58 protein-coding genes and 1 pseudogene (2 of these 59 running past the window's edge) are annotated in these 55,365 nt (G+C 71.2%); 41 read left to right on the forward strand and 18 right to left on the reverse strand.

Annotated elements, in window-relative coordinates:
• Nucleotides 1-677, reverse strand: partial view of a YwqG family protein gene (locus OG965_RS34125; RefSeq protein WP_371655912.1) — the 5' portion only. The gene continues 169 nt to the left of window position 1, outside the view; 677 of the gene's 846 nt are visible here — the first part of the coding sequence; its start codon is at nt 675-677; the stop codon falls past the left edge of the window.
• Between the two features lie 228 nt (nt 678-905).
• The gene (locus tag OG965_RS34130; protein WP_371655913.1) at nt 906-2,045 is read right to left on the reverse strand and encodes an alkene reductase; all 1,140 of its coding nucleotides are present in this window, start codon (nt 2,043-2,045) and stop codon (nt 906-908) included.
• A gap of 65 nt (nt 2,046-2,110) precedes the next feature.
• Here OG965_RS34130 and OG965_RS34135 point away from each other — a divergent pair.
• A pseudogene (locus tag OG965_RS34135) lies at nt 2,111-2,257 on the forward strand (MerR family DNA-binding transcriptional regulator); the annotation flags it as partial.
• Nucleotides 2,258-2,345: 88 nt separating this feature from the next.
• On the opposite strand, the gene OG965_RS34140 reads toward OG965_RS34135, so the two are convergent.
• On the reverse strand, nt 2,346-3,140 hold the full coding sequence (locus OG965_RS34140) for an MBL fold metallo-hydrolase (protein WP_371655914.1): 795 nt from the start codon (nt 3,138-3,140) through the stop codon (nt 2,346-2,348).
• Nucleotides 3,141-3,225: 85 nt separating this feature from the next.
• Between OG965_RS34140 and OG965_RS34145 the strand changes: the two genes are divergently transcribed.
• Both OG965_RS34145 and OG965_RS34150 read left to right on the forward strand, forming a co-directional pair.
• Nucleotides 3,226-3,825 carry an ABATE domain-containing protein gene (locus OG965_RS34145; RefSeq protein ID WP_371655915.1) on the forward strand — a complete coding sequence of 200 codons (600 nt, stop codon included), beginning with the start codon at nt 3,226-3,228 and terminating at the stop codon, nt 3,823-3,825.
• A gap of 186 nt (nt 3,826-4,011) precedes the next feature.
• A complete protein-coding gene (locus OG965_RS34150) occupies nt 4,012-4,752 on the forward strand; it encodes an SDR family NAD(P)-dependent oxidoreductase (RefSeq protein ID WP_371655916.1) in 741 nt (246 codons plus the stop codon).
• Nucleotides 4,753-4,867: 115 nt separating this feature from the next.
• Here OG965_RS34150 and OG965_RS34155 read toward each other — a convergent pair whose 3' ends face one another.
• Nucleotides 4,868-5,521: a dihydrofolate reductase family protein gene (locus OG965_RS34155; RefSeq protein ID WP_371655917.1), complete on the reverse strand. Its 654-nt coding sequence runs from the start codon at nt 5,519-5,521 to the stop codon at nt 4,868-4,870.
• A 390-nt stretch (nt 5,522-5,911) separates the two neighbouring features.
• Between OG965_RS34155 and OG965_RS34160 the strand changes: the two genes are divergently transcribed.
• Nucleotides 5,912-6,268, forward strand: a complete 357-nt coding sequence (locus OG965_RS34160) for an SDR family NAD(P)-dependent oxidoreductase (RefSeq protein ID WP_371657139.1) — start codon at nt 5,912-5,914, stop codon at nt 6,266-6,268.
• A gap of 251 nt (nt 6,269-6,519) precedes the next feature.
• Here OG965_RS34160 and OG965_RS34165 read toward each other — a convergent pair whose 3' ends face one another.
• Together OG965_RS34165 and OG965_RS34170 are read right to left on the reverse strand one after the other, a co-directional pair.
• The gene (locus OG965_RS34165) at nt 6,520-6,951 is read right to left on the reverse strand and encodes an ankyrin repeat domain-containing protein (RefSeq protein WP_371655918.1); all 432 of its coding nucleotides are present in this window, start codon (nt 6,949-6,951) and stop codon (nt 6,520-6,522) included.
• 261 nt (nt 6,952-7,212) lie between these two features.
• Nucleotides 7,213-7,515, reverse strand: a complete 303-nt coding sequence (locus OG965_RS34170; protein ID WP_371655919.1) for a putative quinol monooxygenase — start codon at nt 7,513-7,515, stop codon at nt 7,213-7,215.
• A gap of 509 nt (nt 7,516-8,024) precedes the next feature.
• On the opposite strand from OG965_RS34170, the gene OG965_RS34175 reads away from it, so the two are divergent.
• The 4 genes from OG965_RS34175 to OG965_RS34190 all read left to right on the forward strand — a co-directional run bounded on the left by OG965_RS34175 (nt 8,025) and on the right by OG965_RS34190 (nt 11,120).
• Nucleotides 8,025-8,492, forward strand: coding sequence for a hypothetical protein (locus OG965_RS34175; protein ID WP_371655920.1), 468 nt, complete (start codon nt 8,025-8,027; stop codon nt 8,490-8,492).
• 261 nt (nt 8,493-8,753) lie between these two features.
• Nucleotides 8,754-9,473 carry an ABC transporter permease gene (locus OG965_RS34180; protein WP_371655921.1) on the forward strand — a complete coding sequence of 240 codons (720 nt, stop codon included), beginning with the start codon at nt 8,754-8,756 and terminating at the stop codon, nt 9,471-9,473.
• Between the two features lie 34 nt (nt 9,474-9,507).
• Nucleotides 9,508-10,182 (forward strand): ABC transporter permease, encoded by a 675-nt coding sequence (locus OG965_RS34185; protein WP_371655922.1) that lies wholly within the window; start codon nt 9,508-9,510, stop codon nt 10,180-10,182.
• Nucleotides 10,179-11,120, forward strand: coding sequence for an ABC transporter substrate-binding protein (locus OG965_RS34190; RefSeq protein ID WP_371655923.1), 942 nt, complete (start codon nt 10,179-10,181; stop codon nt 11,118-11,120). Before OG965_RS34185 ends, OG965_RS34190 begins: the two co-directional genes overlap by 4 nt.
• Nucleotides 11,121-11,161: 41 nt before the next feature.
• On the opposite strand, the gene OG965_RS34195 is transcribed toward OG965_RS34190, so the two are convergent.
• Complete coding sequence (locus tag OG965_RS34195) at nt 11,162-11,869, reverse strand: GNAT family N-acetyltransferase (protein WP_371655924.1); 708 nt, start codon at nt 11,867-11,869, stop codon at nt 11,162-11,164.
• Nucleotides 11,870-12,077: 208 nt separating this feature from the next.
• On the opposite strand from OG965_RS34195, the gene OG965_RS34200 reads away from it, so the two are divergent.
• The 5 genes from OG965_RS34200 to OG965_RS34220 all read left to right on the forward strand — a co-directional run bounded on the left by OG965_RS34200 (nt 12,078) and on the right by OG965_RS34220 (nt 16,597).
• Complete coding sequence (locus tag OG965_RS34200; protein WP_371655925.1) at nt 12,078-12,785, forward strand: RraA family protein; 708 nt, start codon at nt 12,078-12,080, stop codon at nt 12,783-12,785.
• A 106-nt stretch (nt 12,786-12,891) separates the two neighbouring features.
• Nucleotides 12,892-13,629, forward strand: coding sequence for an ankyrin repeat domain-containing protein (locus OG965_RS34205; RefSeq protein WP_371655926.1), 738 nt, complete (start codon nt 12,892-12,894; stop codon nt 13,627-13,629).
• Nucleotides 13,630-14,047: 418 nt separating this feature from the next.
• Nucleotides 14,048-15,163 (forward strand): hypothetical protein, encoded by a 1,116-nt coding sequence (locus OG965_RS34210; protein ID WP_371655927.1) that lies wholly within the window; start codon nt 14,048-14,050, stop codon nt 15,161-15,163.
• On the forward strand, nt 15,160-16,023 hold the full coding sequence (locus tag OG965_RS34215; protein ID WP_371655928.1) for a hypothetical protein: 864 nt from the start codon (nt 15,160-15,162) through the stop codon (nt 16,021-16,023). The genes OG965_RS34210 and OG965_RS34215 overlap by 4 nt, the downstream gene beginning before the upstream one ends.
• 103 nt (nt 16,024-16,126) lie before the next feature.
• Nucleotides 16,127-16,597 carry a DinB family protein gene (locus OG965_RS34220; RefSeq protein ID WP_371655929.1) on the forward strand — a complete coding sequence of 157 codons (471 nt, stop codon included), beginning with the start codon at nt 16,127-16,129 and terminating at the stop codon, nt 16,595-16,597.
• 421 nt (nt 16,598-17,018) lie between these two features.
• Here the strand turns inward: OG965_RS34220 and OG965_RS34225 are convergent, their stop codons facing one another.
• The 3 genes from OG965_RS34225 to OG965_RS34235 all read right to left on the reverse strand — a co-directional run bounded on the left by OG965_RS34225 (nt 17,019) and on the right by OG965_RS34235 (nt 19,078).
• Complete coding sequence (locus OG965_RS34225; protein WP_371655930.1) at nt 17,019-17,915, reverse strand: slipin family protein; 897 nt, start codon at nt 17,913-17,915, stop codon at nt 17,019-17,021.
• A gap of 84 nt (nt 17,916-17,999) precedes the next feature.
• Nucleotides 18,000-18,266, reverse strand: a complete 267-nt coding sequence (locus tag OG965_RS34230) for a hypothetical protein (RefSeq protein WP_371655931.1) — start codon at nt 18,264-18,266, stop codon at nt 18,000-18,002.
• A gap of 5 nt (nt 18,267-18,271) precedes the next feature.
• Nucleotides 18,272-19,078 (reverse strand): DUF5994 family protein, encoded by an 807-nt coding sequence (locus tag OG965_RS34235; protein ID WP_371655932.1) that lies wholly within the window; start codon nt 19,076-19,078, stop codon nt 18,272-18,274.
• Between the two features lie 118 nt (nt 19,079-19,196).
• On the opposite strand from OG965_RS34235, the gene OG965_RS34240 reads away from it, so the two are divergent.
• The 4 genes from OG965_RS34240 (at nt 19,197) to OG965_RS34255 (ending at nt 21,278) form a co-directional block, all read left to right on the forward strand.
• Nucleotides 19,197-19,664: a DUF5994 family protein gene (locus OG965_RS34240; RefSeq protein ID WP_371655933.1), complete on the forward strand. Its 468-nt coding sequence runs from the start codon at nt 19,197-19,199 to the stop codon at nt 19,662-19,664.
• A gap of 145 nt (nt 19,665-19,809) precedes the next feature.
• On the forward strand, nt 19,810-20,097 hold the full coding sequence (locus OG965_RS34245) for a hypothetical protein (protein WP_371655934.1): 288 nt from the start codon (nt 19,810-19,812) through the stop codon (nt 20,095-20,097).
• Between the two features lie 169 nt (nt 20,098-20,266).
• Nucleotides 20,267-20,761 carry an STAS domain-containing protein gene (locus tag OG965_RS34250; RefSeq protein WP_371655935.1) on the forward strand — a complete coding sequence of 165 codons (495 nt, stop codon included), beginning with the start codon at nt 20,267-20,269 and terminating at the stop codon, nt 20,759-20,761.
• A 247-nt stretch (nt 20,762-21,008) separates the two neighbouring features.
• On the forward strand, nt 21,009-21,278 hold the full coding sequence (locus OG965_RS34255; protein WP_371655936.1) for a hypothetical protein: 270 nt from the start codon (nt 21,009-21,011) through the stop codon (nt 21,276-21,278).
• 135 nt (nt 21,279-21,413) lie between these two features.
• On the opposite strand, the gene OG965_RS34260 is transcribed toward OG965_RS34255, so the two are convergent.
• From OG965_RS34260 to OG965_RS34285, 6 genes are all read right to left on the reverse strand, one after another.
• Complete coding sequence (locus OG965_RS34260) at nt 21,414-22,025, reverse strand: hypothetical protein (protein WP_371655937.1); 612 nt, start codon at nt 22,023-22,025, stop codon at nt 21,414-21,416.
• 56 nt (nt 22,026-22,081) lie between these two features.
• On the reverse strand, nt 22,082-22,267 hold the full coding sequence (locus OG965_RS34265) for a hypothetical protein (protein ID WP_371655938.1): 186 nt from the start codon (nt 22,265-22,267) through the stop codon (nt 22,082-22,084).
• Nucleotides 22,268-22,616: 349 nt separating this feature from the next.
• Nucleotides 22,617-22,787 (reverse strand): hypothetical protein, encoded by a 171-nt coding sequence (locus tag OG965_RS34270; RefSeq protein WP_371655939.1) that lies wholly within the window; start codon nt 22,785-22,787, stop codon nt 22,617-22,619.
• Nucleotides 22,788-22,847: 60 nt separating this feature from the next.
• On the reverse strand, nt 22,848-23,204 hold the full coding sequence (locus OG965_RS34275; protein WP_371655940.1) for a PRC-barrel domain-containing protein: 357 nt from the start codon (nt 23,202-23,204) through the stop codon (nt 22,848-22,850).
• 119 nt (nt 23,205-23,323) lie between these two features.
• Nucleotides 23,324-24,982 carry a D-alanyl-D-alanine carboxypeptidase family protein gene (locus tag OG965_RS34280; protein ID WP_371655941.1) on the reverse strand — a complete coding sequence of 553 codons (1,659 nt, stop codon included), beginning with the start codon at nt 24,980-24,982 and terminating at the stop codon, nt 23,324-23,326.
• Nucleotides 24,983-25,048: 66 nt separating this feature from the next.
• Complete coding sequence (locus OG965_RS34285) at nt 25,049-26,521, reverse strand: peptidoglycan D,D-transpeptidase FtsI family protein (protein WP_371655942.1); 1,473 nt, start codon at nt 26,519-26,521, stop codon at nt 25,049-25,051.
• 123 nt (nt 26,522-26,644) lie between these two features.
• Here OG965_RS34285 and OG965_RS34290 point away from each other — a divergent pair, with 123 nt between their 5' ends.
• Together OG965_RS34290 and OG965_RS34295 are read left to right on the forward strand one after the other, a co-directional pair.
• The gene (locus OG965_RS34290; RefSeq protein ID WP_371655943.1) at nt 26,645-27,613 is read left to right on the forward strand and encodes a LysR family transcriptional regulator; all 969 of its coding nucleotides are present in this window, start codon (nt 26,645-26,647) and stop codon (nt 27,611-27,613) included.
• Nucleotides 27,610-28,479, forward strand: a complete 870-nt coding sequence (locus OG965_RS34295; RefSeq protein WP_371655944.1) for a serine hydrolase — start codon at nt 27,610-27,612, stop codon at nt 28,477-28,479. Before OG965_RS34290 ends, OG965_RS34295 begins: the two co-directional genes overlap by 4 nt.
• Nucleotides 28,480-28,557: 78 nt before the next feature.
• On the opposite strand, the gene OG965_RS34300 is transcribed toward OG965_RS34295, so the two are convergent.
• Entirely contained in the window at nt 28,558-29,721 is a 1,164-nt protein-coding gene (locus OG965_RS34300; RefSeq protein WP_371655945.1) for an ABC transporter ATP-binding protein, read from the reverse strand.
• Between the two features lie 162 nt (nt 29,722-29,883).
• On the opposite strand from OG965_RS34300, the gene OG965_RS34305 reads away from it, so the two are divergent.
• The 3 genes from OG965_RS34305 to OG965_RS34315 all read left to right on the forward strand — a co-directional run bounded on the left by OG965_RS34305 (nt 29,884) and on the right by OG965_RS34315 (nt 32,933).
• The gene (locus OG965_RS34305) at nt 29,884-31,203 is read left to right on the forward strand and encodes an alpha/beta fold hydrolase (RefSeq protein ID WP_371655946.1); all 1,320 of its coding nucleotides are present in this window, start codon (nt 29,884-29,886) and stop codon (nt 31,201-31,203) included.
• 48 nt (nt 31,204-31,251) lie between these two features.
• On the forward strand, nt 31,252-31,992 hold the full coding sequence (locus tag OG965_RS34310) for a PIG-L deacetylase family protein (RefSeq protein WP_371655947.1): 741 nt from the start codon (nt 31,252-31,254) through the stop codon (nt 31,990-31,992).
• A gap of 104 nt (nt 31,993-32,096) precedes the next feature.
• A complete protein-coding gene (locus OG965_RS34315) occupies nt 32,097-32,933 on the forward strand; it encodes an enoyl-CoA hydratase/isomerase family protein (RefSeq protein ID WP_371655948.1) in 837 nt (278 codons plus the stop codon).
• A gap of 32 nt (nt 32,934-32,965) precedes the next feature.
• On the opposite strand, the gene OG965_RS34320 is transcribed toward OG965_RS34315, so the two are convergent.
• Entirely contained in the window at nt 32,966-33,880 is a 915-nt protein-coding gene (locus OG965_RS34320) for an SDR family oxidoreductase (RefSeq protein ID WP_371655949.1), read from the reverse strand.
• Nucleotides 33,881-33,951: 71 nt separating this feature from the next.
• Here OG965_RS34320 and OG965_RS34325 point away from each other — a divergent pair, with 71 nt between their 5' ends.
• From OG965_RS34325 to OG965_RS34415, 19 genes are all read left to right on the forward strand, one after another.
• Nucleotides 33,952-34,839 carry a DUF4231 domain-containing protein gene (locus OG965_RS34325; RefSeq protein WP_371655950.1) on the forward strand — a complete coding sequence of 296 codons (888 nt, stop codon included), beginning with the start codon at nt 33,952-33,954 and terminating at the stop codon, nt 34,837-34,839.
• Complete coding sequence (locus tag OG965_RS34330; protein WP_371655951.1) at nt 34,839-37,049, forward strand: NACHT domain-containing NTPase; 2,211 nt, start codon at nt 34,839-34,841, stop codon at nt 37,047-37,049. The genes OG965_RS34325 and OG965_RS34330 overlap by 1 nt, the downstream gene beginning before the upstream one ends.
• Before the next feature lie 55 nt (nt 37,050-37,104).
• Complete coding sequence (locus OG965_RS34335; RefSeq protein ID WP_371655952.1) at nt 37,105-38,004, forward strand: AAA family ATPase; 900 nt, start codon at nt 37,105-37,107, stop codon at nt 38,002-38,004.
• Nucleotides 38,001-39,119, forward strand: coding sequence for a hypothetical protein (locus OG965_RS34340; RefSeq protein ID WP_371655953.1), 1,119 nt, complete (start codon nt 38,001-38,003; stop codon nt 39,117-39,119). Before OG965_RS34335 ends, OG965_RS34340 begins: the two co-directional genes overlap by 4 nt.
• Entirely contained in the window at nt 39,116-42,025 is a 2,910-nt protein-coding gene (locus tag OG965_RS34345) for a hypothetical protein (protein ID WP_371655954.1), read from the forward strand. Before OG965_RS34340 ends, OG965_RS34345 begins: the two co-directional genes overlap by 4 nt.
• 5 nt (nt 42,026-42,030) lie before the next feature.
• Nucleotides 42,031-43,317, forward strand: coding sequence for a toll/interleukin-1 receptor domain-containing protein (locus OG965_RS34350; RefSeq protein ID WP_371655955.1), 1,287 nt, complete (start codon nt 42,031-42,033; stop codon nt 43,315-43,317).
• Nucleotides 43,318-43,348: 31 nt separating this feature from the next.
• Entirely contained in the window at nt 43,349-43,939 is a 591-nt protein-coding gene (locus tag OG965_RS34355) for an XRE family transcriptional regulator (protein WP_371655956.1), read from the forward strand.
• A gap of 137 nt (nt 43,940-44,076) precedes the next feature.
• Nucleotides 44,077-45,045 (forward strand): NADPH:quinone oxidoreductase family protein, encoded by a 969-nt coding sequence (locus OG965_RS34360; protein ID WP_371655957.1) that lies wholly within the window; start codon nt 44,077-44,079, stop codon nt 45,043-45,045.
• The gene (locus OG965_RS34365; protein ID WP_371655958.1) at nt 45,042-46,235 is read left to right on the forward strand and encodes an acyl-CoA dehydrogenase family protein; all 1,194 of its coding nucleotides are present in this window, start codon (nt 45,042-45,044) and stop codon (nt 46,233-46,235) included. Before OG965_RS34360 ends, OG965_RS34365 begins: the two co-directional genes overlap by 4 nt.
• Nucleotides 46,232-47,329 (forward strand): acyl-CoA dehydrogenase family protein, encoded by a 1,098-nt coding sequence (locus OG965_RS34370; RefSeq protein WP_371655959.1) that lies wholly within the window; start codon nt 46,232-46,234, stop codon nt 47,327-47,329. The genes OG965_RS34365 and OG965_RS34370 overlap by 4 nt, the downstream gene beginning before the upstream one ends.
• Nucleotides 47,330-47,438: 109 nt before the next feature.
• Nucleotides 47,439-49,046 carry an ABC transporter substrate-binding protein gene (locus OG965_RS34375; protein WP_371655960.1) on the forward strand — a complete coding sequence of 536 codons (1,608 nt, stop codon included), beginning with the start codon at nt 47,439-47,441 and terminating at the stop codon, nt 49,044-49,046.
• A 23-nt stretch (nt 49,047-49,069) separates the two neighbouring features.
• Nucleotides 49,070-50,035, forward strand: a complete 966-nt coding sequence (locus OG965_RS34380) for an ABC transporter permease (RefSeq protein ID WP_371657140.1) — start codon at nt 49,070-49,072, stop codon at nt 50,033-50,035.
• Complete coding sequence (locus tag OG965_RS34385; RefSeq protein WP_371655961.1) at nt 50,028-50,921, forward strand: ABC transporter permease; 894 nt, start codon at nt 50,028-50,030, stop codon at nt 50,919-50,921. Before OG965_RS34380 ends, OG965_RS34385 begins: the two co-directional genes overlap by 8 nt.
• Nucleotides 50,922-50,977: 56 nt before the next feature.
• Entirely contained in the window at nt 50,978-51,889 is a 912-nt protein-coding gene (locus tag OG965_RS34390) for an ABC transporter ATP-binding protein (RefSeq protein ID WP_371657141.1), read from the forward strand.
• The gene (locus OG965_RS34395; RefSeq protein ID WP_371655962.1) at nt 51,882-52,538 is read left to right on the forward strand and encodes an ABC transporter ATP-binding protein; all 657 of its coding nucleotides are present in this window, start codon (nt 51,882-51,884) and stop codon (nt 52,536-52,538) included. Before OG965_RS34390 ends, OG965_RS34395 begins: the two co-directional genes overlap by 8 nt.
• Before the next feature lie 177 nt (nt 52,539-52,715).
• Nucleotides 52,716-53,573: a phosphatidylinositol-specific phospholipase C/glycerophosphodiester phosphodiesterase family protein gene (locus OG965_RS34400; protein WP_371655963.1), complete on the forward strand. Its 858-nt coding sequence runs from the start codon at nt 52,716-52,718 to the stop codon at nt 53,571-53,573.
• A gap of 161 nt (nt 53,574-53,734) precedes the next feature.
• Nucleotides 53,735-53,929, forward strand: a complete 195-nt coding sequence (locus OG965_RS34405; protein ID WP_067153923.1) for a hypothetical protein — start codon at nt 53,735-53,737, stop codon at nt 53,927-53,929.
• Entirely contained in the window at nt 53,926-55,095 is a 1,170-nt protein-coding gene (locus tag OG965_RS34410) for a winged helix DNA-binding domain-containing protein (RefSeq protein WP_371655964.1), read from the forward strand. Before OG965_RS34405 ends, OG965_RS34410 begins: the two co-directional genes overlap by 4 nt.
• Before the next feature lie 211 nt (nt 55,096-55,306).
• A protein-coding gene (locus OG965_RS34415) for a hypothetical protein (protein ID WP_371655965.1) crosses the window boundary here: on the forward strand, nt 55,307-55,365 show its 5' portion. It continues 1,513 nt past the right edge of the window; the window shows 59 of its 1,572 coding nt (coding positions 1-59); its start codon is at nt 55,307-55,309; its stop codon lies beyond the right edge, outside the window.

Below are 55,365 nucleotides of genomic sequence, written 5' to 3' on the forward strand. Positions count from 1 at the left end.
GGGTCGTCCCAGCGCACGTCCGCACCGAGGACGCCGTGGGCGATCTCCTGCTCGACCGGGTTCTGCACCGGATCCGCATGGCCGCCTATCCGATGGCCGGGGCCCGAGGAATGGTCGTACAGCGCGTCGGTGAACTCTTCAGGCCACCCGTCGTCAAGAGCGTCCTTCGGCAACGCCGCCCGCATGGTGGGGTGCCACACATCCGGCGCCGTAGGCTCCACCCGAACTGCCAGAGGCACCTCGGGATACGCCTCAAGGCCTACGGGGACAGCACGCTCGGCCACCGGCACTCCCGCAGGCACGTACACCACCCGCGCCCCGGCCCACGTGTCGGGTTCATCCGCGGCCACATACGCCGCGCCGTCATCGATCTGCCCGTCGAAGTAGAAGAACAACAAACTGCCGTCGGCCGGCAGCGCAATGTCCAGGGCGCCGACGGGCACCGCGGTGCAGTCGACCGAGGCCACGAACGACAACGGCCCATGCCCCTGCCAGACCGGCCAGGTCTCGCCCTGCGGCAACGCGGGCCGCCCACCCAGCCGACCGGCCACCGTTTCACTCTCGACAGCCTTCACCAGGTGCGCGCCGGGGCGCAGCAGAGCAAGCCAGCTCTCGGCCAGGTCGGCGGGCAGGTGGGTGCGGGCGATGTCGTGCAGCGAAGTCATGCCGCTGATCATGCACGACACCACTGACAGCCTCCGCCCGGCCACCAACCACCGCGTACCGGCGGAGGCTCGTGTCCGCCACGGCCGCCACGGCCGCTGCGGCGAGTGGTCGTACCGGGCGGCGACCATGACGCGAAGTGCAGTGCTGAATCAGCCCACTTGGTGTTCCGTGGGCAGGGGGCGGTCGGAAACTCACGACGGGTGACCCGGGTGCTGTAGGCGGCCCCTGGCTCGCGATGGTCACGTTCCGATGAGTTCGGGCGTCTCGGCTCGCCGCTCGACGGTGGCCAGCACCGGATAGTCGGTGTACCCGGTCTCACCGCCCGTATACATCAGGCCCTTGTCTCGAACCGGGTTGAGCGGTGCGCCGATGCGCAGTCGTTCGGTCAGGTCGGGGTTGGCGAGGAACGAGCGGCCGAGTGAGATCAGGTCGGCTCCCGCGGCGAGCAGCCGCTCGCCCTCGTGCTTTCCGCCGTCAGCCGGCAACGGCTTCCCCCACCCGAGGACCGGGTTGGCGATCAGCGTGCCCGGCCAGGCCTTCCGGATCTCCTGGAAGAGGGGTTGGTCCGGATCCGCGAAGACGACGTGCAGGTAGGCAAGGTTGGCATCGGCCAGGGCAGCGATGAGCGCCGGGTAGATGTCCTCGGTGTCGCCCTCCTCTATGCCGTTGACGGTGAGTCCGGGTGCGATCCGTACGCCTACCCGTTCCGGGCCGATCGCGTCGGCGACGGCTTTGACCACCTCGACCGTGAACCGGATGCGGCCGGCCACCGATCCGCCGTAGGCGTCGGTACGGTGGTTGGTCCCCTGCGCCAGGAACTGGTGCAGCAGGTAGCCGTTGGCGCCGTGCACTTCCACTCCGGCGAAGCCCGCGTCGATGGCGTTGCGGGCGGCGGCCGCGAAGTCGGCCACGGTGGAGTGGATCTCGTCGATGGTCATCTCACGCGGTACGACGGCGGGCTGGTGCCCGCTGGGGGTGAAGATCGTGTCCGGGAGAGGGATGGGCGAGGGCGCAACCGGCGTCAGCCCGCTGTTGTCGGGGTGGCCGACCCGACCACCGTGCTGCAACTGCAGGAACATCCGGCCGCCCGCAGCGCGCACGGCGTCGGTGACACCTCGCCATCCGGCCACGTGTGCCACGTTGTGGATCGCGGTGATGTTGGGATAGGTCTGTCCCACGGCGTTCGGTGTGGAGGCCTCGGCGATGATCAGCCCCGCGGTGGCACGCTGGGCGTAGTAGGTGGCCATGATCGGTTGCGGGACACCGTCGGCCCCGGCGCGGTTGCGGGTCATCGGCGCCATCACCAGGCGGTTGGGCAGGTGCAGGGCGCCGAGGCGGGCGGGTTCGAAGAGGCGGGAGTCAACTGCTGTGTTCGTCATGCCGGTACGGTAGAACTTGACATCAATGTCAGGTTCAAGTCCTGAATCGGCATGCGAGGTGGGGCATGCGGATCGGTGAACTGGCTCGGCGCGGTGGGGTGAGCGAGCGTTCGCTGGGCTGTTACGAGACGCAGGGACTGTTGAGGGCCGAGCGTACTCCGGGTGGCCAGCGGCACTGCGGCGAGTGGGCGGTCGACCGGGTCATCCGCATCAATCACCCCTGCCGTATCGGTCGGCGTCTGGTCTGCCCGACCGCCCGACCGCCTGACTGCCCGACTGCCCGACTGTTCGGCTGTGCGGTCAGCCCCGGTCACCCAGGTCCAGGCGGTCGAGCAGTCCGGCGTTGGTGAAGGCGGCGATGAGTTCGTCACGGCCCTCGGTGAAGTGCGCCCAGCTGTCGTAGTGGACGGGAACCACTCGGCGGGCACCGAGGATCTTGGCGGCGTCGGCGGCTTGCGCGCTGTCGAGGACGATCAGCCCGCCGTCGAAGAGATCGGGGAAGCGGGGAGCCCCGGCGAACAGGATGGCGGTGTCCACCGGGCCGAACCGATCGGCGATCTCCTTGACCAGGTCGAGTGAGGCGTTGTCGCCGCTGACGTAGACCGTGGGCAGGCCTTCCCCGGTCAGGACGAATCCGACGACCTGGCCGGTGATCGGTTCGACGTCGTCGCGGGCGCCGGGTCCGTGGAGGGCCGGCACGCCCGTGACGGTGATCGTGCCGCCGTCGGGGCGGTCCAGCACGATCGACTCCCAGTCGGTCAGCCCCTTGGCCCCTGCCCCCAGGCGCTGCCCGCCCCCGGGCGTGGTCAGGGTCAGCGGGACGTCGGCGAGCAGTGCCCGGCCGGATTCGTCGAGGTTGTCGGGGTGTTCGTCGTGGGAGAGCAGCACTACGTCGATACGGCCGAGGTCGGCTGGTACGGCGGACGCGGGTGCTGTCTTGGTCAGCTGGCCGCCGGGTACGTGGTAGTCGCGGGGTGCGTCGAAGGTGGGGTCGGTCAGGAAGCGCAGGCCGCCGTATTCGAAGAGGGCGGTCGGGCCACCGAAGACACGGATGGGTATCTGCTCACTGGTCGTGCTGGTGCTGGTGCTGGTCATCAAAACCTCACGGATAGAAAGCGGTTCATCCGTGAAGTACGGTAGCGGTCTCTCACGGATGAAGGCAAGCCGTACCATGACAGTTATGAGCGAGACCCCGACCGCCGGACCCGTGCCACCGCCCGCGCCAGGGGCGGAGGACTACCTCGCCCTCGACTTCGTCAACAGCGCCATCGCGCTGCCCGGAGGGCACTTCATCGATTTCCTCGGCACCCCCGCGGCCGCGAATCGGTGGCTCCACGAACACGGCCTCGCGCCGGCCGACGCCGGAGTGCAGGAGATGTGCGCTACACAACTGCGCTCCCTGCGCGAACACATCAGGGCACTGTTCGCCGCCCGCGTCGCCGGCCTGCCCGTCCTGCCCGCGGCACTGTCCGCCGTCAACGACGCGCTGAGCAGGGCTCCCGTAGCCGCCCTGCTGTACTGGGACGAGAAGAACGGCCCCTACCGCGCGGCACCGTGCCCCACCAACGAGATCCTCGACCGCGCTCTCGCGACCCTCGCGGCCAACGCTGCCGACCTCCTCACCGGCCCCGACGCCGACCGCCTCACCGGTTGCGGTTCCACCCCCTGCAACCGCTACCTGCTGCGCCACGGCCGCCGCCACTGGTGCTCCACCCGCTGCGGCGACCGCGCCCGCGCGGCCCGCGCCTACGCCCGGCGCGCCCAGCAGAAGACAGACTGACGAACTCCGGGCAGTCCGAGGAGAGTTGGTCGAATCCGACGCGTCTTCCGGCCGTCGCCGCCCCTGCGTCGGGCCAGCTCGCCGATCGGCATTTCCTCACCTCGCTTGACGACGACTTGAACCTGACATTGATGTCAACTCCTAGCATCCCGGCATCACGAGCACATCGTCCAAGGAGGAACAGCGATGAGTGACCTGACCGGCAAGGTGGCGTTGGTGACGGGCGGCAGCCGCGGAATCGGCGCGGCGATAGCAAGGCGGCTGGCTGAGGCGGGGGCGGAGGTTGCGCTGACCTACGTCCAGGCAGCGGACGAGGCACGTGCGGTCGCCAAGGAGATCGAGGCCAATGGCGGCAGGGCCACGGCCATTCAGGCCGACCTGACCCATCCGACGGCTGCGGCGGAGGCCGTGGAGCAGACGGTACGGGAGTTGGGCCGCATCGACATTCTCGTCAACAACGCGGGCTTCCTCACCTACGGCCCGCTGGACGAGGTGTCCGTTGGCGAACTGGACCGGGTGCTCGCCGTGGACGTGCGGTCGGTGTTCCTGGCCGCCCAGGCCGCGGCCCGGCACATGGGCGACGGCGGCCGGATCATCAGCATCGGGTCGTGCTTCAACGGGCGCGTTCCCGGCCCGAACTTCGTCCTCCAGGCCATGGCCAAATCCGCGCTCATCGGGCTGACCAGGGGACTCGCCCGGGAGCTGGGGCCGCGCGGGATCACCGCCACGATCGTGGATCCGGGCCCGATCGACACCGACATGAACCCGGCTGACGGTGAGACCGCCGATTTCCAGCGTTCTCTCACTGCCCTGGGGCGGTACGGCAATGCCGAGGACATCGCAGCCGCAGTGGCCTACCTGGCGGGCCCCGGCGGCCGCTACGTCACCGGCACCACCCTCGCCGTAGACGGCGGATACACCACCTGACAGCGAGCCGTACCCGTCCACTCTCGGCCGGGCCGGCCGAGAGTGGACGCTTTACTCCCTCTTTTCCATCACGGCCGTGGTCGGTCAGCGGATGCGCGAACCCGCGGGCCCCGCCTCACTTCCGCCAGAACAAGTGATGCATCACCCCACCCGGACTCGGCACCACCTCCAGATGGAAGCGGTCCCGCAACTCATCCGGTGACTCCCACAGCCGGATCCCCGCCCCCAACCGCACCTGCGGCGACACCGCCACATGCATCGTGTCGACCAAGCCCGCCTCCAGGAACTCCCGGATCGTCGTGACTCCGCCGCCCAGCCGTACGTCCTTGCCGTGCGCCGCCTCCCGCGCTTGGGCGAGCACCGTTGCCGGATCACCGTCCACGAAGTGGAACGTGGTGTCCGAGAGCGTGAACGATGGCCGTTTGTGGTGCGTCATCACGAACACCGGCGTGTGGAACGGCGGCTCGTCACCCCACCAGCCCTGCCACTCCTCGTCCTGCCACGGCCCCCGAAGCGGCCCGAACTTGTTCCGGCCCATGATCTCCGCACCGATGTTGTGCGCGAAGTCCCGCGTGAAGTAGTCGTCCAGGCCACGGCTGCCCCCGGGATCGGTACGCATCGGCCAGCTCGCCGTCGCACCCGCCCAGGTGAACAACTCGCCCGGATTGGGAAGGCCGAACGGGCTCTCCAGGCTCTGGTCCTCGGCGGCACCCGCGCCGATACCGTCGCTCGAAACGTTGAAGTTCTGCACCCTCAGTAGCTGAGTCATTTGTTCCCTCCTGCTGTTGACGACACCGGTGTGACTGCTCGGGCCGCGCAAACTCATCGGCGCGGCGGTCACCAGTCACAACGGGCGGGCACGGCGGCCAGGGCAGGCAGCGTGCTGCCATGCACTTCCTCGCCACGACTTGAACCTGACATCTGTGTCGACTCCTACGCTCCGGCATCGCAAGCCCGATCCGTACGCGCACGTACACGCACGACCAAGCTCGCACACGGAGGAGCACCAAAATGAGAGACCCGACCGACAGAGTCGCCCTCATCACCGGCACAGCCGCGGCATCGGCGCCGCGATAGCAAAGCGCCTGGCCCGCGCGGGCTTTGTGGTCGCGCTCACCTAATACAGGCACACGACCAAGCCCGCGCCGTCGCCAAGGACATCGAGGCCGACGGCGGCCGGGCCCTCGTCATCCACGCCGATCTCACCCAGCCGACCGCCGCCGCCAACTGCCGCCGCCGACGCCGTGGACCTGACGTACGCGAGCTCGGGCGCATCGACATCCTTGTCAACAACGCCGGCTTCCTCAACTGCGGCTCACTCCACGACGTGGCCGTCGACGAACTGGACCGAGTGCTTGCCGTCGACGTCCGGTCCGTGTTCCTCGCCGCGCAGGCCGCCGCCCGGCACATGAGCGACGGCGGGCGGATCATCAGCATCGGTCGTGCTTCAACGCATGCGTCCCCGGCTCGAACTTCGTCCTCCAGGCCATGGCCGAGACCGCGCTCGTTGTGCTGACCAAGGGACTGCCGGGGAGCTGCGGCCGCGCGGGATCGCCGCCACCAGCGTGGACCCGGGCCCGATCGACGCTGACATGAACCCGCCGCCGGGGAGACCGCCAACTTCCAGTGTTCTCTCACCGCCCTGGGCAGCTACGGCAACGCCGAGGACATCGCCGCCGCCGTGGCCTAGCTGGCGAGCCCCCGGCGGCCGCTACCTCACCGGACCGACCTCGCCGTGGACGGCGGATACACCGCCTGATGGTCCACTCACGCCCTGCCCCGTCGTAGCGTGCCCGCGCCCGTGAGGAGCTCGACGGTTTCCGGGTGAGGGCCATGGAGTGCCCACTGCAGTGGCGACCAACCCGTGCCGTCATCCTCCCGAAGGTTCGGATCCGCGCCGTACGCCAGCAATACGCGCACCGTCTCCGTATGCCCCCAGCACGCCGCCGCGCACAACGGCGTGCCCTCCGCCCCCACACCACTGCTCTCGATGTTGGGAGCAGCCCCGGCCGTCAGCAGCAGGCGGGCGATCTCCGCCTTCCCGTTCACCGCCGCCTCGTAGAGAGGCGTGGTGCCCTCCCTGGCCGGGCGTCCCGGGTCCGCCCCAGCCCTTAGAACCGCCCTGACACGGACCGCGTCACCCACCACAATCGCTGCGAGGAGACGATGGGAGAGCTTCCTCTGCTGCCGCCGGTTCATGACCGCCGAGGCTAGTGAGCGGGCGCGCGGTCGGGCCAGTCATTTCTGCTCCTCGGTGCCCTTGACCAGCAACGTCGCCGCCGACCATCGGGTCGCAGCCCCCGCCCGACGCCCCCTCAGGACCACCCCGCGATCCTCGACGGCCTCATCGCGGACACCGGCCTGCCCCTCTTCTCCAGCCACGCCCTGATCTCACGATTCGGGGCCAGGGGACCGGCCCGCAGCACGAGCTGTCGCTCCCGTCCCCGACATCGTCGCCGCTCAAGCCACCGGTTCGGCCTCCACCTCGATCGCCTGCGCTGGCCCCGCCCTGAACGCCGGGCTGGCGGCGTCGGCGGCAACCATGTGCACAGTGACATCGTGGGCCGCCAACGCATCCCGCGACGCCCAAAGCTCGACGAGAACGAACCGATCCGGATCGTCGACCACCCGGTGCAGGTCGTACTGCAAGCACCCCTGCTCAGCCCGCACGATCGGGGCGAGTCGCTCAAAGGCATCGACCTGCTCCTGGCCGCGGCCCGGAAGGGTGGTGATCAGTATGTGAAGTCGAACAGGCTGTGACATGCGTGCGAGCGTAGATCAACAGGCACGGCAGGAGAACCGGGGTCTCAGCAGGCAGATAGCAGCGGCACAACCCGCCCCATGCCCAGCTGACATCAACCCGGTCTGCTCAGCAGTGATAACAGCTCAAATGACGTTCCCGCCGGGGGCCTCCGCGCACTCGGCGGTTTCGCACGTGCCCCGCCATCACCACATCCCGGTACGCCCCCAGCGCCCTCGTGGCCGCCCGCGCCTTGGTGACGACCTCCACAGGAGCGACGAGTTCCACTCGTACTGGCGCGCGTACGCCGCATCGTCCTGGATCGCGGGCCTGGCCCGCTCAGCCCGTGCCTCCGGCGCGAGCGCGAGAGGACGGCTTGCCAGCGATATCGCGCAACCAGCGGGTTCGAGGGGAATCTGAAGAGTGCTCTCGCCGGAGCCCGCTGGAGGGGGGCTCTGGCCAGGGGGGCATGCGGGTTCGACGTCGGCGCGTGCGGCACGATGGGGCTTTCGAACGGTGGAGGGGCGTCGGAATGGGTTATGAACTGCAGGCAGTCATTGCCAAAGGTGAGGTGCTCCGTGGCGCCTCACGGGACTTGCCTGCCGCTCGGGTGGTCTCTCTCGGCCAGGGCCTGGCGCTGATGCCGATGACGGCCCAGCTCTTCGATGCTGCGACGGACGGCACCGAGGGCTCTTTGGGGTTCTGGCGGCTCCCGGGAGGGTTCGACAAGCGGCTTGCGGGCTGGTCAGCCGCCGGAGTGGTGGCCTACGTGGAAGCCGAGTACTTCGGCGGTGTCGGCGAGCAACGCGCTGCCGTCTGGGCTGAGGGGGCCGTCGTACTCGGACCGCTCCACGTACCGGAGGATCAGCCCTTCGGATCCGCCGGCAACCCGATCTCGCAGGCTCTCCGGAGGCTGGGGGTGGTGGCAGGTGCGGCCACGGACGAGTTCGCAGCCGTGGGGCTGCATCGCCATCGGCGCAGCGAGGACTGGATCGCTTAGGCTGCGGCATCCGGATTCCGGATTCCTGCAGCGATGGGCAGGATGCTCGATCCGCTCGCGGAATCTGCCCCTAACCGTGAGAACTCGATGGCCGGAGGGTGAGGATAGGGAAGGCCTCCCCGTGAACACCGCCGCCTCCCGACTTCCGCCTCCCCGGCCGCCGCACCCTCCCGTCGGCCGACCAAAAAGGGCCACAGGACATCCACCCCATCAGCCCATCCCCCCGCGCGCCCACCCCACCCCCCACCTTCCAATGAGAAGGTGACCGCCGGACAGCTCACCACGGCGCTGCCGCTCCCCGACGCCGCAGCCCCCCACGACTGCCTCGCGCGCAACGAATGGATCTGCGGTGAGTACCTCTCCACCCGCCGCCAGATCCTCTGGGACGCCGTCATCCAGCACCTCCAGCTGACCGCCGTCTCCGTCGTCATCGGGCTGGCGGTCGCCCTGCCGCTCGCCGTCGCCGCGCGGCGGTGGCGGTGGGCCGCCGGGCCCGTTCTCGGGGTCACCACGGTCCTCTACACCATCCCCTCCCTCGCCATGTTCTCGCTGCTCCTGCCCGTATACGGGCTCTCGGCGACGCTCGTCGTGGTGGGACTGGTGCTCTACTCGCTCACCCTCCTCGTACGGAACATCCTCGCCGGGCTACGAGCCGTACCCGACGAGACGCGGCAAGCCGCACGCGGCATGGGATACGGGCCCGTACGGCTGCTCCTCGCCGTCGAACTGCCCCTCGCCCTCCCCGCCGCCATGGCTGGGCTGCGCATCGCGACCGTCTCCGCCGTCTCCCTCGTCACCGTCGGCGCCATCGTCGGATACGGCGGCCTCGGCAACCTCATCTACTCCGGCATGAACACCTACTTCAAGGCCCAGGTCCTCACCGCGTCTGTCCTCTGCGTGCTCATCGCCATCGCCGCCGACCTCGTCCTCCTCCTCGCCCAGCGCCTGCTCACTCCCTGGACCCGGGCGGTACGGACATGACCTCGCGCCCCCAGCCCGCGGTGGTACGACGCCCATGACCACCCTCTCCCACGCCTGGTCCTGGCTCACCACCTCCACCCACTGGCACGGCGAGAACGGCATCTGGCACCGCCTCGGCGAGCACCTCTGGCTCACCGCCCTCTGCCTCGTCCTCAGCTGCCTCATCGCGCTGCCCGTCGCCCTCGTACTCGGCCACCTCGGCAAAGGCGGTGCCCTCGCCGTCAACCTCTCCAACATCGGCCGAGCCGTGCCCACCTTCGCCGTACTCGTCCTGCTGCTCCTCACCCCGCTCGGCAGGCACGGCGAGGCGCCGACGATCGTCGCCCTCATCCTCTTCGCCGTACCGCCGCTCCTCACCAACGCCTACGTCGGCATGCGCGAAGTTGACCGTGACGTCGTCCGGGCCGCCCGGGGCATGGGCATGACCGGCAGCCAGATGCTGTGGCGCGTCGAGCTGCCGCTCGCGCTCCCGCTGCTCCTCACCGGAGTACGCATCGCCGCCGTCCAGCTCGTCGCCACCGCCACCCTCGCCGCGCTCGCAGGCGGGGGCGGGCTCGGGCGGATCATCACGGCCGGGTTCAACCTCGCCTCCACACCCCAGGTTGTTGCGGGCGCTGTCCTCGTTGCCGTCTTCGCCCTCCTCGTGGAGGCGATCTTCGAGGTCGCCCAGCGCCTCGCACCCGCCTGGGCGAGGGGCGGCCCCTCATGAGAGCCCGACATGTGCTCCCTGCCGCGCTGCTCACCTTCACCGCCTGCACCACCGGCCCCACCCTCGAAACCCAAGGCACCGTCACCGCACCCCCCGGCGACAGCAAACACCTCACCATCGGCACTGCCGGGTTCACCGAAAGCGACCTGCTCGCCCAGATGTACGCCCTGCTGCTCGGCAAGGCCGGCTACCGCACCAAGATCCTCTCCGTCACCAACCGCGAGCTGTACGAACCCGCCCTCGAAGCCGGGCAGATCGACGTCGTCCCCGAATACGCCGCCACCTTCGCCGACTGGCTCAACGCCAAAGCCAACGGGCCCGACGCGCCCCCCGTCGGATCGCCCGACCTCGCCACCACCATGACCGCCCTCCGCCGCCTCGCCGCCCCACGCGGCCTCACCGTCCTCGACCCCGGCAAAGCCGTCGACCAGAACGCTTTCGCCGTCACCGCCGACTACGCCCGGCAGCACAAACTGCACACCCTCAGCGACCTCGGCGCCGCCAAACTGCCCGTACGGCTCGCCGCCGGTGACGAATGCGTCCAACGCCCCTACTGCGAACCCGGGCTGAAGAAGACGTACGGCATCGACATCACCGCCGTCGACCCCAAAGGCGTAGGCACCACCCAGTCCAAACAAGCCGTCCAGAACGGACAGGACCAGATGGTCCTCACCACCACGACGGACGCCACCCTGGACGCCTTCGGGCTCGTCCTCCTCGCCGACGACAAGCACCTCCAGAACGCCGACTACATCGTGCCCGTCGTCAACCGGTCCCGGGCGGGCAGCAAGGGAGTCACCAAGGCCCTCGGCGCGCTCAACACCGTTCTGACGACCGGCGACTTGGCCAGCCTCAACCAGCAGGTCGACAGCTGGCGGCGGCTGCCGACAGACGTCGCCAAGGACTACCTGGTGTCGAAGGGACTGCTGCGGTCCTGACGTCCCTCGCGCACCTAACACCGCTCGCGTCCCTCGCGTCCCTAACTGTCCTGACGCCCCTGACGGCCCGGAATCCTGTCCCGCAGCCGGTCCTTACCTCGCCGGTGCAACCGCCGCTGGACACGCCCGAGTACGTGGTCCGGCGGCAACTCCTCCACCAGGTCGTCGGCGCTCTCCTGTACGCACACGTGGACGTGCATGTCGTGCCAGCCGTCCGCGTGCAACTGGGCGCTGCGGCGCGTGCTCTCCGGGATGAAACCCGACTTCAGCGCCACCCGGCAGGCGGCCTCGTTCGCCATCGGATGCGCGATCTCGATCCGGTGCAGCCCCACCGTGTCCAGCGCCCACGACGCGAGCGCGGACACCGCCGCGGGCGCCACTCCCTGGCCGCGGAGCGACGGCAAAATCCAGTACCGGCACTCGGAACGGCCGACCGCCAGGTCCAGGCAGCACAAGGCGACCCACCCGACCAGCGCGCCGTCGGAGGAACGCACCACCGCCCAGTGCGCATCCGTCTCGGCCCGCCAGCCCTGCCGCCAGCGCGCTATCCACTCCCGGGTCTCGATCTCGCAGTCCGCGCGCCGCCGCGTCCAGTGCTGGATCGCCGGATCCTGGTACGCCTCGTAAACGAACGGCGCGTCGTCAAGTTCCCAGGGCCGCAAAAACAGACCGGTGGACACCGCGAGGGCCGGTTGGTCAGATCGGCCGAGGCGGCCTGCCGGGACAACGGCAGGGACCAGCTGGGGCATGGGCCCATCATGGCAGTGGAGCGCCGCCGGAGGGGGCCGCTCCAGACGGACCGCCCACCCGATTTTTCACGTCCACATTTTCACGTCCCTACGGGACTTGATTTCACATCCCTACGGGACCTGCGCGCCCCGCCCCACCGACTCGACCCCGACAATGACAGCAACAGGAAGAACAAAGAACGAAGAACGGCGAGAGGGACACGAGGGTATGGATCACGACGAGCTCCACAGCCGCTTCGCGACACTGACCACCGCACATGTGGCGGACGCCTGCCTCCGCGCGCGCGTGCCGGTGAGGTGCGCGCCGTCCGTAGTACGTCCCGTGGTGGACGGCGGACGCGTGGCCGGACGGGTGGCACCGGCGCGGCACGTCGGCAGTGTCGACATCTTCCTGGAGGCGTACGAACAGGCCGCGCCCGGCGACGTACTGGTCGTCGACAACGGCGGACGGCTCGAAGAGGCCTGCGTCGGCGACCTTGCCGTGCTTGAGGCGAAGGACGCCGGGCTCGCTGGTGTCGTCATCTGGGGACTGCACCGCGACACCGCCGACATCCGCGCGATCGGGCTGCCCGTCTTCAGTATGGGCGCCACCCCGGCCGGGCCGCAGCGGCTGGACGGCCGCGCCAAGGACGCACTGGAGGCGGCCACGGTGGGGGAGTGGACCGTCAGCCGCGAGGACGTGGTGTTCGGGGACGACGACGGCGTGCTCTTCGTACCCGCCGACCGTGCGGCCGAACTCCTCACCGTGGCCGAGACCATCCGCGACACCGAACGCCGCCAGGCCGACCGCATCCGCGAAGGCAACTCCCTGCGCGAACAGGTGCAGTTCGCCCGCTACCTCGCCGAGCGCCGCCATAACCCCGCCCTCACGTTCCGTGAACACCTGCGCGCTGTCGGTGGGGCGATCGAGGAATAGCATGGGGGTGTACATGCGTACGCCACGCATCACCCCACACGCCGCCTCATTCCCCCGCGTGACCTCTCGGCGGAAAGGGAACAGCGGAAGGAAGCAGGTGCCCCCGATGTCCACGATGCTGATCGGCGCGCACGAGCCGCTGGCCGTCGAGGTGGCCGCGACGATCCGCGCCGGGGACGTCCGAGGCCTCCAGGAGCTCCTCGCCGCCCACCCCGGTCTCGCGGCCGCGCGGCTGGGCGACGAGCTGGTCAACCGCACCCTGCTGCACGTGGCCACGGACTGGCCGGGCCACTTCCCGAACGGCCCGGTGGTCGTGGCCGCGCTCGTCGCGGCGGGCGCGGACGTGGGAGCGCGGTTCACCGGCCCGCACGCGGAGACCCCGCTCCACTGGGCGGCCAGCTGCGACGACGTCGCCGTCCTGGACACGCTGCTCGACCTGGGCGCGGACATCGAGATCGACGGCTCGGTCATCGCGGGCGGCACGGCGATCGCGGACGCGGTCGCGTTCGGCCAGTGGCGGGCCGCCCGCCGCCTGTACGAACGCGGCGCCCGCACGACCCTGTGGCAGGCGGCCGGCCTCGGCGAACTCGACCGGGTCGCCGCCTACTTCGCCCCCGGCACCCCGCCACCGCCCGCCATCGAGATCACCGAAGCCCTGTGGTGCGCCTGCCACGGCGGCCAGCAATCGACGGCCGCGTACCTGCGCGACCGGGGCGGCGACATCGACTGGGTCGGCTACGACGAGCTGACCCCGCTGGACGCGGCTGTCCGAGGCGACCACGCCGAAGTGGTCGCGTGGCTGGAGGGGTTGGGGGCGAGGTCGGCGAAGGAGGAGCGGGCGTGACGGGCGGCCTCTGCCACCGGCTCCGATGCCGCCGGAGTCGACTCCCGTCGTCGGCCTCTGCCACCCGCCCCGACTCCCACCTCCGCCTCCCCGCTCACACACGTGTGATCAGCCATGGAATCGTCGTCGCGACCAGGATGATGGCGCACAGCCTGACGGTCATTCCTGTGCTGCTGATGGCCAGTCGGACCGTGCGCCACATCTCCCTGCTGTACATCCGAAGCCCCTCCTGCCGTGTGTCCTTAACCGAGCCACGTCCTGGCTCGGCAGCCGAGTGCCTCAGTGTCGGTGGAAAGCGGTGAGCGGAACTGACAAGTGACAGAAAGCGACGAAACTTCGCTCGCCCTGCCAAGACGGCGCACTGCCTGCCATAATTCCCCCTCTGATCGATGCCTTGCAGTGCCCTGGGGAGGCGCCCTTGCCCGGAAGCGAGTTACCCGGTACCGACGTGCTGCCGCCCGGTCCGTTGCGGACCCTGACGGTGGAGCTGCACGGTCTGCACCGGAAGGCGGGACTGCCCTCGGCCCGCCTGGTGGAGGCCTGGGTGAAGGCGGACCGGGGATGCGCGGCAACAGTGAGCCACACGACGTTCCGCACGATGCTCCACGGCACGACGCTGGTGAGCTGGATCAAGTGGGCGAGCGTCGTCCGTGTCCTGGCGGCGAACGCGGTGACGCTGCCCGACCGTGACACGCAGATCGAGCGGTTCCATGCGCTGTGGCTCGATGCGACATCCGCCCCTGCGGGCTCGCCCGCGCCTCCCGTCGGCCCACAGATCGGCGCGCCTCCCGTCGGCCCACAGAACGGGCCGACGGCCGCCCGAGCCGTGAGTCACCCGCTCCTGCCCGTACAGGAGTTGTCGTATCCCCAGATGGCGCGACAGTTGTGCATGCCGGTCTACATCGCGGTGGACGCGCCGAGCCCGCCGGGAATCCGGGACCGCCAGTTCGACAACGTGCTCGGGGTACTTCACGACCAGCTCGCCTCGGCACCCCGTATCGCCGAGCTGGCCCACGTCTGTGTCGTGGCCTTCTCCGCCCAGCCGTACGTCGTGGTCGAGCTGACCGACGTCAGCGACCTGATCAGGATGCCGAAGGTGGTCTGTATCGGGGAGGCGGACTACGCGGCGTCCTTCACGCTGCTACGGGAGCGGATGGAAGCGGACGTCGCCGCTCTCGGTGATCAGGGATGGGCGGTGAGGAGGCCGCTCGTTCTCCTCCTGAGCAACGGCACTCCGAAGGACGACAGTTGGCGGGCCGCGCTCAGGCGGCTCGTCGATCACCGGCACCGCTCACGGCCCCACATAATCGGGTACGGATTCTCCCCGGCCGCGATGTCGTTCGTGACCCAGGTCGCCACGCTCGCGGCGTTCCAAGCAGATCTGAACGGGTCGGGCACGGTACCGGGTGGGGAACTGGTCGCCGCGGTGGGGCGCATGCTGAATTCGATGGTCGCCTCCGCCCACACCCGTCCGCTGACCCTTCCCGAGGCACCCGCCGAGTACCGGTCCATTCCCGTGGAATACCTGGATTGAACGAGGACACCTTGGTGAACCGGCCGGTCCCCGGGGGCGCGCTCCCCCTGGCAGCAGCCTCTGCCGACAGCGGGGTGTTCGACGTGCCCGGGCACGCGGACCTGGTGGCGAAGGTGTTCCGCGGACCGTGTCCGCCCGGCCGCGCAGAACGGCTCCGCCATCTCATCGAGCTCCCCGACGCCATGAGCGCGGCCGAGCGCGACATACTCCGGACGGCCAGCTGCTGGCCGCTCGCCGCCCTGGTGGACCAGGGCGGCGACGTGGTGGGCTGCCTGCTGCCGAAAGCGCCCGAGAAGTTCGTCTTCGACCGCACCACCCCCTCGGGTCGGACGCACGCCGGATACCTGGAAATCGACTGGCTGGCCAACCCCGACGACGTGCTGGAACGCCGTGGCATCCCGCCGCAGGACATGCGGTCGCGGGCCGCGGTGTGCCGAAGCATCACCACCGTGGCCGCGGTGCTGGAAAGACACGACCTGGTCTACTCGGACTGGTCGTACTCGAACGCCTTCTGGTGCGTGGAGGACCACTCCGCCTACGTCATCGACGTCGACGGATGCGCCCCGCACAGCAGCCCGAACGTACAACAGCCGGGATGGGAGGACCCATTGACACCATCCACCTCGGCAGCCGACAAGTACGTCGACCGGTACCGCCTCGCCCTCTTGGCCGCGCGCTGCCTCACCGGCCGACGCCGGGCCGATCACGTGGTGCACGCGCTGGGGCGCGGCACCGACGGCCTGGACGGCGCCCCTGGCCTTCGCACGGTCCTCCTGCGCATGCTCCTGTCGCCCGAGCGGGAGCAGCGGCCGTCGGCACATCAACTTCTCGTTGAACTGGTGGCCGCAGCAGAGGGTTAGGCCCCCGTTGTCAGTGGCCCGTGCCAAGGTGGTCCGCATGGGAACGACACGGACGACACCTGACGGGCGACCTATCCCGCCACCGCATGCCGATGAGCGCGCCATGCTGGAGAACTGGCTCGACTTCCAGCGGGCCACCCTCGCGCTGAAGTGCGCGGGGCTCGACGACCGTCGACTGCGGCACGCGGCGGTGGAGCCGTCGTCGATGACCATCCTCGGCCTCGTCCGGCACATGGCGGAGGTCGAACGGAACTGGTTCCAGCGGGTGTTCACCGGGCAGGACATACCGCGGCTGTTCGGGGAGGGCGGTGACGGCGGGTTCGTGCTCGACCCGGACCAGGGGATCGAGGACGCGCTGGCTGTCTGGCGTGCCGAGATCGAGGTCGGGCGCGAGCGTACGGCAGGGGCGTCGCTCGACGCGTCGGGGACGCTCTCGGAGGAGGGCGCCGCGTTCATGGGCGACCCGACCGTCTCCCTGCGCTGGATCCTCATCCACATGATCGAGGAGTACGCACGGCACAACGGGCACGCCGATCTGCTCAGGGAGCGCATCGACGGGGTCACGGGGGTGTAGGGCAGGAGTGGCGTGAGGGGCGGGCGGCGGTGTAACTGCCGTGGGTGAGATCGCGGTGGAAGCCGGATGACCACGATCGCAACCGTCACGGCCGCGTACGGCCGCCGACCCCGCCGCCCGCCGGCCGCCGCTGCGGGCGGGCCGCGCCTCGTCGACGGGGAAGGGGGCGCTCCCGTCGTACTCCTGCGACGACGGGTTCACCACCGGCCACCGGTGGGTCGACGGGTGGCGGGGCGGGGGAACTGGCCGACATGTAGGGCTCCTTGACCTCGGTGGGGGTGCGTGGGCGGTGCGGCCGGGGTCCGGGGCTCTGGGTGTGGGGCGTCGGTGGTGCGGGGCCGGAACGGTTGCGGCTCGGACCAGTTGCGCGTCAGGCCGGTCCCGAGCTCGGGCCGGTCCCGTGCTCAGGCCGGTCGCGGGCTCAGACCGGCTGCTGGATCGCGCCGTTTGCTTTCGGTCCCGGCGCGTGGCCGGCCTTGGCGAGGTCGACCGGCTCGGGTGCTGGTGCTGGTGCTGGTGCTGGTGCTGGTGCCGGGACCGGTGCGGCGGCTGCGGACTCCCTGCTGAGGAAGGCACCCAGTTCGCCGATGGTGCTCATCAGCGGGGCGGGGAAGACGACGGTGGTGTTCTTGTCGACACCGATCTCCACGAGGCTTTGCAGGTTGCGGAGTTGAAGGGCCAGAGGGTGGGCCATCATGGTGTCCGAGGCGTCGCCCAGCGCCGCCGCGGCGAGCGATTCGCCCTCCGCGTTGATGATCTTGGCGCGCTTCTCCCGCTCCGCCTCGGCCTGCCGGGCCATCGCGCGCTTCATGCTGTCCGGCAGCTGGATGTCCTTGAGCTCGACCAGGGTGACTTCCACGCCCCACTCGGCGGTGGCGACGTCGAGGATTTCTCGGATGCCCAGGTTGATCCGGTCGGTCTCCGACAGCGTTTCGTCCAGGGTGTGCTGGCCGACGACCTTGCGCAGGGTGGTCTGGGCGATCTGGTTGGTCGCGGCGTGCACGTTCTCGATGGCGATGACCGACTTCACGGCGTCCACGACACGGAAGTACGCCACGGCCGACACGTCGACGCTGACGTTGTCGCGGGTGATGATGCCCTGCGACTGGATCGGCATGGTCACGATGCGCAGCGACACCCGGTGCAGTACGTCGACGATCGGGATGATGGTCCGCAGGCCGGGCGCGCGGGTGCCGGCCAGGCGGCCGAGCCGGAAGAGGACCCCTTGCTCGTACTGCTTGACGATCTTGAGGGTCATGGCCAGCGCCAGCAGCGCGAGGAGGCCGACGACGACGATGAGGATGATGAGAAGCTGCATGTGCCGCTCCTTCGATGAGGACCCTGGCGGGTCCCGAGCGGATTCCGGCTCGTGTGCTCAGGATCAGTGCCCGTGTGCTCAGGATCAGTGCGCGTGCCGGATCCGGCGCCGGGGGCGCAGACGCCCGCGGCCCCCGTCCCGTTGGTCGCGGCGGGCGGGGACGGCGGGCGGCTCGGACTTGCCGGGGGCCGGCTGTGTGGTGCGGTCGCGGTCGCTCTGGCGGCCGGGTGCGAACCGGCTGTAGCGGTGCAGGACGATCCGCTCGGCGTGCTGGGCGTTGAGCCGGTGGATCAGGCCTGCCGCGCCGATGATCAGGAAGACTATGACGAGGACGGTCAGGGCGGTGGCCATGATGGTCACATCCCGACCAGGAGGCGGCTGGGCCGGGCCGGCACGCCGACGCGGAACGACGGGGCGCCGCCCTCGTACTCCCATGCCTCTTCCGGTGCCTCTTCCGGCGCGCCGACATCCCGCGACCGACCGGCGACCGGGGTTCCGCCCAGGCCTTCCTCGGCCGCGATGAGCTCGCTCGCCGTCAGCGGCGGCCCGGTGTCGGCGGTCGCGGCGGCCATCAGCCGTGCGGCGGCGGCCGCATCGGTCTGCGGCGGGATCACCAGCAGATCCCAGCGGCCGACGCTGTAGGACAGCAGGAGCAGCTTGTGCGGATCCAGCTCGGGCGTGAACCAGCCGGCCTTCACCACATGCCCGTGTACGGGGATCTTGCGCGGGATGACGGGCCAGTGCTCGGGGTTGACGGCGATATGGGTGATCCGGGCCCACGCGGGGTCCAGCACGTCGACCAGAGCGGGGAGTTCGCTCAGCAGGTCGCGGGATCGGGGCCACCAGGCTCCATCCAGAAGTCCACGGGAAGCGCCCGTGGCTTTCAGCGCGACGCGGGCGATAGGTGCCGAGTCTGCGGGGCTCTCGCGCCGCGGCCCAGGAAAGTCGATGGTCGCGGACATCACGCGAACCCGTCTCCAGGTCGCCGTCCGTGGACAGCGGCCTGGTGTTTTCGCTCGCCGGGAACGACGCCGACACGGAGGCCGGGGTACGAAGTGCTCTCGGTAACTCCAGCGTACTCCTCGGTGAGGCCGAACCGGCGGGTACGGGGGAGGGAGGACCGGCTTTAGCACGCCATCCGGAGTATCGTGGAACAACGGCATCGTTTGTCACTCAGCAACACCCCCCACTCAGTAACACCCCCCACGCAACGACCACACCCCCGATGTCCGTACCGGCGCAGGCCGACGTGTCGGCACACCCGCAGGCAGGCGAACCATCATGGCGGAATCCGACACCCCCACCCCTCCGAGACTCCTTCCGGACGCCATCCACCATGCGGTGAAACCCGGAACCGCACTCCTCAGGCTGGAGACGACCCCGTCCCGTGAAGGGGTTCTCGACGGCGCGTGGTGGCCGCGGTCCCGTGACATCGCGGAGCAACTGCCCGCTCTGATCACCGCGCTGACCGAGCACCTCGGCCCCATCACGCGGGTCGGACTCGATGCCACCGCCTGGCAGGCGATCCCAACACGCCTCGTGATCGACGACCGCGTCGTGCATCTCGACTCCTTCCCGGTCGGTGACGACACCGTCCTCATCACGCGCGGCGACAACGACCACTTCGCACTGCTCGTGGTCCCTCCGGACACGAACGCCGACACCGCGCGCATCGCGATGGCCCGGGCGGTCCACGCCGACAACATCACTGAGGCCGCACAGCTCCTCATAGCGACCGTCCCCGACTGAGGCCGTTCCCACCGTCGGTGCGGCTCCCACTGCCGGTGCGGCGAGCGGAACGGCAGCCCGGCTCCGGCCCGGCGGCGCAGGAACCGCAGGAACCGTGTGAGAGCCGGAAGCGTTTCAACGCGCCGATCCTGGCCACTCGGTGGGCATGTCCAGACGCTATGGCGGAAACCCCGCCGCGACGATCATCCTCATCATCGCGGACATCACCGCGGTCATCCTGATCCTGTGGATCGCCTTCTTCCTGTTGGACGCCAACACCGCGAACGATCTGGTCTCCTGGGTCCACCACGCGGCGAACTGGCTCTCGGGCTGGTCGCGCGACATGTTCAACGTCGAGTCGGACAACTGGCGCACGGTGCTCAACTACGGTCTGCCCGCGGTCGTCTACCTGCTGATCGGGCACGCGGTGGCGGGCCGGGTCAACCGTACGTAGCCGCCTCGCACGGGACCGGGCCGCGGGCCGGCTTCCATGGCCCGGTGCCCGGTGCCCGGTGCCCGATCCCGTACGGACTTGGGCTGTTCGTGAGTGAGGGGCAGGACTAGGGTGAGGGCAGCGCCCCAGCCCCCGGCAGCGTGCCCGATCCGCTCCGAGGAGGCCCAGGGTGTCCACCAGTCCCCGAACTTCTCCCTCGCCCGCCGGCGCACTGCGCCTGCACTCCGGCGGGGAGGGTGTCCGTGCGTCCGCACGCGGCCGCCGTTCCCGGCCCGCGCCGACCGTCCCGGGCGGCCCGCCCCCGCTCCCGCACGTCACCGAGGGATGCGCGGTCATCATCGTCAGCGGACATCTGAACCTCACCACTGTTCCAAGGCTGCGCGAGCGCCTTCTGCGGGTGGCCCACGGTCCCGGAAACCTCTTGGTCCTCGATCTGTCGGGCGTGACGTCCTGCGACGCCCTCGGCCTCGGACTGCTCGTCGCCACCGCACGCCGGGCCCGCTCCTTCGGCGGCGGCCTGTGTCTCCTCGCACCGAGCCCCGGTGCCGCCGCGGCGCTGGGCAGCGCCGGGCTCACCCGGCTCCTTCACATCTATCCCGATCTCGCCACAGCGACCGGGACCGTGCCCGCCGCGCCTGTCCCGCAGTTCGGGAAAGCGGCATAGAGGGGCGCAGGTCAGCATGTGCTCCCGAAGAGCGCGCTAACTGCTCTGCGCTGAGAAGGTCCTGGGCGCGCCCCCGCGCACGTCAGTGCGGTCGGCGCGCTCCGGACAGCCACCAAGGCGCCATCTGCGCACTTCACTACCGAAGGGGCTCGGCGGAGAGTATCCGCACCCCTCCTGCGGGTCTACGCTGCCGAGTGAGGCCCCAGTCCCCGGTTGCGATGACCCGTTCCACGACCGGAGGCCTGCCATGATCGTGCTGCTCGTTCTTCTCGTCACGGTCCTGTTCGGGCTCGGCTTCCTGAACGGCATGTGGTGGGTGGTCGCGGCCGTGGTGGTCTTCGCTCTCCTCCGCTACGGGCGGGACGGATACGACGGCTGGGGCCGCGGTGACGATTCCGGATTCCGGAACTACCGTGACTACCGGGATCGCGTGGACCGCTGGGACCGTCGCTACAGTCGCCAGCGCCGGAACCGGTGGACCCGCCAGGACCGTTGGGACCGCGAGCACCGCGGTTGACCGCGCCGGCGGTGGACAGCCGCGCAGCATGGTGGCGGTCCTCGCACCGTGCTCCCGCGGCGAAGCGACGATGAGGGGCGCACCTGCCCGGTGCCGCCGGAGGCTGAGGCCACGGCGCGGTCCCGGGCCACTGTCCTAGCGGTGAACCGCGGCAGATCTCCGGCGTGGCGAACGGGGTGGTTCGAGGCTGCTGTCGAAGGGAAAGACCAGAAACCGCCACACGGTCCGACTGGACGGCCGCCGTAGTTCGCCGAGGTCTTCCCATCCCCAGGACCGGAACGCGGCGTGGGTCGTACGATCGGCCGGGTTCACCAGGGTCGCGCCGAGCGAGGCGTGGCGGGCGGCGAGCAGCTGCTGCTGCAATTGCCGGGCGAGGCCGTGGTCCTGCTCGTGCGGATGCGCCACGATCTCCGTGACCGCGAGGACACGCCCGGATGTGGCGAGTTGGATGACTCTCCGTGGAAGTGCTCCCTCGAAGCCGAGCCACCAGACGCCGTCCGTTCGTACGGGATGGCCGAAGGCGTACCCGGCCAGCGCCGTCGTCTCCGCGATCAGCATGGCGAAGCCCGGCTGTCGGATGTTGGCCGCGAGACGGCGCAGGAAGCCCTCTCGGCTGGGGAACTCCGCAGCCGACGGGCAACCTGGGTCCACCATGTACAGAAAGGACTCCACATACAGATCCGCGAGGTCTTCTCGCAGGTCCTCGGCCTGCCACCGGCTCAGCTGCCGCAGACGTATCCCCTCCATGGGGGCTGCGCCCGCACCGGGAGACCTCTGCTGCCGCCCGCGCCCGGGCCAGGCCGTCATCGCACACCGCCCGCGCCCGCGATCGCGACCGGAACGGGCTGACGCGACACCGCGCCGGGCCGGGGGCCGGTTGGATTCGGCGGGGCGGGCAGGACATGAAGCAGGTCGATCTCACCGGCCAGGGTGCTGAGGGCTCGGGACTTCCGGTCGTGGCGGTAGACGTTCGGCTCGGGGACGGGCATGGCGCCTCGGTTCAAGTGGCCCCCCGCGCAATGCGGTACGGCGGTGCCGGAGTCGGCGCCTCGTCCTGCATGTCGCGGTACGGCTTTCGGTGCGCGCGGAGGCAGATGACCGGCTTCGGCGATGGGCCCGCATCCAGGCCCGGCACTCCGGGGTCACTCCTCGAAGGATGCGCCTGTCGGGAGGACCGGGGTCCGTTCCGACGGGGCATCGTGGTCAACCGACATGTGCCGCCGGGGGCTCGGGCGTCCGTCCAGCAGCATAGCTCGCAGATGGAGCCGACCAGGGGCACGGCAATCGGCCTTCCGATGCCGTCCGGCATCGCCGACGCGGTGACCTCTCGGGTCCGAGTCAGCGCAGGGGGCGGCGCCGTGAGCGCCGGAGCCAGCGCCTGGTGAAGAAGGCGACGTCGGCCACCAGGACGACGACGCCGATGGCCAGCAGATAGCCCAGGCCGTCCGCGACCGCGCCGATCAGTCCCAGGACGACGGCCACGAGGATGAGGAACAGGAACATCGCCATGATGTGGCCATCTCCTTCTTCTGTGGAGGACGGTCGGGTCGTGGAAGGAGGTCGGCGCGGTCATGGGCGTGCGAGCCGGCGTTCGCCGGCCGCGCCCGGCCGGTACTCCATCTCGTAGTGCTGGAAGATCGCCTCCTCCTGATCGGCGGGCAGCACGTCGTCCGTCCCGATGGACGGGGCCTGCCGGACCAGCCCCCGGGGGTACGGGACCTTGACGTAGTGCGGGCCGAGGATCGCCTCGTCGAGGGGGACGAAGACCAGGCGGCGACGGGTCGGCAGGCCGGTGAGGACGGTGGCCATGGCCGGTTCGTCGGTGCTCGTGTCCACGTACACCGCTTCGAGCACCCCGATCTTGTGTCCTTTCGGGTCGACCACGTCCTGGTTGCGCCACTCACGGACATCGGCTGCGGTGATCATGGTCGTTCCCTCCGGTCGGGACCCGGATCGGCGGGTCTCCGCCCTTCCAGCCTGCCCCCGATGGCGTACGACCGCCACGGTCGCCACGCCCACCGGCCCCCGAAGTCACCCGAGTCGCGTCACCCGAGCCGCGTCAGCTTCGACCCGAAGGACGGCTCGCGGAGATCCTTCTGGAGGGCGACCGGGACCTTCGGCGCGTCGGGACCGGTGCCGATCGCCAGCGTGGCCACCACCGCACCCGCCCCGGCCGAGTGCGGTACGGGCTTGCCGTTGTCCGTGATCCGCAGGGGCAGCCGCTGACCCGGTACGCCGATCGCCTTGAGGTCCTTGGTGGCGACCAGCGGCGTACGGCCGCCCAGACCGTCGTCCACGTACCCGACCACCTGGCCCTTCTTCACGGCGACGGCGGAGGTCAGGGCGTCGCGGACCGCCACGATGACCTTCTTGCTGTTCTCCTTCACCAGCGTGAGGCTGTTGCCGCCGTTGGGATCCGGGCCGTCGACGCGCTGGTCCAGCATCGTCCCGAGGATCAACGGCGTCCGGTCGTCGACCGTCTTGTACGCGGCCCACATCAGCGCGCCGCCCGCCGCTGTGTTGGATCCCGTCTTGATGCCCTTGATGCTCAGCCCGGCGAGCAGCAGGTTGTCATTGTTGTTGTTGATCGGCTGCGGCAGACCCTTGATCGTGGCGTTCGGCAGCGCCACGATCGGCCGGAAGGCGTCGAACCTCATCACCGCCTCGGCGAGCTTGAGCTGGTCGACGGCAGTGCTCACGGTCTTGGCGTCCAGACCGCTCGGATCGGTGTACGTGGTGTCGTTCATGCCGAGCGCCTTGGCGGCCTCGTTCATCTTCGCCACGAACGCCGTCTCGTCACCGCTTCCCGTGGCCCAACGGGCGAACAGCCGGGCGATGTTGTTGCCCGACGGGATCATCAGCATCTTCAGCATGTCCTGCTGGCTGAACTTCGCCCCGGCCGTCAGACCCTCGATGCGCGACTCGTCCTTGGCCTCGCCTTCCCGTACGGCTTTCTCGTCGATCTCGATCGTCGGCCCCGTCTCGTCCTTCTTGAGCGGATGCTCCTTGAGGATCACGTACGCCGTCATCACCTTGGCGACACTCGCCGTCGGCACCGGCTTCTGCTCCCCGAACGTGCCGATGCTCCCCGAACCCTGGACCTGAACCGCGCCCTGGCCCTTCGCCGGCCAGGGAAGGCCGAAGCGCCCGTCGAAGGTGTACGACGCCGTGTCGGCGCCCAGCTTCAGGGACGGGGTCGGCAGAGGGCGGACCGCCTGGACGATCACGAAGACCAGGACCAGGAGGAGGGTGATCGGCACCCAGATCTTGAATCGGCGCGCGAGAGTACGGGCCGGGGTCTCCGGCGGTTTCGGGGTGTTGGTGAGCTCCGCGAGCAGGTCCAGGGGCGGGAGAGGGGCCGCTGAGGGCTTTTCGGATACGGGCGCGGGGGGTTCGGTATCGGGGGTGGGCGCGGTCGGTGCGGCCGCCTCAGCCGTGCCCCGGGCGCCGAGCGCGGGACCAGCCGTCACCGGTCGTGGCGGCTTCAGGACCGGCATGTCGACCGGCTTCAGCGCCACGAACTCGCTCGTGCGCTCGGCGTCCGATTCGTGGGTCGCCTCGGAGGCGTCGGAGGCTTCGGAGGTGCCGGAGCTGCTGCCCGAACCGCCCTGCTCCTCCGCCCCGCCGCCTACCTCCTCCACCTCACTCGTCGCCTCCGCGTCGATCTTCCGCTTGCTGCCCTCGTCGGGGGACTGGTCCGCCACTGCTCTCTTCCTTGTCCGATCTGAAACCGTCGTGGCACCGCCCGTGCCACCCGCCACCAACCGGCGCTACTTCTTCAGCACCGCCTGCATGACCGCCTTCGCGATCGGCGCTCCAAGGCGCCCGCCCGCGATGGCGTCGCGCGAGATGTCCATGTCCTCGGGGTCGACGAGCACCGCCACCGCGACCGGCGAAGTGCCGTCGCTCTGCTTGGCGTACGACACGAACCAGGCGTACGGGCGCTCGTCGCGCACATCGGCGCCGTGCTGCGCGGTGCCGGGCTTGCCGCCGACCGTCACGCCGTCGATCCTCACCTTGCTGCCCGAGCCGTCGGTCACCGTGAACTCCATCATTTCCTGCACCTTCTTCGCGGTGGCCTCGGAGACGGCCTGGTTCAGCACCTCGGGCCGGGTCTTGGCGAGCGGTGACAGGTCGGGGCCGCGCAGCTCCTCCACCATGTACGGCTTCATCACCTTGCCGTCGTTGGCGAGCCCGGCCGTGACCATGGCCATCTGCAACGGGGTGCTGGTGAGGCTGCCCTGGCCCATACCGGTCAGCGCGGTCTGCGGCTTGTCCAGCTTGTCGGGGTAGCCGCTCGCCACCGCGCGTACGGGAGTGAACTGCTCCTTGTTGAAGCCGAACTTCTCCGCCGTCTCACGCATCTTGTCCTTGCCGGTCTTCAGCGCGGCGTCGAGGAAGACGTTGTTGCAGGACCACTGGAGCCCGGTCTTCATCGAGACCTTGTCGCACTGGGAGTTGGGGACGACGTTGCCGATCTTCGTCGTGCTCTGCGGCAGCTGGTACGGGGCCGGGGCGCCCGAAGGCGCGTTGATGTCGGTGACCGTGCCGTGCTCCAGGGCGGCCGCCGCCGTGAGGATCTTGAAGGTCGAGCCGGGCGGATAGATCTCCCGGGTCGCCCGGTTGCTCAGCGGCTTGCCCTTGTCCTGATCGAGCTTCTTGAACACCTCGCCCTCCTTGTGCGAGATGCCCGCGAAGGCCGACGGGTCGTACGAGGGTGTGCTCGCCATGGCGAGGATCCGGCCGGTACGCGGGTCGAGCGCGACCACCGCGCCCTTCGCCTTCAGGTCGCTGAGCCCCTTGTACGCGGCCTTCTGCGCCTTCGGGTCGATGGTGGTGATGACGTCGCCGCCGCGCGGCTTGACCCCGGTCAGCATGTCGAGCGGCCCGGCGAGCAGTCGGCTGTCCTTGCCGCTGAGCACATCGCCGTGGACGCCTTCGAGGAACGTGGCGCCCTGCGCCTGCGAGAGGTAGCCGGTGACCGGCGCGTACATCGGGCCGTCCTTGTAGACGCGCTTGTACTTGAGGTCGGAGCCCGGCGTTGCCACCGAGCCGGTGATCGGGGCGCCGCCCACGATGATGTTGCCGCGCGGCTGGGCGAACGTCTCGATCCGCACCCGGCGGTTGTCGGGGTGGTTGGCGAGGGTGTCGCTCTGCGCGAACTGCACCCAGGTCGCCCTCACGAGCAGGGCGAGCGTGAGTACCCCGCAGAAGACGGCTATGCGTCGAAGTGGCCGGTTCATCACTCTCCGTCGGGCGTCGTGGGGTCGGCGGTGGGCATAGGAGGAGGAGAGCAGCACTCTGTGCCGTATGTCCAAGTTCACTATCAGTCCCAGATTGATAAAATTGCGATATCGTCGCTGGTCGTGGACTTGATTCGGCATCTGGAATGTTTTGCGGCTGTTGCAGAAGAGTCACATTTCGGTCGGGCCGCCGAGCGGCTCGGCATGGCCCAGCCGCCCCTCTCGCAGCGCATCCAGCGCCTGGAGCGCGAGCTCGGCGTGCGGCTCTTCGAGCGCACCAGCCGACAGGTGACGATCACCAAGGCCGGGACCCTGCTCCTTGAGGAGGCCCGCGAACTGCTCGCCGGCTCCGAGGCGCTGATGGCCACCGCGCGCCGCATCCGGGACGGTGAGAGCGGGCTGCTGCGCGCCGCGCTGCCGCCGGACATCGCGGGCGAGACCGTCGCCGCGATCCTCGCGGACTTCGCCCGGCACCACCCCGGCGTGGAGCTGGAACTGCGCGAGCTGACCACCACCCAGCAGCTGGCCCAGTTCGCCTCCCACGACTTGGACGCCGGGCTCATCTACCACCCCTGCGACGTCTCCGGCCTCGAACTGGGCCCGGTGCTCCGCCGCGAAGTGGGCGTCCTGCTGCCGCGCGAGGCGCCGGAGGCGGAGCTCGACGCGGTCCCCCTGGCCTCCCTCTCCCCGTACGACCTGATCCTCTTCCACCGCGCCGCCGCGCCCGCGCTCCACGACGACGTCCTGACCACCTGCGCGCGCAACGGCTACACGCCCGCGGCCGTACGGCACGGCCAGGGCGCCAGTTTCATCCGCGGCCTGATCCTCTCGGCGAACGCCGTCGCCTTCAGCCCGAGGGACGCGCACCCCGCGCACACCGCCGACCGGGACCCGGACCTCGTCTGGCGCCCGCTTGCCGGGGCGCCGCTGTCGTGGCGGCTGTCGGTCGCCTGGCCGCGCGGGCGCAGCGACACGGCGGTGAGCACGTTCGCCGAGGCGGCCACGCGCGCGTTGCGGGAGACTTCGGCCGTGAGCACCGAACTGCCCCCGCGCCCGCTCCATCTGCGCCCGGCCGCGGAGTACTGGCTGTGACCGCCGCCGCCCGCATCCGCGAGGCCTTCGACGAAGCCGGCGTCACCGGCCGGCTGCACGCCCTCGACATCGACTCCGGCGCCGAGATCGGCATGGGCGGCGACCAGGCGGTGGTGACGGCGAGCGTGCACAAACTCTGCGTGCTGGTCGCGCTCCACGAACAGGCGGCGGCGGGGCGGGTCGACCTCACGGAGCAGGTGGAAGTCCCGCTGGCCGACCGTGAGTTGGGCCCCACCGGCGTCGCTGCGATGCTGGATCCCGTACGGATGTCGCTACGCGACGCGGCGTACCTCATGATGGCCGTCAGCGACAACACGGCCGCCGAACTCCTCCTGGTCCGCATCGGCCTGGACGCCGTCAACGCCACCACGGCCCGGCTCGGCCTCGCTCACACCTACGCCGTCCACACCTTCCGCGAACTCCTCGCCACCATCAAGGAGGACGCGGGCCCGGGCGGTGCCCAGGCGCTGGCCGACCCCTGCGTGATCGCCCGGCTGCGGGCGCTGGACCCCGCCCGCACCAACCGCAGCACACCCCGTGACATGACCCGCCTCCTGAGCGCGGTGTGGCGGGACGAGGCGTGCACCCCCGAACACGGCGCCGCGATCCGCCGCCTCCTGGGCCTCCAGGTCTGGCCGCACCGGATGGCCTCCGGCTTCCCCTTCGACGACGTCCACGTGGCGGGCAAGACGGGCAGCCTGCCGACCCTGCGCAACGAGGTCGGCGTCATCGAATACCCCGACGGCGGCCGCTACGCCGTCGCGGTCTTCACCCGCGCCGCCAGCACCGCCGCGACACTGCCCCCGGCCGACGCGGTCATCGGCACGACGGCCCGCATCGCGGTGGAGGCGCTGCGGGCCGGGTAGCCGCGCCGGACCCTCAACGGGGTGCGGTGACGGGGAGATCGCGGGCCGTCGCCGACGACCATCACACGGGGACACCCCCTACGCATCCGCCACAGAATCGAACTCCACCTCCCCCCGCCCCACCCCCTGCGCATCCGCGTCCACCGACCGGCGCAGAGCCTCGTGGAGCTTCGCGGGGGTGAGGACGCCCGCGAAGTGGGTGCCGTCCAGAACCGCCACCCAGCCCGCGTCGTACTGGAGCATCTCGCTGAACGCCTGCTTCAGGGGCGCCCCCACCGGTACCCAGGCGTCCATGCGGCGGGCCAGGTCCGCCACCGTGGCCGGGGTGCCCGCCAGCGAGAGCTCGTCCGTGGAGACCCAGCCGTGCAGCACGCCCGACGCGTCGAGGACGACCGCCCAGCGCGCCCCGGCCTCGCGCAGGTGCGCGGCGGCTGTGTCGGCGGGCTCGTCGAGGCGGGCGAGCGGCGGCTGCTCCAGGTCGGCCTCCTCGACCGTGGTGACCGACAGCCGCTTCAGGCCCCGGTCGGCGCCCACGAACTGGGCGACGTACGGGGTGGCCGGGGCGCCCAGGACCGCCGCCGGGGTGTCGAACTGCTCGATGCGGCCCTCTCCGTACACCGCCATCCGGTCGCCCATCCGCACCGCCTCCTCGATGTCGTGCGTGACCAGGAGGACGGTCTTGCGCACGGTCGCCTGAAGGCTCAGGAACTCGTTCTGGAGCCGCTCGCGCACCACCGGGTCCACCGCGCCGAACGGCTCGTCCATGAGCAGTACGGGCGGATCCGCCGCCAGCGCCCGGGCGACCCCGACGCGCTGGCGCTGGCCGCCCGAGAGCTGCGCCGGATAGCGGGAGCCGAACGTCTTCGGGTCGAGGCCGACCAGGTCCAGGAGCTCCGCCGCCCGCGCCCGCGCCTTCGCCCGTTTCCAGCCGACCAGCGCCGGAACCGTCGCGGTGTTGTCCAGAACCGTGCGGTGCGGGAACAGGCCCACCTGCTGGATGACGTAGCCGATCCGGCGGCGCAGTTTCACGGGGTCGACCGACGCGATGTCCTCGCCGTCCACCAGGATCCGGCCGGACGTCGGCTCGATCAGGCGGTTCACCATCATCATGGTCGTGGTCTTGCCGCAGCCCGAAGGGCCGACCAGAGTGACCAGTTCTCCCTCGGCCACCTCGAAGGACAGGCCGTCGACGGCGCTCGTGCCGTCCGGATACACCTTGCTGACCCGCTCGAACCTGATCATGGATCCACGCTAGGAGCCACCGTGGCCGTACGCACACGGACCGCCGCCGGGGGAGTGCGCTCCCGGTCGGCCGGATGGCAGCGGGCGGGGAAGTGCGCGGACCGGTCGGTGTGATCCACTGGGCCGAGCCGGACGTACGACCGAGATCAGGAGCCCGCACCCTTGACCACCGCCAGCGCGCCCGCCTACCGCCAGCCCGGAACCGTCCTCGTCGACCACCGGTTCGCCGTACCGCTCGACCACGCCCGCCCCGACGGCGAGCAGATCGAGCTCTTCGCGCGCGAGGTCGTCGCCGCCGGACGCGCCGCCGACCGGGAGCGGCTGCCCTGGCTGCTCTATCTGGAGGGCGGCCCCGGCTTCGGCGCCCGGCGTTTCATCGGGCAGCAGGCCTGGCTCGGACGCGCCCTGCGCGACTTCCGGGTGCTCCTGCTCGACCAGCGTGGCACGGGCCTGTCCACCCCGGCCAACCGCCAGACCCTCCCGCTGCACGGCGGTCCCCACGAACAGGCCGACTACCTCGCCCACTTCCGCGCCGACTCGATCGTCAAGGACTGCGAGCTGATCCGCCGCAGGCTCACCGGCGGCGCGCCCTGGACCGTCCTCGGCCAGAGCTTCGGCGGCTTCTGCGCCACCCACTACCTCTCCGCCGCGCCCGAAGGCCTCGCCGCCGTCCTGATCACCGGCGGACTGCCCTCGCTCGACGCCCACGCGGACGACGTGTACCGGGCCGCGTTCCCCCGCATCGAGCGCAAGAACGCCGCGTACTACGCCCGCTATCCGCAGGACGTCGAGCGGGTGCGCCGGGTCATCGAGCACCTCGCCGGCGAAAACACCGTCCTGACCAGCGGATACGTGCTGACCCCGGCGGCTTTCCAGTCGCTCGGCATCCTCCTCGGCGGCGGCGACGGCGCCCATCAGCTGCACTACCTCCTCGAAGACGCCTTCGTGCGCACGGCCGCCGGTCCCGCGCTCTCCGACGCCTTCCAGGAAGGCGTGCACGCGGCCCTCTCGTTCGCCGGGCACCCCCTCTACGCCGTCCTCCACGAGGCGATCTACGCCCAGGACGCCCGCCCCACCGACTGGTCCGCCGACCGGGTCCGCGCGGAGTTCCCCCAGTTCTCCGCCGAGAAGGCCCTCGCCGGAGACGGGCCCGTCCTCTTCACCGGCGAATCCGTGCACGCCTGGCACTTCGAGACCGACCCCGCGCTGCGCCGGCTGCGCGAGACCGCCGATCTGCTGGCCGCCCGCACCGACTGGACCCCGCTGTACGACCCGGCCGCGCTCGCCGCCAACGAGGTGCCGGTGGCGGCCGCCGTCTACCACGACGACATGTACGTCGACACCGCGCACTCACTGGCCACCGCCCGCGCCGTCCGGGGGCTGCGCACCTGGGTCACCGACGAGTACGAGCACGACGGCGTACGGGCGGGCGGCGAGCGCGTACTGAACCGGCTTCTGGGCCTCGTACGGGGAGAGTTGTAGGACAGAGGCGGCGCGGCGGCGCCTCGCCCGGGCTCGTAAGCTGCGGCTATGACAGAGCAGTTGGAGCAGTTGGAAGAGATGCCCGACGACTGGCAGCGGGCCCTCGCGGTCGTCGCCCACCCGGACGACCTGGAGTACGGGTGCGCCGCCGCGATCGCCGGATGGACCGACGCGGGCCGTGAGATCACGTATCTGCTCGCCAGCCGTGGCGAGGCGGGCATCGACGGCATCGAGCCCGCCAAGTGCGGCCCGCTGCGCGAGCAGGAGCAGCGGGCCAGCGCGGCGGTCGTCGGCGTCTCGGCGGTGGAGTTCCTCGACCACCAGGACGGGGTGATCGAGTACGGGACCGGCCTGCGCCGGGACATCGCGGCCGCCATCCGCCGGCACCGCCCCGAACTGGTCATCACGCTCAACCACCGGGACACCTGGGGCGGCGTCATCTGGAACACGCCCGACCACCGGGCCGTCGGCCGGGCCACCCTCGACGCCGCCGGGGACGCAGGCAACCGCTGGATCTTCCCCGAGCTCACCGAGCAGGGCCTCCAGCCCTGGAACGGTGTGCGATGGGTGGCCGTGGCCGGTTCCGACTCCCCGACCCACGCGGTCGACGCGACCGCCGGGCTCGAACGGTCGGTGGACTCGCTCATGGAGCACCGCAGTTACATCGAAGGCCTCACGAACGACGAGCCCGAGACGTACTGCCGCAGCTTCCTGACCGCCAACGCCGAGCGCGCGGCCGCCCGCTTCGGGGGCCGCCCGGCGGTGGCGTTCGAGCTGTTCCCCCGGTAGGGGAGGGAACGGGAGAGTGGAGCGGTCTCCCCTTTCTGCCTTCGGCTCGCCTATTCTGACGGTTCGTCAGCTGGCTGTCGTCGTACGGCAATTGGGGGCCCGCGATGATCGACACCCTCGACCGTGAGATTCCGGACGGCGAGGAGCGGATGCGCCTGGAGGTCACCGCCGAAGGGGTCGGCGTGCTCACCCTCTGCCGCCCCGAGAAGCTGAACGGCTGGAGCTGGGAGTCCAGCCGTCAGCTCGGCCTCCTCGCCGACCGGATCCGCTTCGACGACGCGATCCGTGCCGTGCTCCTGCGCGCCGACGGCCGGGCCTTCTGCGCCGGGATCGACGTCACCGCTCCTGGTGGCGCCATCACCGGCCGCTCCCTGGCCGAGCGCACCCACCGCTACTACGAGGGCATCCGCTGGGTCCACGAGCGCTTCGCCGCGTTCGCCCGGCTGCCGCAGCCCGTGGTCGCGGCCGTCCAGGGCTACTGCCTCGGCTTCGGCTTCGAGCTCGCGCTGATGGCCGACATCAGGATCGCCGCCGCCGACGCGGTCTTCGCGCTGCCCGAGACCGGGATCGGGGTCGCCGTGGACGCGGGCGGCGATCTGCGGATCGCCCGGGACGCGGGTGCGGGCTGGGCGAAGCTGCTGGCACTCACCGGCCGCCGCATCGACGCATCCACCGCCGAGCGACTCGGCCTCGTCCAACAGGTGGTCGCTGAAGCGGATTTGGAGAAGCAAGCGCGAGCGTTGGCGGTGGAGATCGCGGCCAATGCCCCGCTCGCCGTGCGGGCGGTCAAGCGGAACATCGACGCCTTCGCCGACGCCGGACTGGCCGCCGCCCTCGACCGTACGGCCATGGCCGCCGCCCTCACCCTGACCTCGGAGGACGCCCGCGAGGGCTACGCGGCGAAGGCGGCCCGCCGCCCGCCGACGTTCGAGGGAAAGTGACGCCGGTGGCGCTGGTGAGGCACACTCCTGGCTCACCCCTGGAACGGCCCCCGCCCCAGCTGCTCCCGTACGGGTGTCACCGGCGCGGCGACCACCGTACGGCGCTGCCAGTTGGCGCCGTCGACCACCAAGGTGTGGCCGCTGATGAAACGGGCGTACGGGGAGGCCAGGAAGGTCGCCGCCCAGCCGAGCTCCCGGGGCTCGCCCACCCGTAACGCGGGCTGGCGGAGGTCCAGTTCGCCGCGCGCCGCCGCGTCCTCCAGGCCCGACCAGATGGCCTCGGGCATGTCCGGGTGCGGGAAGAGCCCCGGAACGAGCCCGTTGACCTGGATGCCGTAGGGACCCCACTCCACCGCGAGCGTCTCGACCAGGTTCCGCACCCCGGCCTTCGCCGCCGCCGAATGGGCGTACCCCGGGCCGCCCGTCCAGGCGTACGACGCACCCACGTTGATCACCGACCCGGGCGTCCCGGCCGCGAGATGGCGGCGGCCGAACTCGCGGGTCGTGAACCAGGTCCCGGTCAGCGTGATGTCCACGACCGCGCGCCAGGCGTTGGGCGACAAGTCCTCGGCGGGGGAGGGGAAGTTGGCGGCGGCGCTGTTGACGAGCACGCCGGGTACCCCGAACTCCCGCTCGGCCAGGTCGAAGGCCGCGCCGACCCGCTCCGGATCCCGGACGTCGCACACGGCGACGACCACTCGCCCACCCAGCCCCACCAACTCCTCCCGAGCCGCCTTCAGCCGCTCCTCGGAGCGCCCCACGATCACCAAGTCCGCCCCCAAACGGGCGAATTCGGCGGCCATCGCCTTGCCGAGCCCGGATCCACCGCCGGTCACCAGGACCACGGTGTCGTCGTAGGTCCCCGGTGGCAGCGCGCGGGAGCCGGGCGGGGGAGGGGCGGGGAGGCCAGGGAGCGGGGCGGTGGGAGGTGTGGTGTCGTCCGTCATGGCCGCATCCCTACCGCTGAGACCCCGAATCCACCAGACAAGACCACTGAGGAGCCGTCAAAATCCCTACCGTGGCACTGACTCAGGACGAATCGGCGATCGCGGCGGTCTGGGACCAGCAGAACGTCTGGTCGCGGAGCGCGGACCGGCTGAAGAAGGCCGTGGAGGGGGCGCGCAGCAAGGCGCTGCTGCTCGCCATCCTCGCGGCGGTGCTCGGGACCGGCTCCGCCCAGACGATGGGCCACAGCGAGGTGGCCGGCAAGGCGCTCGCCTTCGCCGCGGCCCTGGCGGCGGGGGCGGCGCCGCTGCTCGCCCAGCGCGGCGGGCCGACCCGGCTCAGCGACTGGATCCGAGTGCGCGCCGTGTCCGAGGCACTGAAGGCCGAGGTGTACACGTGCCTGGCGCGGGTCGGGCCCTACCGGGACCTGGCGGGCGCGGGCGCGCTGCTGGCCGAGCGCGGGCGTGCGTACCGGACAGACGGCGGCGACCTGATCCGGTACACCGCCGGGATCGCCGCCCTCCCGAGGCCGCTGCCGCCGGTGACCGACCTCGACTCGTACGTCGAGTACCGGCTGCGTCGCCAGATCGAGACGTACTACCGGCCCAAGGCAGAGTGGATGCGCAGGAAGGTCGTGCTGGTGGGCCGCGTGGAACTGGGTCTCGGTGGTCTGGCTGCCGTGCTGGCGGCGTTCGCGGGCGTGTTCTCGGCCGGGGGGTTCGCCGCGTGGGTGCCGGTGGTGGCGTCGGTCTCGGTCGCGCTGACCGCGCACGCCATCGCCCAGCGGTACTCGTATCAGCAGCTGGAATTCATGCGTACGGCTGAGGAGTTGGAGAGGTTGCTGGCTCGCTGGGAGGGTACGGCTGGCGCTACTGGGACGCCCGAGGCGTTTGTCGCCGAGTGCGAGCACGTCATCTCGATCCAGAACGAGGCGTGGATGATTCGCTGGACGGTGGGCTGATGGAACCGTCTCCGGTGTTGCTGCGGGACGCGGAGTTCGAGAGCCGGTACCTCGACTTCGTGGCCAGGAAGTACGACCGGGTGGAGGTCTTCGGTTTTGACCTCGATTCGAGACGGCCCAGGGGCGGCTGGCCGTTGCTTGACCTGTACACCGACCTGATGACCGTCGGTGAGGCCGGGGCGCCCGCGGAGATGACGGCGGGGATGGCACTGGCCGGGCGTCGGCGAACGCTGGTGCGCGGCGCGGCGGGCTCCGGAAAGACGACGCTGCTGTGGCGCATGGCCGTCTCGGCCGCACAGGGGCAGCGCACCGCGAGGGACCATCTGCACGAACACATCCCCTTCGTCCTGCCGATGAGATACATCCAGCTGGGTGGCGGGCTGCCACGCCCCACGGGGTTCCTCGCCTCGGCGGGTCTGATGATCGCGGACGAACAGCCTTCGGGCTGGGCGGAGCGCGTCCTCGCGGCAGGGCGGGGCCTCCTGCTCATCGACGGCGTCGATGAGGTGCAGGAGCCCGAGCGGTCCGCGATCCGCTCCTGGCTGGGCGAGTTACTGACGGCATATCCGCTCTGCTCGTACGTCGTGACCACGCGCACCCAGGCCGTGCCCGAATCATGGCTGGCGGAATGGGAGTTCGCCGCCCTCGAACTGGCCCCGTTCGATTCCGAGGACATTCAGCAACTCATCACCCGCTGGTACGCGGTGACCTCGGCGGGCAGGGGCGACCCGACGGAAACGGCCGCTCTGGAGCGCAGGCGGGACGCACTGCTGGCCGCCGTCGTCGAACGGCCCGACCTGAGGGAGATGGCGAGCAACCCTCTGCTGTGCTCGTTGCTGTGCGCCGTGCACGACGAGCGCGGCGCCCTACTGCCCCACACCCGTTGGGAGCTCTATGACGCCGTGCTCTCGATGATGCTGAGCCGACGGGACGAACAGCGGCGCATCTCGGCGCACGACATCACCGAATTCGGGCGAGAACCCCAGATCCAGGTGCTGCAACACCTCGCCTACTGGTTGCAGCGCAACGGTCAGACCGACGTGGACCTCGCGAGAGCCCACGATCTGATCGCCGGGCTGCTTCCGTCGCTTCCCAGGCTCGCCGCCCAAGGGACCCCCGAGACGCTGCTCGCGTATCTACGGGAACGCAGCGGCCTCCTCGCGGCGTCCGCACCCGACCGCATCGGCTTCGTACACCGGACCTTCCAGGCCTACCTCGCGGCGAAAGCGGCCGTCGAGCAGGGGGACTTCGGGCTGCTGTTGGCCAGGTCGGACGACCTGAGCTGGCAGGACGTCGTGCTGATGGCGTTCGGCCATGCCCGGCGGCGCGATTCCAGGCAGCTGTTCGTCAACCTTCTGCACCGTGCCGAAGAGAATCCCGCGAGCCGCGTCCGCCTCCAACTGCTGGCCGCGGCGGCGCTGGGTTACACCACCGAAGTCGAACCCGAGGTGCGCGAACAGATCGAGCACCGATTGGCCCAGCTGATCCCACCCCGGACGCCCGCCGAGTCGGATGCTCTGGCCGAAGTGGGCGAACTGGTACTGGAGTTCATGCCGTCGCCCGACAATCTCGACCCCGACGGCCCCGAGGCGCGCATGATCGTGCGCACCGCCCAGCGGATCGGCGGCCCCGCAGCCCATGAGCTGCTACGACGTTTCGTCGAGGCACGCAGGCTGCGGGCCGCCCAAGTGCAGCGTCCGCCCGCCCGGCCCGCCCCGGATTCCGTCCGGGTCGATTCGTGGCCCACCGGGCCACGCCAAGTGGCCTCCACACGACGGACATTGGAGCTCTCCGGCACCGATGTCCCGCCAGACCTCGACCGGCTCGCCGCGACCGTCCACCACGTCGTCTGGCGCGCCGCCGCGCCCCCGTACACCGTCCTGCGTCGACTGCCCCTGCTGCGCACCCTGGTCATTGCGGATACCCCGGCCCTGACGGACCTCGACGGCCTCGCCCGGCTGCCCCGCCTGCGTGCGCTCCGGATCACCGGCTGTCCGCTCCTCGTCGACCTCACGGCCCTCGCCCTCACCGGTGTGGTGTTCCTCGACGTGTCGCCGAACCCCGGGGCCGCCGCACTCGCCGCGCTCGCCGGTGCGCCGCGTTTGCGGGTGCTCGGATTCCCTTGGCCCGCAGGGGACTTCGACCTGGAGGGGCTGCGGCGCAGTCTGCCGGGAGTGGAGCTGGTGCCGCGTCACGTCGTCCGCATGTGAGGCGGGGCGCGGGCGTGCACAATGACTTCCGGACGCACCGTTGAGGGAGGGCCGCGTGCTGCGGTACGACAAGGAGTTCGACCCGAGGAGCGACGGTCAGGGGGCCGACGGCCCCGGTGATCCGGCCGCGAGCCCGGGGCGGTACGCCGCCGACGACGAGGTGTACGTATTCGACGACGACGAAGTCGTCCTCGCGGTCAACGTCGCGCTCAAGACGGGGCGCCCCCTGCTGCTGTTCGGCCCGCCGGGCTCCGGCAAGTCCACCCTCGCCCCCAACGTGGCCAGGATCCTGGGCTGGGAGTACTACGCGCACGTGGTCACGGCCCGCACCGAGCCGGAGGACCTGCTGTGGCGGTTCGACGCGCTGAAGCGGCTCAACGACGCGCAGGCGCAGCAGTTGGACGACGACATGGGGCACTACTACACCAAGGGTCCGCTGTGGCGGGCCTTCGCGGCCCCCGGTGGCAAGCGATCGGTCGTCCTCATCGACGAGATCGACAAGGCGGACCCGGATCTACCGAACAGCCTGCTGGGACCGCTCGGTTCGCTGTCGTTCCCCGTACCGTGGGACGACGAGGATTCGATTTCCGTACCGCCGGAGCGAGCGCCGTTCGTGGTGATCACGACCAACGACGAGCGTGAGCTTCCCCGGCCGTTCCTGCGCCGCTGCATCGTCTTCGAGCTGGGGTCACCGACCAAGAAACACCTGCTGAAGGTCGCGGGCTCGCACCTCGGGGAGCGGTACGAACCGGAGCTCGCGGACAAGGTCGCCGATCACATTCTGGACGTCCGCAAGAAGCTGGAGGATCCGGCGGCCGGCCCCAGTACCGCCGAGTACCTGGACGCGCTCAAGGCCAGCCAGCAACTCGGTGTGGTGCCCGGCACGCCCGAGTGGGCCGCGCTGGAGGCGGTGACCCTGCGCAAACGGCGCGACGGAATGGAGCCCACCGCGTGAGCGGGCGCGGTGAACTCTTCCTCGGCGATCTGGTGCGGGCCATGGCCGAGTTGAAGCCCGCGGACCTGGCCACCGCGGTCGCCATGGCCGCTCTGTTGGGGCAGGGGCACCGTACGCCCACGGCCCTGCCGCAGGGCCGCGTCGTCCAGGCCGTCGGCCGGGGCACGGGGACCGGTCGAGCCAGGGCCGTACGGCTGGAGGAGGCGTCCGGCGGTCCTCGTCGCGGCACGCCCGCATCACCTCCCCGGGTCGTCACCGCCGAGCGGGGACCGCGCACGGAGCGGCCGGACGACCCTTCCGGAGCGGAGGGGGAGGACACCGAGCACGGCGGCGGGGAGCGGGCGGTCCTGCTGGCCGACAGGCCGGTCGACTTCTCGCTCACCGCGATCGGCGGACCTCCGCCGCAGCCTGCGGTGACGGACGGGGCGAACGGTTCAGCCGCCGGCGCCGGGCTGCCGGAGCGCGGGACCGCCGCCGCCCCGCTCTCCCACGAGCCGCCCTGGAAAGGGGACTGGGCCCGGGGAATCATGTTCGCGGTGGTGGCCACTCCGGTGCAGAGCAGAGAGGTCGACCAGCGGGCTCTGCTGCGGGGCGTCGCGGGCCGCCAGGCGCTGCGGGCCGTACCGCGTCGACGCCGGTTCAGCACCCGGCGCGGTGCGCAACTGCTGCTCGACCACGGCCCGGGCATGGCGCCGTTCCGCGACGACGGACTGTGGCTGCGCGAACTGGTGGGCAGCATCGCCGGACGCGACCGGGTCGAGGTGCTGAGGTTCCGGGGCGCCCCGGGACGCGGGGTGGTGCGCCAGGATCCCCTCACGATCGACCCGTACCGGCCGCCGCCGCCCGGCACACCGGTGATCCTCTTCTCCGACCTCGGCCGGATGCGGCCACCGTTCGCGGGGCAGGGAGTCGCGGGTCCGCAGGAGTGGCGCGCGTTCGTCCACACGGTGGCGCACTCCGGCTGCCGCGTCATCTGCCTGACTCCGTACGAGAGCGCCGACTATCCGGCCCTGCTGCGCAAGAAGGTGGCGTTCGTCCCCCTGGACCGGCGTGTGTCGCTGCGGCACGCACGGGAGGCGACGGCGCGGGTGCGTGGCTGGCTGGAGTGCCCATGACGAGCCACCCCGAGGTGCCGGAGGCGTACCTGCCGTCACAGGCCGACCGCGCCATGGAGGAGTACATCCCGCAGCTCGCGCGGAGCCGGCCCCAACTCGTCCATCTCGCCGAGTGCCTGTCGCTCGCGGCCGGAGTGGAGCGGCCGCTGCTGCGACGCGCCCGGCTGCGCTTCCTGCCGCGTTCGTCGGCCGGTCTGGAGGCCGAGCTGTGGTTCTCCCCGCTGGTGGAGTCGGCGAGCGAGAATTCTCTGCTGCTCGACCCGGCCGCGGCGGCCGTCCTGCGGCGACGCCTCGCACTCCGGCCTCGTCAATTCGTTCAGGACGTACGGGACTTGATGGTCGAGGCGCATCTGGGCGCGCAGCCGGTCGCCCGCTGGTTCGAGGACCTGCTGTGGGCCGACCTCTTCCCGGCCACGTCGACGCCCGAGCACATCGGCGAGCAGTTGCGGCGGGTGCTGCACGCGGTCACGGCGACCGGGCATGCGGCCGACGAGATCGGGCGCTGGGCGCTGCACTATGTGCCGCGCCTGCCGAGTGGGGTGCGCCGGTACGACGACGCCTGGCGGATTCAGGTGGCCTCCTCCGAACGCCTCGGTCTGGCGCCGCCGGAGGACCACTTCCCGCGCCCGTCCGGCACGACGGCCGCGGCGCGGGCTTTGGTGCAGCGGGACATCCCCGTCGGCGTGGTGGCCCGCTCCGACGGCTTGGTGCTCAGCCGCCCGCCGGTCGAGGGGGCGCGGACGGTTCTGGCTGCGGGGGTGCGTTCGGCACGGGTCGAGGCGGCGAGTGTGCTCGCGCCCCAATCCGCGCCCGTGCAGCTTGAGTTGATGGATGATCAGAGTGTCCATCTCCCGTTCACCGTGGTGCAGCGGCTGTCCGTGAGCGGCGAGGCCGTCCAGGGGTTGGCACACGCGGGGGCGGCTTACGAGGTGGCGGTCGCGTCGGGTGCGGAGGTGCGTGCGCGGTACGCCGTACTGCTGGGGGACTGCACGATCGTGCTGCATGCGGACGACGGGACGGAGACGGGCCGCATCCCGGCCGCTGTCGACGGCGTGCCGAGGCGGTCCCTCACGCTGTCGGCGGACGGGGTGGCTGTGGCCTGGACTGAGGGGGGACGGGCGATCGAGTACGAACTGGCCACGGGGAGGAAGGTCGTCTACGAGTGGCCTCGTGAGGAGGGCGCCGCAGTCCGGGTGCGGTTCCTGACGGATCACGCGGCGGGCTTGGCGCAGCTGTGCGTCCGGGGTGATCGGCTCTTCCTGACCGGGCCGACAGGAATGCGGCAGGTCGGCGGCCCCGAGACCACTGGGGCACGGGCGTTGTGGCTGTCGGCACGCGGGGAGTATGCGGCTGTCGTCGACGGATCGGGCGCGTTGTCGGTGCATGAGGGGGAGGCCTTGGTGACGGAGTTCACGAACCGGGAGGTCACCGCCGTCGCCGGAGCGCCGGACGAGGCGCACATCGTCTGGGCGGGCGCGGACGGGACGGTTGAGGGGTGGTTCGTCGGCGATGGTGGCGAGGTGGTGAGCCACGGCGTGGCGCCCTGGCAGATCACCTCCCTGGCCATGAGCGCGGACGGCCGCCGGATCGCGGCCGTGGGCGGCGACTCCAGGCTCCTCCTCTGGGACCTCGCCAGCGGGACGGCCGTCGCCAGCGAACGGCGGCTGGCCTTCTGCGCAGACCGAGTCTTCGCCCTACCCGACGGCGAATGGGCGGTCTCCGGCACGGGCGGCCCGGTCGAGCTCACCACCGACGACGGCCGTCAGTACGTCATCACCCCGGACACCGAGGCCCTGTCCGCCCCGGTGGGCGTGCCCGGCTGGATTCGGGGCGAGGTGATCGCCGTAGTACGGGCGGGCCGGGACCCGGTCACGTTCGTCGATCTGGCGGAGGCGATGGAGTCGATCCGGGCGGCGGGCGTCACGTGCCTGACGGTGGGGCCGATCACCCCGACCGTCAGGGGCGACGTGGAGGGAATCCCCGGCGACGAGGAAATCCCCGACTCCCTGGGCAACTTCGGAGACTTCGTGTCCCTGCTCATGTCCGCCCACCACCACGGCGTGCGGATCGTCGTCGACATGGATCTGCGGGCCGTGTACGCGGTCGGCCGGATCCTCCACTCGATGCGCCAGTGGCTGGACCATGACGTCGACGGCCTGCGCCTGGTCGGCGACCGCCGCCTCGACGCGGACGTACTGCGCGATGTGCGCCACCTGCTGGACGGCTACGACGACCGGGTGCTCATCGGTACGCACACCACCGGGCTCCCCGCCACGGCGGACTCCGACTTCGGCGCCACCGGCGCCTTCGTAGCCTGCGATGTCGTGGTGCGGGCCCTGCAGGGGGAGCTGATCATTGGTATGACCGAAGGCGCCCTGGTCAGGAACGCGCTGGTCAACGCCCAGTTGCCCCTGGGCGCGGCCAGGCCCGGAGCGCAGTGGGGCCATCTGCTGCCCGACGACCTGACCGCACCCGGGCGAACGGCGTTGGCCCTGCGCGTGCTGCTCGGCCTGCCGGGATGCCCCATCGTTCCGCTGTCGCTCCTCCAGAACCAGGACCTGGAGGTGGTGAGAATGCTGGAGCTGCGCCGGGATCACCTCGCCCTGTCGCGGGGCGACTGCCGTGAACTCCCGTTGTCCCGACCGCACTTGCTCGGATTCGTACGGCGGCACGGCGACGAGATCGTGCTCTGCGTCGCCAATGCGGGGGTGCACCGCGAGACGATCGACGTCACCCCTCGCGCACTGGGCGCCCCGGGCAACGCACGGCTGCTCGACCTCTTCGACGGAACCGTCGCCCCGTGCACCGACAACACCCCCGCCCCCGTTGCCGTCGACGCCGGCGCCGTCCGCTGGTACCGGCTGCTCCCGATACCCCGCACCGCCGTCTCCGGCCTCGGGGAGTAGTGGCCATGGCGCGTCCCCGGATCTTCCTGAGCCACAGTTCGCAGTGCACCCCCGAGTCCGGGTGCGACTGCCGGGCCTATTTGTTCGCGCTCGAAGCGCATCTCGTCGACCTGGGCTGTGAACCGATCGTCGACAAGGGCATCCTGAGCGGCGGCGACACCTGGTACGGCAAGGTGCTGACCGAGATCAAGAAGTGCCACGGCATGATCATCCTGCTGTCGCCGCACGCACTCGACTCGTACTACGTGATGGTGGAGGCGATCGTCGCCGACGCCGAGCGGGCCGGGACCGGCGACGCCTTCGTGGTCCTGCCCGTGACCCTGCCCGGAGTCCGTCGCCGCCAGCTACCCGACAGCGGGCTCGGCAAGCTGAACCTCGGGCGCTTCGACATGGTGGACTGGAGACGGCAGTACGGTCCCGACCGGCCCCCGAAGAAGATCGCCACGTCGCTGCGGCCGCTGATCGAGCGGCAGGGTGCGGTGCCGTACCCGGAGGTCACCGACTTCATCGCGGGGCGGATCTCCGACCTCTCGGACGCGGCCCTTGAGCACACGGCCGAGATCCTGGGAGTCGCCACCTTCGCCTACGCACGCGGCCACTCGCGCTACGCGGTGGCCCAGGGGCTGCTGGCGGAGCGGCCGGTCCAGAACGTCGGCGACAGCTGCGCGATGCGCAAGGCCGTCAAGCACTTCCTGCCCAAGGTGAAGAGCCGGGAGCACCGGCAGGAGATCGTCGACCTCGTCGTGCCGTTCGCCCGGGTCCCCAAGGAGGCGGCCGATCAGCTGCGCCTGGTGGGGGCGAGCGGCGGCGACCGGGTGGCGCTGCTGGGGTCCACGCTCAAAGAGACCGCGGACATGTACGTGCGCAGGGCGAGCGAGGCCCCGGACTCGTGGCGGGTGCGCAAACCCGCGCCCCGGCACGACGCGGCGGACTTCGTCGAGGGCGTGATCGCCGAGGTGCGCGCCTGCGTGGTCGACTCGATCGGGTGGGGCTTCGAGTGCGACGACGAGGCTCTGCGGCGGCTGCTCGCGCGTCACGAGGAGGAGTCGGGGCCGTTCACGATCGTGCTGTACCAGCCGCCGGACGCCGACCTCCTCGACCGTCTGCTCGTCGCTTTCCCCAGGCTGTTGTTCGTCTTCGCCCACCAGCAGGCGGCCGCCGCGCGGGGGCGGGCGGGCTCGGTCCGGCTGGCTGGGCTGACGCCGGGACAGGAGCAGGACATGGTGATCACGCACTGGGAGTTCCAGGAGCTGGCCGTCGCGCGGGACCAGCGTCCGGCGAGGCAGGATTGACAAACCACCTTGCCGATTCTGCAATGGGTGGATGGATGAGCAACGCGCACTCGACGACGTGCTGACCGAAGTCGGCCCCCGGCTCCGGCGGATCCGCAAGGAGCGCGGGGCCACGCTCGGGGATCTGTCCGCGGCGACCGGGATCTCCGTCTCCACGCTCTCCCGCCTGGAGTCCGGGAACCGTCGGCCCAGCCTCGAACTGCTGCTGCCGATCGCCCGCGCCCATCAGGTGCCGCTCGACGATCTGGTGGGCGCGCCGCCGGTCGGCGACCCCCGGGTGCGGGCCAAGCCGATCGTGCGCGGCGGCAAGACCCTGGTGCCGCTCACCCGCCAACCCGGCGGGCTCCAGGCGTACAAGGTGGTGGACCGGGAGGTGGGCGGTGCGCCCGAGCCGCGCATCCACGAGGGGTACGAGTGGCTGTACGTCCTGGCGGGGCGGCTGCGGCTGGTGCTCGCCGGGAACGACGTGGTGCTGGGGGCGGGGGAGGCGGCCGAGTTCGACACCCGGCTGCCGCACTGGTTCGGGCCGGCCGGGGACGCGCCGGTGGAGTATCTGAGCCTGTTCGGGCCCCAGGGTGAGCGGATGCACGTACGGGCGCGGCCCCGGGGCGGGAGCTCGTAGCGGGGCGGTCGCGCGGCGCGAGGCGAATTCGTCGCCTCGCACCCCCTTCACCTGTTCCCTCAGCCACAAGCGACCGCTTAGTATGCCGTGCAGCAAGGGTACGCAGCCGTACCGCCTACAGCGCGTGGAGGCCCCGAATGCAGGCATGGCGAGTGCACGAGAACGGCGAGCCGGGCGAGGTGATGCGGCTCGAAGAGGTCGACCGTCCCACCCCGGGCCCGGGGCAGGTGCTGCTGAAGGTGCGCGCCGCGAACATCAACTTCCCGGACGCGCTGCTGTGCCGGGGGCAGTACCAGATCAAGCCGCCGCTGCCGTTCACGCCCGGGGTGGAGATCTGCGGGGAGACCGAGGACGGGCGGCGGGTCATCGCCAACCCCGTGCTGCCGTTCGGCGGGCTCGCGGACCATGTGATCGCCGACGAGCGCGCGCTGCTGCCCGCGCCCGACGCGCTGGACGACGCCGAGGCAGCCGCCCTGCACATCGGCTACCAGACCGGCATGTTCGGGCTGCACCGCAGGGCCAACCTCCAGGCGGGCGAGACGCTGCTGGTGCACGCCGCCGCCGGAGGGGTCGGCAGCGCGGCCGTCCAGCTCGGCAAGGCGGCCGGGGCCAGGGTCATCGGCGTGGTCGGCGGGGCCGAGAAGGCGGAGATCGCCCGGCAGTTGGGGTGCGACCTCGTCATCGACCGGCGCTCCGACGACATCGTGGCCGCCGTGAAGGAGGCCACCGGCGGGCGCGGCGCGGACGTGATCTACGACCCGGTCGGCGGCGACGCGTACGCCAAGTCCGCCAAGTGCGTCGCCTTCGAGGGCCGCATCCTCGTCGTCGGCTTCGCCAGCGGCAGCATCCCCGCCCCCGCCCTCAACCACGCGCTGGTGAAGAACTATTCGATCGTCGGTCTGCACTGGGGGCTGTACGCGCAGAAGGACCCCGCGTCGATCCTGCGCTGCCACGAGCAGCTGACCGAGCTCGCCGCGAAGGGCGCCGTCAAGCCGTTGATCAGCGAGCGCGTGCCGATGAAGGACGCCGCCGCCGCCGTTCAGCGGGTCGCCGACGGCACCACCACCGGCCGTGTGGTCGTGCTCCCGGACGGAGCCGCCCGATGAGCGAGCAGCGGCCCGACGCCGCCGAACTGCGCGCCCGTACCCAGGAGTTGCTCGCCGCGCACCCGCCCACCACCACTGGGGCGATCGACTTCCTCAAGGCCCGCTTCGACGCCGGGCTCGCCTGGGTGCACTACCCGGTGGGCCTCGGCGGGCTCGGGGCGCCGCGCTCTCTCCAGCCGGTCGTCGACGCCGAACTGGCGGCGGCCGGTGCGCCCGACAACGATCCGCGCCGGATCGGGATCGGGCTCGGCATGGCCGCGCCGACCGTGCTCAAGTACGGCACCGACGAGCAGAAGCGGCGGTTCCTGCGGCCGCTGTGGGTCGGCGAGGAGGTGTGGTGCCAGCTGTTCAGCGAGCCGGGCGCCGGGTCCGACCTGGCCGCGCTCGGCACCCGGGCCGTCCGTGACGGCGACAGTTGGGTCGTGACCGGGCAGAAGGTGTGGACGTCCAGCGCCCATCTCGCCCGCTGGGCCATCCTGATCGCCCGCACCGACCCGGACCTGCCCAAGCACCAGGGCATCACGTATTTCATCTGCGACATGACCGACCCCGGCGTCGAGGTGCGGCCGCTGCGCCAGATCACCGGCGAGGCCGAGTTCAACGAGGTCTTCCTCACCGATGTCCGCATCCCCGACGCCCACCGGCTCGGCGCGGTCGGCGACGGCTGGAAGGTCGCGCAGACGACCCTGATGAACGAGCGGGTCTCCATCGGCGGGATGCGGCTGCCCCGCGAGGGCGGCATGATCGGGCCCGTCGCGCGCACCTGGCGCGAGCGCCCCGAGCTGCGCACCCACGACCTGCACCAGCGGCTGCTCACCCTCTGGGTGGAGGCCGAGGTCGCCCGTCTCACCGGCGAGCGGCTGCGCCAGCAGCTCGTGGCGGGCCAGCCCGGCCCCGAGGGCTCGGGCATGAAGCTCGCCTTCGCCCGGCTCAACCAGGAGATCAGCGGTCTGGAGGTCGAACTCCTCGGGCAGGAGGGGCTGTTGTACTCCGACTGGAGCATGCGCCGGCCCGAGCTCGTCGACTTCACCGGCCGGGACGCCGGGTACCGGTATCTGCGCTCGAAGGGCAACTCCATCGAGGGCGGCACCAGCGAGGTACTCCTGAACATCGTCGCCGAGCGCGTCCTCGGGCTGCCCGCCGAGCCGCGCAACGACAAGGACATCGCCTGGAAGGACCTGGCCCGATGACCGAGACCGCCCCCGACCTGCTGTACTCCGAGGCCGAGGAAGACCTCCGGGCCGCCGTGCGCTCCCTGCTCGCCGACCGCACCGACACCCCGTCCGCGCTCGCCCGCGCCGAGTCCGACACCCCCTACGACCCCCGCCTTTGGCAGGCGCTCGGCGCCGAAATGGGGCTCGCGGGTCTCCTTGTGCCGGAGAAGCTGGGCGGCCAGGGCGCGGGACACCGCGAGGCGGCCGTGGTCCTGGAGGAGATCGGCCGGAGCGTCGCCCCGGTTCCGTACCTCACCAGCTCCGTCGTCGCCACCGGGACACTGCTCGGACTCGACATCACAGCCACCGAAGTCGCCGCGCTCATCGGTGAGTTGGCGGCCGGTCGCAAGACCGCGGCGCTGGTCGTGCCGTTCTCGTACGGGCCCGACTCGCTGCGGCTGCGCGGCGGGCTCGACGGCGTCACGCGGACCGTGGCCGACGCCGCCACCGCCGACGTGCTGCTCGTGCCGACCGGGCAGGGGCTCTACGCGGTCGAGGCGGGCGAGGCGGTCATCACTCCGCTCACCCCGCTCGACCTCACCCGTCCGCTGGCCGACGTCGTCCTCGACGGTGCGCGCGGCACGCTGCTCGCCGAGGCGGACACCGGCCGGGCCGCCGTCCGCCGTGGTCTGCTCGCCGGGGCCGGGCTGCTCGCCTCCGAGCAACTGGGCGTCGCGGAGTGGTGCCTGACCGAGAGCGTCGCGTACACCCGGGACCGCAAGCAGTTCAACCGGCCCGTCGGCTCCTTCCAGGCGCTCAAGCACCGGATGGCGCAGCTGTGGCTGGAGGTGGTGTCGGCGCGGGCCGCCGCGCGCAATGCGGCCGACGCGCTGGCGGCCGGGAGCCCGGACGCGCCGCTCGCGGTGGCGGTCGCGCAGGCGTACTGCTCGCGGGTCGCGGTGCGCGCGGCCGAGGAGTGCGTCCAGTTGCACGGCGGCATCGGGATGACGTGGGAGCACCCCGCGCACCTCTACCTCAAGCGCGCCAAGTCGGCGCAGAGCGCGCTGGGTTCGGCCGGTGAGCACCGCGCGTCGGTCGCGGAGATCGTGGGGCTGCCCGGACCCGCATAGTCTGCGCCGAGTGTCCCGTTTTTGACCGCCCCTTTTGCGTGCTGTTTAAATGGCGAACTGTTGCGATCAGTTCGCAATAACAGTCGATCTTCAATAAGGGGTGTGGGGCATGGTCGCCCGTTCGATCCACGGGGCGATGCGAGGAGCGGGCGCCGCGGCGCTGGCCGGAGCACTGGCCCTCACCGCGGCCGCCTGCTCGAACCCGGGTGGGGAGAGCGGCGGCCAGGGCGCCAAGGACACAGCCGTCGTCGGTATCGCGTACGAGCCCGAGACGCTCAGCCCGCTCCTCGGCTACGGCAAGGACGGCAACTCCAAGATCTTCGACGGGCTGCTCACGCAGGACGTCGACATGAAGCTCAAGCCCGCGCTCGCCGTCGCCCTGCCCGAGGTGAGCGCCGACCGGCTGACCTACACGTACAAGCTCCGCAAGGGCGTGAAGTTCAGCGACGGGCAGCCCTTCACCGCCAAGGACGTCGTCTTCACCTACTCGACGATCCTCGCCCCGAAGACCAACAACCCTTCCAAGGGCGAGCTCGACGCCATCAAGGACGTCCGCGCCGATGGCGACGACACGGTGGTCTTCACGCTCAAGTACCCCTACGCGCCGTTCGCGCAGCGCACCGTGCTGCCGATCGTGCCCGAGCACGTCGCGGGCAAGCAGGACGTCAACACCGGCGACTTCGCCACCGCTCCCGTCGGCACCGGCCCGTACAAGCTCGCCAAGTGGTCCAGGAGCGAGAAGATCGCGTTCGAGGCCAACCCGTCGTACTGGGGCGGCGCGCCCAAGGTGAAGAAGTTCACCATGGCGATCATCAAGGACGACGACGTGCGCGCCACCCGGCTGCGCTCCGGCGACCTCGACGGCGCGATCCTGCCGCCCAACCTCGCCCAGGGCTTCGAGAAGGACAAGCACAAGAAGACCTACACGGCGAAGACCTACGACTACCGCAACGTGACCCTGCCCACCGGCAACAAGGTCACCGGCGACACCGCCGTGCGCCGCGCGCTCGACCTCGCCGTGGACCGCAAGGCGATGGTCGACAAGATCCTCGACGGCGCCGGCAAGCCCGCCTACGGGCCGGTGCCGACCGGCAGCCCCTGGTTCGCCAAGGGCACCGAGCGGCCCCACGACCTGGCCATGGCGAAGAAGATCCTCGACGAGGCGGGCTGGAAGCCCGGCGCCGACGGCATCCGCGAGAAGGACGGCGTCCGCGCCGCCTTCCCGCTCTGGTACCTCTCCGGCGACAAGCTCCGCCAGGACCACGCCCTCGCCTACGCCTCCGACGCCAAGAAGGCGGGCATCGACATCACCACCCAGTCCGGCACCTGGGAGGTCATCGAGCCGAAGATGAAGGACGAGGCGGTCCTCGCGGGCGGCGGCTCGCCCGGCGACCCCGACTTCGACCAGTACACGCTGCTCAAGTCCTCCCTCGGGGGCGACGGCTTCAACAACATGGCGTGGTACGCCGACCCGGCCGTCGACAAGGCGCTCGACGACGGCCGCAAGAGCGGTGACACCGCCGTGCGCAAGGCCGCGTACGACACCATCCAGCGCGAGTTGGTGAAGAACCCCGGCTACACCTTCCTCACCCACATCGACCACCTGTACGTCGTGAACGACCGCTGGGACGGGCTCTCCACCCAGACCGAGCCGCACGACCACGGACTCGCCTCCGGCCCGTGGTGGAACGTCGAGACCTGGGCGCCGAAGAAGTGAGCCGCCGCCTCCCCTGGGGGCCGATGGCACGGATGGCGGGGCGGCGGACCCTGTTCGCCGCCCCCGTCCTGCTCGTGGTGACCTTCGGCGTCTTCGCCGTGGCCGCCGCCTCGCCCTTCGACCCGGTCAAGGCCTACGCGGGCAGTGCCGGGCTCACCGCCTCGCAGGAGAACCTCGACCAGCTGCGCGCCAACCTCGGCGCCGACCAGCCGCTGGTCACCCGCTGGTGGGACTGGCTGACCGCCGCCCTCACCGGCGACCTCGGCGACTCCAGCGTGCTGCGCCAGCCCGTCGCCGACGTCATCGGCGAACGGCTCGGCTGGTCGGTGCTGCTCGCCGCCACCGCCTTCCTGGTGGCGATCGTCCTCGGTACCGGGCTCGGCGTGCTCGCCGGGCGCCGCCCGGGCGGCTGGCTCGACCGGTGCGTCAGCTCCCTCGCGTACACCCTGGAAGCCGCGCCCGCCTTCTGGCTGGGGCTGCTCGCCATCTGGTTCTTCGCGCTGAAGCTCGACGTGCTGCCCGCCGGCGGACTGACCGACACGGCGAGCGACACGGTCACCTTCGGCCAGGTGGCGAGCCACCTCGTCCTGCCCGCCGCCGTCCTCGGCGTCTCCCAACTGCCCTGGTTCTACCTGTACGTACGCCAGGGCGTCGCCGACGCCCTGGAGGAGGACCCGGTGCGCGGCGCCCGTGCGCGCGGGCTGAGCGAGCGGACCGTCCTGCTCGGGCACGCCCTGCGCTCCGGCATGCTGCCGATGCTGACCCTCGTCGGCTCGCGCGTCCCCGAACTCATCACCGGCGCCCTGCTCGTCGAGACCGTCTTCAGCTGGCCCGGCATCGCCGCCGCCACCGTGCAGGCCGCCACCTCCGTGGACTTCCCGCTGCTGGCCGCGCTGACCGTGCTCGCCACCGCCGCCGTGCTGCTCGGCAACCTCCTGTCCGATCTGCTCTACGGCATCGCCGACCCGAGGGTGGGCTTCGATGGCTGACACCACGCGTCCCGCGGACAGCACAGACATCGTCTGGCGTCCGCGCGGGCGTACCCGCCGTTCCACCCGGACGCTGCGGGTCCGCATCTCCGCCGTGATCCTCGCGGCGGCGGTCCTCGCGGTGCTCCTCGTACCGCCGCTGGTCCACCTCGACCAGCAGGCCGTCGACCTCTCGCACAAGCTCCTTCCACCGTCCTGGGAGCACCCGTTCGGCACCGACGACGTCGGCCGCGACCTGCTGCTGCGCTGTGTGTACGGGCTGCGGATCTCGCTCCTCGTCGGCGTCGTGGCAGCCCTCGTCGCCACCGTCGTCGGTACGGTCGTGGGCGCGGCGGCCGCCGCCCTCGGCGGCTGGACCGACCGTCTGGTGATGCGGCTCGTGGACGTGTTCTCCTCGGTGCCGCACCTGCTGCTCGGCATCTTCGTGGTGGCGATGTTCCGGCCCGGGGTGTGGCCGGTGATCGCCTCGGTCGCCGTGACGCACTGGCTGTCCACGGCCCGCATCGTGCGCGCCGAGGTGCTGTCCCTGCGCTCGCGCCCCTACATCGACGCGGCGATCTCCGGCGGAGCCTCCCGGCTGCGGGTGACACTCCGTCATCTGCTGCCGGGCGTGCTGCCGCAGGCCGGGCTCGCGGCGGTGCTGATGGTGCCGCACGCCATGTGGCACGAGTCGGCGCTCTCCTTCCTCGGCCTCGGCCTGCCCAGCCACCAGGCCAGCCTCGGCAACCTCGTCCAGTCCGCGCGCGGCTCGCTGCTCGCCGGGGACTGGTGGCCGACCCTCTTCCCGGGCCTGCTCCTCATAGTCCCGACCCTCGCCGTCGCGGGCCTGGCCGGCGCCTGGCGCGAACGCCTGGACCCGCGCCGCCGATCGGAGCTGATGCTGTGACCAAGGTTGATGTGACCACGGTCCTTTCGGTGCGCGGCCTGTCCGTGCGCTTCCGGATGCGCGGCGGCCACCACGTCGCCGCCGTCACCGACGTCTCCTTCGACCTGGCGGCGGGGGAGTGCCTGGCCCTGGTCGGCGAGAGCGGCTGCGGCAAGTCCGTCCTGGCCTCGGCGCTGCTCGGCCTGCTGCCGGGCAACGCCCAGACGGCGGGCAGCGCGGTGCTGCACGCCGGCGGCGACCCCGTCGACCTGCTCGCCGCCGAAGAGCGCACCCTCGCCCGTACGGTCCGGGGGCGCCGCATCGGTCTCGTACCGCAGAGCCCGGCCGCCCACCTCACACCGGTGCGGACTGTACGGGCGCAGCTCGCGGAGACCCTGCGCGAGCTCACCCGCACGCCGAGGCGCCAGTTGCGCGCGGCGACCGAGGCGGCCGCCGAGCGGGCCGCGTTCCCGCTCGGGCACCTGGACCGCTACCCGCACGAACTGTCCGGCGGCCTCGCCCAGCGCGCCGCGACCGCGCTCGCCCTCATCGGGGACGCGCCGCTGCTGCTCGCCGACGAGCCGACGACCGGGCTCGACCGCGATCTGGTCGACCGTACGGCCGACGAGCTGCGCCGCACCGCCGACGACGGCCGGGCGCTGCTGATGATCACCCACGATCTGGCGGCCGCCGAGCGGATCGCCGACCGGGTCGCCGTGATGTATGCGGGGCGCGTCGTCGAACTCGCCGACGCAACCTCGTATTTCGGCGGGAGCGGACCCCGTCACCCGTATGCTCAAGGCCTGCTCGACGCGCTCCCGGAGCGGGCGTTCGCGCCCATTCCCGGGATGCCGCCCGAGCTGGGCGATCTGCCGGACGGCTGTGCGTTCGCGCCCCGCTGCGAACGGGCCACCGGCCAGTGCGGCACCCTGCCGCCGTTCGACGGCAGGGTCGCCTGTCACCACCTGGAGGAGCCCGGCCGTGCTTGACCTGAAGAACATCACCGCAGGGTACGAGCGCGGCACGCCGGTGGTCCGCGAGGTGAGCCTCACCGTCGCCCCCGGCGAGGCGGTCGGTCTGCTCGGCCCCAGCGGCTGCGGCAAGTCCACCCTGGCTCGGGTCGCGGCGCTGCTGCACCGGCCGGACCACGGCACGGTCACCCTCGACGGCGCCCTCGTCACCGAGTGGCGCCACCGAGCCCCGCGCGCGCTGCGCACCACCGTCGGCGTCGTCTTCCAGTCGCCCCGGCTCGCCGCCGACCCCCGGCTGCGGCTGCGCGACATCGTCGCCGAGCCGCTGCGGGCGACCGGCCGCCAGATCGAGGTCCGCGAGCGCGTCGACGAACTCGCGGACCTGGTCGGCCTCGGCGGGGACCTGCTGAACCGCCGCCCCCACGAGGTCAGCGACGGCCAGCTCCAGCGCGCCTGCCTGGCCCGCGCCCTGGTCCTGCGGCCCCGGCTGCTGGTCTGCGACGAGATGACGGCGATGCTGGACGCGTCGACGACGGCGGCCCTGGTGGCGGCGGTCGAGCGCTACCGCACGCAGACGACCGCGTCCCTCCTCGCGGTGGGCCACGACCGGACGCTGCTGTCCCGGTGGTGCGACCGGGCGGCGGAGTGGGGCGAACTCTCGCGGTGACTGACTCGCAGTAACGTCCCTGCGACGGTTGTTCCCCGTGTGCGGCCCCGCCGCCCGGCCACCGGGTGACCGGGCGGCGAAGTACCGGCCAACTCTGCGAAGCAGCCTGCCCGTCGGGGCCGGTGCGCCCGCATACTCGGTCGCGTCCGCCCGTCCCACCGCCCCGGGAGCACCCCCATGGCTCGACTGACCCGCCGCAGCGCCGTCGCCGCCCTCGCCGCGGCCGCCGCCTCCGCCGCCATCGCGCCCGCCGCCGCGGCCGAGCGCGCCCACCCCGCCGGGCCCAGACCGCTGCGCCGGACCCACGCGCACAACGACTTCGAGCACACGCACCCCCTCTTCGACGCCCTCGCCCACGGGTTCACCAGCGTCGAGGCCGATGTCTTCCTGGTCGACGGGCAGCTCCTGGTGGCCCACGACCCGACCCAGCTCGACCCGACCCGTACGCTCGAAACGCTCTACCTCGACCCGCTGTCGGCCCGCGTCCGCGCCAACCACGGCTCGGTGTACCGGGGGCATCACCGCCCCGTACAGCTCCTGGTCGACATCAAGACCGACGGCGCCGCCGCCTACCTGGAACTCGACCGGCGGCTGCGCCCGTACCGGCGGATGCTGAGCAGGTACGCGCACGGCCGCGTCTCGACCGGCGCCGTCACTCCCGTCATCTCCGGCGACCGCGCCGCCCGGGTGCCCATGGAGGCGCAGAAGGTGCGCCACGCGTTCTACGACGGACGCCTGGAGGACCTCGGCACGGCCGCCACCGCCGCCTTCATCCCCCTCATCAGCTCCAACTGGACGCAGAGCTTCAGCTGGCTGGGCGCCGGACCGTTCCCGGCCGCCGAGCGCCAGAAGCTGCGCGGAATCGTGGCGCAGGCCCACGCGCACCGGCAGCGGGTACGGTTCTGGGCGACCCCCGACCTCGCCGGGCCCGAGCGGGACGCCCTGTGGCGCGAACTGCTCGCCGCCGACGTCGACCACATCAACACCGACGACCTCGCGGGCCTGGAGACCTTCCTCCGCGCGCACGGAGAGTAGTCCCGGGCGCATCCCGGGGTCACCACGCGTCACTCACCTCACGGGCCGTCACCCGCAGTCAACACCCGTACGGCGGACATGCCATACGCCCGACCGGCCCGCCTCCTCCGCCACACTGGCCGCCGAATGCCGCAATTCCGGCGCGGTGGAGGAGGTTGGCCATGGCCGTTTCGATCTCGGTGGTGCTGTTGCTCGTGGTGCTGGCGGTGATCTTTCTGCGCAGCGGCGGGCTCAAGGCCTCGCACGCGATGGTCTGCGTGCTGCTCGGCTTCTTCCTCGCCGGGACGAGCATGGCCCCCACCATCCAGGACGGTCTGAACGCCACCGCGAGTGTGGTCGGTAGCCTCAGGCCATGACGCCGGCCCGCCAGAGGATCACCGCCGAGGCGCGGCGCGCGCGCCTCGGCACCCGCCACCTCCTCACCCCCGCCGCCCGCGCGGCCACCCCCGAGGCGGTGGCGGACGCACTGGTGGCGCTGCACGCCACCGACCCCGCCACGGTGTATCTGGCGGTCGCCGCCCGGATGGGGAACGCGTCGGTGGGGGAGCTGGAGCGCGCGCTGTACGAGGACCACTCACTCGTACGGATGCTCTGTATGCGCCGCACCATGTTCGTGCTGCCCAGGGCGTTCGCGCCGGTGGCCGACGCGGCGGCCGCGCGGGCCGTCGCCGTCCGTGAGCGCGCGGGTCTCGCCAAGGTGATCGAGGAGCAACTCGGCTTCGATGCCAAGTGGTTCGCCGCCACCCAGGAAGCGGTCCTCGCCGCCCTCGCCACGCGCGGAGAGGCGACGGCGGCCCAACTCGCCGACGACGTGCCGGACCTGAAGTCGCAGATCGTCCAGGCCCCGGGCAAGCCCTACGAGGCGAGGCCCCGCATCACCAGCCGCTTCCTCGGGGTCCTGGCCGCCGAGGGTCGCATCCGGCGCGGCCGCCCGCTGGGCACCTGGGCGTCCAGCCAGTTCCGCTGGACGGTCGCGGAGCCGCACCCCGAACTCGCGGCCGACGAGGCCAGGGCCGAGCTCGCCACTCGCTACCTCGACGCCTTCGGCCCCGCCACCACCGAGGACGTCAAGTGGTGGACGGGCTGGACACTCACCGACACCCGCAAGGCGCTGGCCAGGACCGACGCCGTCGACGTCGACCTGGACGAGGGCCCCGGGCACGCCCTGCCCGGCCAACTCGCCGCGCCGCCCGCCCCCGAGCCCTGGGCCGCACTGCTCCCGGGCCTCGACCCGACCCCGATGGGCTGGCGCCACCGCGACTGGTACCTCGACACCGCCCACAAGGCCGAACTCTTCGACGGCACCGGCAACATCGGCCCCTCGGTGTGGTGGAACGGCCGCATCGTCGGCGGCTGGGCCCAGCGCCCGGACGGCGAGATCGCCACGCACGTCTTCACGGACCAGGGCCGCGAGGCGGGCGCCGCCATCGAGGCGGAGGCGGCCCGCCTGTCCGCCTTCTTCGGTGACACGCGGATCCGGCCGAGCTTCCGCACCCCGCTCGAACGGCGGCTCTCCGCCTGAGAGCTTGTCTTTGAACCCCCGTCTGCGCCCCGACGCCCGGCACGCACGCTCGGCGCACCGGCCGATCATGAAGCGTGTGTGAAGCGGCCATCGATTCCATGGACACTTCACCCCCGCGGCTCTAGCGTCGGGCGCCGGCGCGACACCCGACGCATGTGCACGGCGTACGTACCCCACGTGCGTGCACGACGTACGCACCCGGAGGAGCCGTATGTCCCGCAGAGCGCTCGCCCGCGCACTGGCCCTGACGCTCACCGTCTCCGCGACCGC

Source organism: Streptomyces sp. NBC_00224, from assembly GCF_041435195.1.
GTDB lineage: Bacteria > Actinomycetota > Actinomycetes > Streptomycetales > Streptomycetaceae > Streptomyces.

Bases quoted from the DNA above. Each gene is read 5' to 3' on its own strand.
- OG965_RS34130 (WP_371655913.1), bottom strand. From the start codon at position 2,045: ATGACGAACACAGCAGTTGACTCCCGCCTCTTCGAACCCGCCCGCCTC.
- OG965_RS34140 (WP_371655914.1), bottom strand. From the start codon at position 3,140: ATGACCAGCACCAGCACCAGCACGACCAGTGAGCAGATACCCATCCGT.
- OG965_RS34145 (WP_371655915.1), top strand. From the start codon at position 3,226: ATGAGCGAGACCCCGACCGCCGGACCCGTGCCACCGCCCGCGCCAGGG.
- OG965_RS34150 (WP_371655916.1), top strand. From the start codon at position 4,012: ATGAGTGACCTGACCGGCAAGGTGGCGTTGGTGACGGGCGGCAGCCGC.
- OG965_RS34155 (WP_371655917.1), bottom strand. From the start codon at position 5,521: ATGACTCAGCTACTGAGGGTGCAGAACTTCAACGTTTCGAGCGACGGT.
- OG965_RS34165 (WP_371655918.1), bottom strand. From the start codon at position 6,951: ATGAACCGGCGGCAGCAGAGGAAGCTCTCCCATCGTCTCCTCGCAGCG.
- OG965_RS34170 (WP_371655919.1), bottom strand. From the start codon at position 7,515: ATGTCACAGCCTGTTCGACTTCACATACTGATCACCACCCTTCCGGGC.
- OG965_RS34175 (WP_371655920.1), top strand. From the start codon at position 8,025: ATGGGTTATGAACTGCAGGCAGTCATTGCCAAAGGTGAGGTGCTCCGT.
- OG965_RS34185 (WP_371655922.1), top strand. From the start codon at position 9,508: ATGACCACCCTCTCCCACGCCTGGTCCTGGCTCACCACCTCCACCCAC.
- OG965_RS34190 (WP_371655923.1), top strand. From the start codon at position 10,179: ATGAGAGCCCGACATGTGCTCCCTGCCGCGCTGCTCACCTTCACCGCC.
- OG965_RS34195 (WP_371655924.1), bottom strand. From the start codon at position 11,869: ATGCCCCAGCTGGTCCCTGCCGTTGTCCCGGCAGGCCGCCTCGGCCGA.
- OG965_RS34200 (WP_371655925.1), top strand. From the start codon at position 12,078: ATGGATCACGACGAGCTCCACAGCCGCTTCGCGACACTGACCACCGCA.
- OG965_RS34205 (WP_371655926.1), top strand. From the start codon at position 12,892: ATGTCCACGATGCTGATCGGCGCGCACGAGCCGCTGGCCGTCGAGGTG.
- OG965_RS34220 (WP_371655929.1), top strand. From the start codon at position 16,127: ATGCTGGAGAACTGGCTCGACTTCCAGCGGGCCACCCTCGCGCTGAAG.
- OG965_RS34225 (WP_371655930.1), bottom strand. From the start codon at position 17,915: ATGCAGCTTCTCATCATCCTCATCGTCGTCGTCGGCCTCCTCGCGCTG.
- OG965_RS34230 (WP_371655931.1), bottom strand. From the start codon at position 18,266: ATGGCCACCGCCCTGACCGTCCTCGTCATAGTCTTCCTGATCATCGGC.
- OG965_RS34235 (WP_371655932.1), bottom strand. From the start codon at position 19,078: ATGCCGTTGTTCCACGATACTCCGGATGGCGTGCTAAAGCCGGTCCTC.
- OG965_RS34240 (WP_371655933.1), top strand. From the start codon at position 19,197: ATGGCGGAATCCGACACCCCCACCCCTCCGAGACTCCTTCCGGACGCC.
- OG965_RS34245 (WP_371655934.1), top strand. From the start codon at position 19,810: ATGTCCAGACGCTATGGCGGAAACCCCGCCGCGACGATCATCCTCATC.
- OG965_RS34255 (WP_371655936.1), top strand. From the start codon at position 21,009: ATGATCGTGCTGCTCGTTCTTCTCGTCACGGTCCTGTTCGGGCTCGGC.
- OG965_RS34260 (WP_371655937.1), bottom strand. From the start codon at position 22,025: ATGGAGGGGATACGTCTGCGGCAGCTGAGCCGGTGGCAGGCCGAGGAC.
- OG965_RS34265 (WP_371655938.1), bottom strand. From the start codon at position 22,267: ATGCCCGTCCCCGAGCCGAACGTCTACCGCCACGACCGGAAGTCCCGA.
- OG965_RS34270 (WP_371655939.1), bottom strand. From the start codon at position 22,787: ATGGCGATGTTCCTGTTCCTCATCCTCGTGGCCGTCGTCCTGGGACTG.
- OG965_RS34275 (WP_371655940.1), bottom strand. From the start codon at position 23,204: ATGATCACCGCAGCCGATGTCCGTGAGTGGCGCAACCAGGACGTGGTC.
- OG965_RS34285 (WP_371655942.1), bottom strand. From the start codon at position 26,521: ATGAACCGGCCACTTCGACGCATAGCCGTCTTCTGCGGGGTACTCACG.
- OG965_RS34300 (WP_371655945.1), bottom strand. From the start codon at position 29,721: ATGATCAGGTTCGAGCGGGTCAGCAAGGTGTATCCGGACGGCACGAGC.
- OG965_RS34310 (WP_371655947.1), top strand. From the start codon at position 31,252: ATGACAGAGCAGTTGGAGCAGTTGGAAGAGATGCCCGACGACTGGCAG.
- OG965_RS34315 (WP_371655948.1), top strand. From the start codon at position 32,097: ATGATCGACACCCTCGACCGTGAGATTCCGGACGGCGAGGAGCGGATG.
- OG965_RS34320 (WP_371655949.1), bottom strand. From the start codon at position 33,880: ATGACGGACGACACCACACCTCCCACCGCCCCGCTCCCTGGCCTCCCC.
- OG965_RS34330 (WP_371655951.1), top strand. From the start codon at position 34,839: ATGGAACCGTCTCCGGTGTTGCTGCGGGACGCGGAGTTCGAGAGCCGG.
- OG965_RS34345 (WP_371655954.1), top strand. From the start codon at position 39,116: ATGACGAGCCACCCCGAGGTGCCGGAGGCGTACCTGCCGTCACAGGCC.
- OG965_RS34350 (WP_371655955.1), top strand. From the start codon at position 42,031: ATGGCGCGTCCCCGGATCTTCCTGAGCCACAGTTCGCAGTGCACCCCC.
- OG965_RS34355 (WP_371655956.1), top strand. From the start codon at position 43,349: ATGGATGAGCAACGCGCACTCGACGACGTGCTGACCGAAGTCGGCCCC.
- OG965_RS34360 (WP_371655957.1), top strand. From the start codon at position 44,077: ATGCAGGCATGGCGAGTGCACGAGAACGGCGAGCCGGGCGAGGTGATG.
- OG965_RS34365 (WP_371655958.1), top strand. From the start codon at position 45,042: ATGAGCGAGCAGCGGCCCGACGCCGCCGAACTGCGCGCCCGTACCCAG.
- OG965_RS34370 (WP_371655959.1), top strand. From the start codon at position 46,232: ATGACCGAGACCGCCCCCGACCTGCTGTACTCCGAGGCCGAGGAAGAC.
- OG965_RS34375 (WP_371655960.1), top strand. From the start codon at position 47,439: ATGGTCGCCCGTTCGATCCACGGGGCGATGCGAGGAGCGGGCGCCGCG.
- OG965_RS34380 (WP_371657140.1), top strand. From the start codon at position 49,070: ATGGCACGGATGGCGGGGCGGCGGACCCTGTTCGCCGCCCCCGTCCTG.
- OG965_RS34385 (WP_371655961.1), top strand. From the start codon at position 50,028: ATGGCTGACACCACGCGTCCCGCGGACAGCACAGACATCGTCTGGCGT.
- OG965_RS34390 (WP_371657141.1), top strand. From the start codon at position 50,978: ATGCGCGGCGGCCACCACGTCGCCGCCGTCACCGACGTCTCCTTCGAC.
- OG965_RS34400 (WP_371655963.1), top strand. From the start codon at position 52,716: ATGGCTCGACTGACCCGCCGCAGCGCCGTCGCCGCCCTCGCCGCGGCC.
- OG965_RS34405 (WP_067153923.1), top strand. From the start codon at position 53,735: ATGGCCGTTTCGATCTCGGTGGTGCTGTTGCTCGTGGTGCTGGCGGTG.
- OG965_RS34410 (WP_371655964.1), top strand. From the start codon at position 53,926: ATGACGCCGGCCCGCCAGAGGATCACCGCCGAGGCGCGGCGCGCGCGC.